The 57,671-nt window shown below is 48.1% G+C and carries 45 protein-coding genes (1 of these 45 running past the window's edge); 17 read left to right on the top strand and 28 right to left on the bottom strand.

Annotated features, from left to right (window positions below; genetic code table 11):
- The 8 genes from HUX64_RS03995 to HUX64_RS03960 all read right to left on the bottom strand — a co-directional run.
- Positions 1–574: the 5' portion of a phage major capsid protein gene (locus tag HUX64_RS03995; RefSeq protein ID WP_174624948.1), read on the bottom strand. It extends 1,217 nt beyond the left edge of the window; the window shows 574 of its 1,791 coding nt (coding positions 1–574); it begins with the start codon at positions 572–574; its stop codon lies beyond the left edge, outside the window.
- Positions 575–648: 74 nt separating this feature from the next.
- Positions 649–1,035: a hypothetical protein gene (locus tag HUX64_RS03990; RefSeq protein ID WP_174624947.1), complete on the bottom strand. Its 387-nt coding sequence runs from the start codon at positions 1,033–1,035 to the stop codon at positions 649–651.
- Positions 1,028–1,624: a helix-turn-helix domain-containing protein gene (locus tag HUX64_RS03985; RefSeq protein ID WP_174624946.1), complete on the bottom strand. Its 597-nt coding sequence runs from the start codon at positions 1,622–1,624 to the stop codon at positions 1,028–1,030. The genes HUX64_RS03990 and HUX64_RS03985 overlap by 8 nt, the downstream gene beginning before the upstream one ends.
- Positions 1,625–2,061: 437 nt before the next feature.
- On the bottom strand, positions 2,062–3,318 hold the full coding sequence (locus HUX64_RS03980) for a hypothetical protein (RefSeq protein ID WP_174624945.1): 1,257 nt from the start codon (positions 3,316–3,318) through the stop codon (positions 2,062–2,064).
- A 95-nt stretch (positions 3,319–3,413) separates the two neighbouring features.
- A complete protein-coding gene (locus HUX64_RS03975; protein ID WP_174624944.1) occupies positions 3,414–4,436 on the bottom strand; it encodes a DUF6371 domain-containing protein in 1,023 nt (340 codons plus the stop codon).
- Between the two features lie 240 nt (positions 4,437–4,676).
- The gene (locus HUX64_RS03970) at positions 4,677–4,865 is read right to left on the bottom strand and encodes a helix-turn-helix domain-containing protein (protein ID WP_174624943.1); all 189 of its coding nucleotides are present in this window, start codon (positions 4,863–4,865) and stop codon (positions 4,677–4,679) included.
- Positions 4,866–4,936: 71 nt separating this feature from the next.
- Positions 4,937–5,545, bottom strand: coding sequence for a hypothetical protein (locus HUX64_RS03965; RefSeq protein WP_174624942.1), 609 nt, complete (start codon positions 5,543–5,545; stop codon positions 4,937–4,939).
- Between the two features lie 2 nt (positions 5,546–5,547).
- Positions 5,548–6,738, bottom strand: coding sequence for a site-specific integrase (locus HUX64_RS03960; RefSeq protein WP_174624941.1), 1,191 nt, complete (start codon positions 6,736–6,738; stop codon positions 5,548–5,550).
- Between the two features lie 383 nt (positions 6,739–7,121).
- Here HUX64_RS03960 and HUX64_RS03955 point away from each other — a divergent pair, with 383 nt between their 5' ends.
- On the top strand, positions 7,122–8,384 hold the full coding sequence (locus HUX64_RS03955) for a DEAD/DEAH box helicase (protein WP_174624940.1): 1,263 nt from the start codon (positions 7,122–7,124) through the stop codon (positions 8,382–8,384).
- A gap of 926 nt (positions 8,385–9,310) precedes the next feature.
- A complete protein-coding gene (locus HUX64_RS03950; protein WP_174624939.1) occupies positions 9,311–9,517 on the top strand; it encodes a hypothetical protein in 207 nt (68 codons plus the stop codon).
- A gap of 97 nt (positions 9,518–9,614) precedes the next feature.
- Here HUX64_RS03950 and HUX64_RS03945 read toward each other — a convergent pair whose 3' ends face one another.
- The 9 genes from HUX64_RS03945 to fae form a co-directional block, all read right to left on the bottom strand.
- Complete coding sequence (locus HUX64_RS03945) at positions 9,615–9,977, bottom strand: hypothetical protein (protein ID WP_174624938.1); 363 nt, start codon at positions 9,975–9,977, stop codon at positions 9,615–9,617.
- Between the two features lie 333 nt (positions 9,978–10,310).
- Positions 10,311–11,051 carry an ABC transporter ATP-binding protein gene (locus HUX64_RS03940; protein ID WP_174624937.1) on the bottom strand — a complete coding sequence of 247 codons (741 nt, stop codon included), beginning with the start codon at positions 11,049–11,051 and terminating at the stop codon, positions 10,311–10,313.
- A gap of 1 nt (position 11,052) precedes the next feature.
- Complete coding sequence (locus HUX64_RS03935; protein WP_217426423.1) at positions 11,053–11,799, bottom strand: ABC transporter permease; 747 nt, start codon at positions 11,797–11,799, stop codon at positions 11,053–11,055.
- Positions 11,800–11,809: 10 nt separating this feature from the next.
- A complete protein-coding gene (locus HUX64_RS03930; protein ID WP_174624936.1) occupies positions 11,810–12,775 on the bottom strand; it encodes an ABC transporter substrate-binding protein in 966 nt (321 codons plus the stop codon).
- A gap of 225 nt (positions 12,776–13,000) precedes the next feature.
- A complete protein-coding gene (locus HUX64_RS03925) occupies positions 13,001–13,600 on the bottom strand; it encodes a PqiC family protein (RefSeq protein WP_174624935.1) in 600 nt (199 codons plus the stop codon).
- Positions 13,601–13,612: 12 nt separating this feature from the next.
- Positions 13,613–15,196 carry a PqiB family protein gene (locus HUX64_RS03920; RefSeq protein ID WP_174624934.1) on the bottom strand — a complete coding sequence of 528 codons (1,584 nt, stop codon included), beginning with the start codon at positions 15,194–15,196 and terminating at the stop codon, positions 13,613–13,615.
- A gap of 1 nt (position 15,197) precedes the next feature.
- Positions 15,198–15,809 (bottom strand): paraquat-inducible protein A, encoded by a 612-nt coding sequence (locus tag HUX64_RS03915; protein WP_174624933.1) that lies wholly within the window; start codon positions 15,807–15,809, stop codon positions 15,198–15,200.
- The gene (locus tag HUX64_RS03910; RefSeq protein ID WP_174624932.1) at positions 15,799–16,428 is read right to left on the bottom strand and encodes a paraquat-inducible protein A; all 630 of its coding nucleotides are present in this window, start codon (positions 16,426–16,428) and stop codon (positions 15,799–15,801) included. Before HUX64_RS03910 ends, HUX64_RS03915 begins: the two co-directional genes overlap by 11 nt.
- A 20-nt stretch (positions 16,429–16,448) precedes the next feature.
- Positions 16,449–17,000, bottom strand: coding sequence for a formaldehyde-activating enzyme (gene fae, locus HUX64_RS03905; RefSeq protein ID WP_174624931.1), 552 nt, complete (start codon positions 16,998–17,000; stop codon positions 16,449–16,451).
- Positions 17,001–17,748: 748 nt separating this feature from the next.
- Here fae and HUX64_RS03900 point away from each other — a divergent pair.
- From HUX64_RS03900 to galE, 11 genes are all read left to right on the top strand, one after another.
- Complete coding sequence (locus HUX64_RS03900) at positions 17,749–18,873, top strand: hypothetical protein (RefSeq protein WP_174624930.1); 1,125 nt, start codon at positions 17,749–17,751, stop codon at positions 18,871–18,873.
- A 314-nt stretch (positions 18,874–19,187) separates the two neighbouring features.
- A complete protein-coding gene (locus tag HUX64_RS03895; RefSeq protein ID WP_174624929.1) occupies positions 19,188–20,456 on the top strand; it encodes an MdtA/MuxA family multidrug efflux RND transporter periplasmic adaptor subunit in 1,269 nt (422 codons plus the stop codon).
- 43 nt (positions 20,457–20,499) lie between these two features.
- Positions 20,500–23,616, top strand: a complete 3,117-nt coding sequence (locus tag HUX64_RS03890) for an MdtB/MuxB family multidrug efflux RND transporter permease subunit (RefSeq protein WP_174624928.1) — start codon at positions 20,500–20,502, stop codon at positions 23,614–23,616.
- Positions 23,613–26,738 (top strand): multidrug efflux RND transporter permease subunit, encoded by a 3,126-nt coding sequence (locus tag HUX64_RS03885; protein ID WP_174624927.1) that lies wholly within the window; start codon positions 23,613–23,615, stop codon positions 26,736–26,738. The genes HUX64_RS03890 and HUX64_RS03885 overlap by 4 nt, the downstream gene beginning before the upstream one ends.
- Positions 26,735–28,228: an efflux transporter outer membrane subunit gene (locus HUX64_RS03880; protein WP_281355253.1), complete on the top strand. Its 1,494-nt coding sequence runs from the start codon at positions 26,735–26,737 to the stop codon at positions 28,226–28,228. Before HUX64_RS03885 ends, HUX64_RS03880 begins: the two co-directional genes overlap by 4 nt.
- 89 nt (positions 28,229–28,317) lie before the next feature.
- Positions 28,318–28,875, top strand: a complete 558-nt coding sequence (locus HUX64_RS03875; RefSeq protein WP_174624926.1) for a CsiV family protein — start codon at positions 28,318–28,320, stop codon at positions 28,873–28,875.
- Positions 28,876–29,128: 253 nt separating this feature from the next.
- Positions 29,129–30,481, top strand: coding sequence for a tRNA (N6-isopentenyl adenosine(37)-C2)-methylthiotransferase MiaB (gene miaB, locus HUX64_RS03870; protein ID WP_174624925.1), 1,353 nt, complete (start codon positions 29,129–29,131; stop codon positions 30,479–30,481).
- A 12-nt stretch (positions 30,482–30,493) separates the two neighbouring features.
- Positions 30,494–31,495, top strand: coding sequence for a PhoH family protein (locus HUX64_RS03865; RefSeq protein WP_174624924.1), 1,002 nt, complete (start codon positions 30,494–30,496; stop codon positions 31,493–31,495).
- On the top strand, positions 31,464–31,928 hold the full coding sequence (gene ybeY, locus HUX64_RS03860; protein ID WP_174624923.1) for an rRNA maturation RNase YbeY: 465 nt from the start codon (positions 31,464–31,466) through the stop codon (positions 31,926–31,928). The genes HUX64_RS03865 and ybeY overlap by 32 nt, the downstream gene beginning before the upstream one ends.
- Entirely contained in the window at positions 31,921–32,763 is an 843-nt protein-coding gene (locus HUX64_RS03855; protein WP_174624922.1) for a CorC family transporter, read from the top strand. The genes ybeY and HUX64_RS03855 overlap by 8 nt, the downstream gene beginning before the upstream one ends.
- 11 nt (positions 32,764–32,774) lie before the next feature.
- Complete coding sequence (gene galE, locus HUX64_RS03850; protein WP_174624921.1) at positions 32,775–33,824, top strand: UDP-glucose 4-epimerase GalE; 1,050 nt, start codon at positions 32,775–32,777, stop codon at positions 33,822–33,824.
- 3 nt (positions 33,825–33,827) lie between these two features.
- On the opposite strand, the gene HUX64_RS03845 is transcribed toward galE, so the two are convergent.
- The 4 genes from HUX64_RS03845 to HUX64_RS03830 form a co-directional block, all read right to left on the bottom strand.
- Positions 33,828–34,493, bottom strand: a complete 666-nt coding sequence (locus HUX64_RS03845) for a Crp/Fnr family transcriptional regulator (RefSeq protein ID WP_174624920.1) — start codon at positions 34,491–34,493, stop codon at positions 33,828–33,830.
- A 208-nt stretch (positions 34,494–34,701) separates the two neighbouring features.
- Positions 34,702–35,100 (bottom strand): hypothetical protein, encoded by a 399-nt coding sequence (locus tag HUX64_RS03840; RefSeq protein ID WP_174624919.1) that lies wholly within the window; start codon positions 35,098–35,100, stop codon positions 34,702–34,704.
- A gap of 49 nt (positions 35,101–35,149) precedes the next feature.
- Positions 35,150–38,479, bottom strand: a complete 3,330-nt coding sequence (locus HUX64_RS03835; protein WP_174624918.1) for a FecR domain-containing protein — start codon at positions 38,477–38,479, stop codon at positions 35,150–35,152.
- Between the two features lie 152 nt (positions 38,480–38,631).
- Entirely contained in the window at positions 38,632–40,896 is a 2,265-nt protein-coding gene (locus HUX64_RS03830; RefSeq protein ID WP_174624917.1) for an adenylate/guanylate cyclase domain-containing protein, read from the bottom strand.
- Between the two features lie 386 nt (positions 40,897–41,282).
- On the opposite strand from HUX64_RS03830, the gene HUX64_RS03825 reads away from it, so the two are divergent.
- Together HUX64_RS03825 and HUX64_RS03820 are read left to right on the top strand one after the other, a co-directional pair.
- The gene (locus tag HUX64_RS03825) at positions 41,283–42,341 is read left to right on the top strand and encodes an MDR/zinc-dependent alcohol dehydrogenase-like family protein (protein WP_174624916.1); all 1,059 of its coding nucleotides are present in this window, start codon (positions 41,283–41,285) and stop codon (positions 42,339–42,341) included.
- A gap of 700 nt (positions 42,342–43,041) precedes the next feature.
- On the top strand, positions 43,042–44,703 hold the full coding sequence (locus tag HUX64_RS03820) for an OFA family MFS transporter (protein ID WP_174624915.1): 1,662 nt from the start codon (positions 43,042–43,044) through the stop codon (positions 44,701–44,703).
- Positions 44,704–44,918: 215 nt separating this feature from the next.
- Here the strand turns inward: HUX64_RS03820 and HUX64_RS03815 are convergent, their stop codons facing one another.
- The 6 genes from HUX64_RS03815 to HUX64_RS03790 all read right to left on the bottom strand — a co-directional run bounded on the left by HUX64_RS03815 (position 44,919) and on the right by HUX64_RS03790 (position 51,377).
- Complete coding sequence (locus HUX64_RS03815; protein WP_174624914.1) at positions 44,919–45,695, bottom strand: pentapeptide repeat-containing protein; 777 nt, start codon at positions 45,693–45,695, stop codon at positions 44,919–44,921.
- A 91-nt stretch (positions 45,696–45,786) separates the two neighbouring features.
- Positions 45,787–46,290: a CDP-archaeol synthase gene (locus tag HUX64_RS03810; protein WP_174624913.1), complete on the bottom strand. Its 504-nt coding sequence runs from the start codon at positions 46,288–46,290 to the stop codon at positions 45,787–45,789.
- A 202-nt stretch (positions 46,291–46,492) separates the two neighbouring features.
- Positions 46,493–47,593 carry a tRNA epoxyqueuosine(34) reductase QueG gene (queG, locus tag HUX64_RS03805; protein ID WP_174624912.1) on the bottom strand — a complete coding sequence of 367 codons (1,101 nt, stop codon included), beginning with the start codon at positions 47,591–47,593 and terminating at the stop codon, positions 46,493–46,495.
- Positions 47,594–47,848: 255 nt separating this feature from the next.
- Positions 47,849–49,768 carry an ATP-dependent zinc metalloprotease FtsH gene (gene ftsH / locus HUX64_RS03800; protein ID WP_174624911.1) on the bottom strand — a complete coding sequence of 640 codons (1,920 nt, stop codon included), beginning with the start codon at positions 49,766–49,768 and terminating at the stop codon, positions 47,849–47,851.
- 426 nt (positions 49,769–50,194) lie between these two features.
- Entirely contained in the window at positions 50,195–50,776 is a 582-nt protein-coding gene (locus tag HUX64_RS03795; protein WP_174624910.1) for an SPFH domain-containing protein, read from the bottom strand.
- Between the two features lie 4 nt (positions 50,777–50,780).
- Positions 50,781–51,377 carry a hypothetical protein gene (locus tag HUX64_RS03790; RefSeq protein ID WP_174624909.1) on the bottom strand — a complete coding sequence of 199 codons (597 nt, stop codon included), beginning with the start codon at positions 51,375–51,377 and terminating at the stop codon, positions 50,781–50,783.
- Positions 51,378–51,812: 435 nt separating this feature from the next.
- Here HUX64_RS03790 and rapA point away from each other — a divergent pair, with 435 nt between their 5' ends.
- Complete coding sequence (rapA, locus tag HUX64_RS03785; RefSeq protein WP_174624952.1) at positions 51,813–54,665, top strand: RNA polymerase-associated protein RapA; 2,853 nt, start codon at positions 51,813–51,815, stop codon at positions 54,663–54,665.
- Positions 54,666–54,717: 52 nt separating this feature from the next.
- A complete protein-coding gene (locus HUX64_RS03780) occupies positions 54,718–55,614 on the top strand; it encodes a CvfB family protein (RefSeq protein WP_174624908.1) in 897 nt (298 codons plus the stop codon).
- Between the two features lie 317 nt (positions 55,615–55,931).
- Here the strand turns inward: HUX64_RS03780 and HUX64_RS03775 are convergent, their stop codons facing one another.
- On the bottom strand, positions 55,932–57,602 hold the full coding sequence (locus tag HUX64_RS03775; protein ID WP_174624907.1) for an alkaline phosphatase D family protein: 1,671 nt from the start codon (positions 57,600–57,602) through the stop codon (positions 55,932–55,934).
- Positions 57,603–57,671 lie beyond the last annotated feature (69 nt).

The following is a 57,671-nucleotide window of genomic DNA, read 5'->3' as shown; positions in this document are numbered from 1 at the left end:
TGCGAATCCGGGCTATGCGCTCGCGTTCTTTTTTTATCGCCCGTTGATGAGTGTTATCATCGCCAGGGGTTGCGGTCTTGGCATCGTCTGCGCCGGTATTTTGGTCTTGGTCTGGCATGGTTTTTCCTCGGTAAAAGCCTGCGTTTTGATCGGCAGGGATGGCAATAATGGATACTTCAAAGGGCTGCCAGCGCGTTACCGTTGTAGTCATTCCGGTTTCAATAAAGTCCAGCCATTGATAACCGACGCTTAAACCCCGGACAATGCCGCTTTTCACGTCTTCGAATAGCTGCCTGGCCTGCTCGCTCGCCCCGAATCGAACATCGGCCCGCAAGCGCCCGCCGTCGATAATCGGATTTTCGGCAATGCCGATATTAATCTTGTCGCTGTCATGGCCAACCAGGACAGGCAAAGGGAATCGGGACAAATCCACGGAATCAGTCTTGTGCGCCAAGATTTCCTGATAATCGCCGCGTTTTACCGGCGTTTCCGTGGACAGCACGGCCGGGACGCTGCGCGTTTCGGAATCAGCCTTTGCGCGGGTAAAGGTTGCAGTTAATAGATGGCTAGACATGGGTTTTTGACGCTTGAATTTCATTGGCTTTCATGATGCCGGGTTTCTTCTTAAATCAAAATACCCTGTTTAATTTAGTCAGTTTTCAGGATTTTGTGGATCATGGCCAGAGAAGGGATATTGATTTCCAGTGACTTCAAATAGCCGTACATAGCTTTTTCTTCCGGCGGCAGGCGTGGATAGCGGTTCAGTTGTTCGCTAATAATACAGGCCCGCTGCCAGGGCGTTCCGGGATACAGTTGCGCGATATTTTTAAGACAGGCGTTGCGGCATTCGATTTTTTTGCGGGTCGCGTGAGAGGACTGGCCGCGTTTCCGAAGACCCAGCGCCAGGCACAGGGTTTTGCAGCGCCCGGAGCTGAATTCATCGAGTCCTGCAATCAACCAGGCGGCAATATCAGGCGGCAATGGCAATCCGGCAGCGAGCAGGGTTTTTATGCGGGTCAGTTTGTCGTCAGCCATTGCTTACACCGCCTTCAGCCGGCGAAGGAACGGTTTCCGTATCCGGGTCTGCCATCGCCTCTGCTGGTTCAACATCGCAGGCCAGCAAGGCGATAATAATATCCAGCGGGTTTTCCGGGTAACTAAAATTCAGTGCATCCGGTTTTCGGAACGGGAAATCGCTTATATCAGGCGGAAATTCTTTGTCGCAAATGTCGTGGAATGCGTGCCAAAAACCGGACAGGGCAAACAACCATTCCGTTAAATCCTCCTTGTCCTCTTGAGACTCAAGAGATATTTCAGCCCGGTTTTTCAGGGTATCGATAACGGCCTGATTCCAGATTTCCCATAGGCTGCGAATAATTTCGCGTTTGGTTTTGGGGTTCTTCAGGCCCGGCAATTGTTTAGGCGCTGCCCGCTGCGCTCGGCTTTTGACTTGATTCTGTTTTTCTTTCAATAGCCAGGCGGCGTAATCAAGATCGAATTTTTTGCCGTCAATAGCGAGCTGGATATTGTGCTTTCGGAAGGCTGAAGATACCGCCGAGCGGCTTATGCCCAGCATCCGCGCTAAATCCGCCTGCGTCCCTCGATTTCTTACATTGCTTAACACTTTGAAAATCCTGTAAAAAAAAGTAGTTTTTCCGGCTTTGCGAGGTTAACCCGCTAACGACAAGCCTTAATCAGTAACTTTCAGGGCCACTGCCTACAGCTAAAGTGCGGGCATTTGCACCCGCACTGACAAAACATCTGGAAGTACCTTTGGCCCCCTTCAAATAATCCGTCCACCTGTCCACCTGTTTAATGCGTGCCGGTTTTTATAATATTTAGTCCAGAAATTAGAGAAATTAGGGGAATTAGAGAGCTGGCGCGGCCTGCGGGGTTTGCGAATTAGGGAAATTAGGCAGAATTTAGCTTTTGACACGAAATTTTTATGAATTAAAAAAGCTAATTTCTTGCTAATTTCTGGCTAATTTCTTGGCTGTAAGCCTTGATATACTTCTAAGTTACCTAATTTCTCTAATTTCTACACGAGGCTGAAAAATTTGGTTATGTAACCCAATACAAAATTTTGCGGCTGCCGGCCTTGCCGTCCGGCCGGGGCACCTTTTTGAATTTAACCATCGGGGGGGCCGAATTCATCAAATGATTGAGCGCACCGGCTATCTCCTGGCTAGAATTCCGATTTTTGAATGCGTTTGTGATGTCAGTCCTGCTGCAGCCTGGGTGCAGCCCTATAAACTCGAGAATGTCAGCAGCGGCACCTTGCAGGCGTTCTGCCTCTGCTTTGGCAGCCAGAGTACAGAAAATATAACGTACGCTATCCCGCCAGTAGTTCACCCAGGCCAGCGCGGCATCAATGTGCGGCGGCTCGATTAGGGCCGTTCCGTCCAGCAAGGCAAAAATCATGGCCAGCATACGGCAATAGATTTCCGTGCGTACCAACAGCGCCCCGGCAATGCCGTCTTCCTCGGCTGTTAAAGCCGGATAGTGACCGCACCAGAATTTAACAGCATCCGGCGAGAGGGTAACGGCCAGAGTATTGCCGGCGGTAACATCATCGCCAATGGCAAATCTGACGGCCTCGGCTACCTGTTTAGCCATGTTTTCAATTGTTTCTTTTTCGGTTCGGCGGGGCAATGGCACCAGTTTTGGTCTCACCACGTGCAAAATCACGAACCGATTTAAAAACCCGGACAGCGCGTCAACATCGGTCATTTTTGCCAGCAGTTCGGCGGCGGTGATATGGCCGTTAATCACAACATGGGGGTCGGTTGCTGCCCAGGCCGCATTTTTTACTAGCGGCGCTATGGTTTTGCCGTCCCATACCATCCTGATCGTGGGCGAGAGCGTGCATTTATCGCGGCTCGCGGCGGCCATCGCCGAGGCAAATTCGGCCTCAACAACGTATAATCTTTTGTCGGTTGTTCCGCCGTTGTCCCCGCCGTCGTCATCCTCAACTTTGTCGCGGATGCTCCAGCCCAGCCCCTCGCCGGTGCTCAGGCCCCCTTCATGCCGCTTTAAGGGCGGCAAATGACCCTCCAACAAGGCTTCCGCGGCGTCGAAAATCCGCCGCACTGTGTACTCTGACGTACCCTTTCGGCTTTTTCCGGTTCGCCCAACAAGCAAGAAAAACGGCCTAGCATGACAGATGCCGTCGCCGATATATTGATACGCTCCCCGGCCGATTAATGCACTGAAACTCCCTAGGAAATTCGCCGCGACTGCGATTTTTGATGCCTCGGATGAGGCCGTGGCAATTGTGACGATGTCGCTCAAAATGCCGTGATAGCCGGCCGCATCCATCTTCGGGGGTGGATTTAATAAATCGTCCTCTGCGCTTTCAGCCGGCGGTGGCCCGAAATGAGCATTTAGGATTTCTGCGGTTTTGCCCGCCTTATTCAAATCCGGGAATGGGCACGGACATGATCCCGCAAGCTAGCGCCGGTCAAGCCCTCATCAATCGCGTCTGCTACATCCCAGCCATGCTTTTTCTCGCCCGGCAGCGGCAGGGTTATCATCCATACCCGGCAGCCTAACGCCTGTAATATAGCCGCGATTTGATTTGCGGCCATTGCGCCCGGCTGCTGGTCTTCCGGCAGCAACAGGCCGGTTTTATCTTGCTGCGCGTCGCAATCCGGCCAGATGATGATTTTCCGCCCCGCCAATGGCATCCAGTCAGTTTTAGCTACGGCTTTACAGCCTCCCGGCCAGGTGAGACAGAGCAAATCCGGCAATTGTTTGGCCGCTGCATCGGCGCATTTTTCGCCCTCAACAATTAAAACTGTGGCCTCCGGCCGGGACTTTAGCTTTTCCAGACCATACAGGCTCCTGGGCTCAAAAAACGCCATCCAGCGCCATTCCTGCTGGCCGGTTTGGGAGTTCCGGCACCAGCTCAGCGGCAAAACCTCTTTACTGCCGTCCGATTTTTCAAAACGGTACACATAGCCGATAGGTTGCCCGTCTATATCCCGGTAACACCAACTAGCCTCCGGCAGGCCGCGATACGGATGCGCTTTAGGCGGCTCAGTGGCATCCGGCGGCGGCACTATGGGTGTCCATTCGGTTTTTGTTTTTTGGGGTTTGTCGGGTTTGGTCAGGTTTTTATCTAACCCAAGCAAATCACCCAGCGCTTTTGCGGCTGCGCCTTGGTTGTCCCGCCAAAAGAGGTAGGCATATAGCGATATTGGATCTTTGCCGCCGTCGCCGGTGGCGAAGTCGCTCCATAGGCCCGTCTGGGTGTTAATTAGAAATGAGCCGGGATGGTCATCATGGCGGGTGGGATTGCGGGCTTTATACTCTGCCCCGGCTTGTTTGCCGTCGGGCAGCCATTGATGCAGCAGCCCCTCAAAACCATTGAGCGCGGCTGAATTGATTACGTCAAAATCGATTTTTTTAGACGCGGATTTTTCAAAATATTCCATTTTTTTATCCTTGCCGGCCTTCCCATCCCTGAATCCCACGGGTATAATACCCTTGCGGTGTGAGATTTCTTGGGACAGAAAAACCGGCTAATTAGTTAAGTTAATTGGCCGGTTTTTTTTTGCTTGATTTTTCTGGAGAGGTAATCATTTTTTCATACGATTTAACAAAGACGCATATTTACGGATTTGCCGTGACAAAAACTAGCCAAAAAATGTCAAAACCGAAAAAATAGTTCAGGTTCACGGCTGGGCCTCGTCTTCCTGCTGTCGAACAAAGTTTTCCAGCTCCTGGATTGTCGTAAAGCGCCGCCGGCCGATTTTATAGGTCTTCAGCTTGTTTTCATTGATCAGCTTGTAGAGCGTGGGTTGAGATATGCGGAGCCATTCTCTGGCTTCGTCCATTGTTCTATTTTGATTTTGAGTAACCATTTAAAAGCCGCTGTTAAAGTTAATGACGGTTATAGATTACCTGTTATTTTTTAAAAAATAATTCCAAAAAACTAGGTCTGTTTTTTGGAAGTCTTTGTTTTAGCTTGGTTTTTTACTTTTTTTATTTCTTGTTTGGGGGAAACTTCATAGTAAATATCTCTGACTGTGCCGCCGCTAATGCCGTATTTCTTCGCTACTTTGTCAAAGGTAGAGCGGCTTATAGGATTTTTAGTCGGGCTCTCCCTATGCAGTCTGATAACATCGCCCCATACCAGATATTGCAACATCCACCTTTTCCTTCTTTGGGCAATGTTTCGCCTTTTTTCCAGATGGAAGGCATCTGAAAAAGTGTTAACGTCATAGCTTCTATAACTGTGCCAACAATCGTGAAAAGCCTGCCGCGCCCAATGGGGAATCACGCGATTAAGCGCGCAGGCATGCTCGATGGCAAACAATAAATATTCGCCGGGCACGGCATTGTCTTTGGCATTATGGTATTTTTCCATTTTGGCCATGTACCCTTTGGTAGCGACCACCAACGTGTATAAAGTCTTTCTGTCCGGTTCATCCAATTCTGAAGCTGCTTTTTCGACAATCTCATCAATCAATGCCGGCTTGTTTTTCAGGGCTCCGATAATGAAATTCAGTTTGTCGGTCTCGTCCATTTTCTGAACATCCATGTTCATTGCTCCAGCACTTTGACGGCTGCGGCCTTGTGTTCCGGAGCCAGGTGCGCATAACGCAAGGTCATTGTTAAATCGGAATGCCCTAACAGTTCTCTGACCGTATTAAGATCAATCCCGGCCATCACCAGGCGGCTTGCAAAACTATGGCGCATGTCATGCCATCTAAAGCCCGTGATGCCCGCTGCCTTGAGCACGGCTATCCAGGGCTTTTTAGGCATATCCGGCAGTTTGCCGCCATTAATGCCGGGGAACACAAAAGCGCTGTCCGCCTGCAAGCGCCATTGCCTTAACGTCTCGATGACGTGTTTATTCATCGGGATATGGCGGCTATGGCCGCTCTTCGCATTGGCGCCGGTAACGGTCAACACCCTGTTCCCGAAATCGACCGCTGACCACGTTAATGACAGTAATTCGCCTTTCCTAAGCCCGGTGTTCAGCGACACAATAATCATTGGTTTTAAGTGATCGGCAAAGCCGGTGATGCTGGGCTTGACCTCATAATGCCGAACGCGCCGCCACTCATTGGCAGATTCCCGTCCGGATTTAATACGCGCCTCCCGGTCATTAACGGCTTTTATCAGCCGTCGCTCCTGATCGGCATCGAGATAAGCCACAATGCGGTCGTCTTCGCTCTTGACCGGCTTGGTGCCGGCTAAGGGACTAACGGCAATAAAGCCCCACTCTACCGCTTTGTTTAAGGCCGCTTTTAATGTGGTTTCATTGCGCCGTATGGTTGAAAATTTATTGCCTTTTGCGTGCTCGGACAGTCGCCATTTTTCAATGTGATAGGGCTGGATGGCATCCAGGCGCATAGCAAACAAAAAGCCAAAATACAATTTAAGTTCGTAGAACCGCTTCACGCCGGTGCGCATATTGGCCTGCGCCCAGTGGCGATAATCATCGTTAACGAAATCGCCAAAGGTCTTGGGCTTCTTTTGCTCCGCCTGCATGTCTTCGCCGGTCGCATGGCGGCCTAATAGTTCTCTGGCTTTATTTCTGGCTTGTGTTAAGGTGAGGACGTTGGCCTTGCCAATTGTGATGCGCTTGCCGCGCGCGTATTCGCAAATGAAGGACATGGAGCCGGAAGGCTGAACCCGAAGAATAAATCCTTTAAGACGGCTATCGCGGATTTCAAAGGGCTTTTCTTTCGGTTTGGCATTCTGTAATAGCTTTTGAGTAATTTGCATCGGAAAGTTAATAAGTGAAATATAAGTGCTTATTATCTTAACATCGGCTTACTTACACTTACAGTACTTAACAATAATTAATTAACAATCAATAAGATGCTTCATGATGCGTTGTTTTAAAAGAGCTATAAATTCCCCTCCTAAGGGACAGGCCGGTGGTTCAAATCCGCCTCGGGGCACCATTTGTTTAATGCCGCTGGGCATTAAACACTTTACCTGCAATTAGCAATCCTTTTTCTACGCAAGCAATGCCGCTTTCCATTTAATTCACAGGGATCAACGCCGGCCGTTCGTGGCGGGTTTTAAAACCTAACATTACATCGTTCACACAGCTGCCAGACTGAGATCAACAGCAACACAGCTTTTCATAGAGACCCTATATTATGCCATTTTCTACCCTCGGTTTATCAGCTCCGCTTTTACGCGCCATTGCTGATGCCGGATATACCACACCTTCCCCGATCCAGTTACAGGCCATTCCGGCTGTTTTAGGCGGCCATGACTTACTGGCCGCAGCCCAAACCGGCACCGGCAAAACAGCAGGATTTGCCTTGCCTATCCTGCATCGAATTTCCCAAAAGTCTTACGGCAATAATCGCCCCGTACGAGTATTGATTTTAACTCCCACCAGAGAACTGGCCGCTCAAGTCGGGGAATCGGTGGGCAAATATGGCGCTCATCTGCATCCCCGCCTAAAAACCGAAGTCGTCTTTGGCGGCGTGAAAATCAATCCGCAAATGATGCGCCTGCGCGGAGGCGTCGATGTACTGGTAGCTACCCCGGGCCGGCTTCTGGATCTGATCAGTCAGAATGCAGCAAAACTTGATAAAGTGGAAACCCTGGTGCTGGATGAAGCTGATCGCATGCTGGACATGGGATTTATTCGCGATATTCGTAAAATCATCGCCCTGCTGCCAAAAAAACGCCAAAACCTGCTGTTTTCAGCGACTTTTTCCGATGATATACGCAAGCTCACCATCGGCCTGCTGGTAAATCCCATCAAGATTGAAGTTGCTCCCCGTAACACCGCAGCAGAACTGGTCGAACAAATCGCTTATCTTGTCAATAAAACCGATAAAGCGAAACTGCTTTGTCATTTGATAAAAGAAAAAGACTGGCGGCAAGTTTTGGTATTTACTACAACTAAACACGGCGCTAACCGGCTGACCGAAAAGCTCAACAAAGTCGATATCAAGGCCGCCGCTATACACGGCAATAAAAGCCAGGGAGCCAGAACCAGTGCCCTGGCAGGTTTTAAAGCCGGAGAAATCCGCGTGCTGGTGGCAACAGATGTGGCGGCCAGAGGTATTGATATTGCCTTGCTGCCGCATGTGGTCAATTTTGAACTGCCCCGCGCTCCTGAAGATTACGTGCACAGAATCGGCCGTACCGGGCGGGCCGGAGAAGCAGGTCAAGCCATATCGCTGGTATCTCATGAGGAATATAGTTTCTTGCGATTGATTGAAAAGCTGATCGGCAATAGCATTAAACGTGAACAAATCGCCGGTTTTGAAGCCTCTGAAATAGCCCCGCCCGAGCCGCCCAAACCGGTACGCTCTACTCGCCCCGGCCGGAATTCAAATCAACCCCGCAAGCCGGCTGCTAACCTGACAAACAGCAGATTCCGGACAAACGCGGGGGTTTAGTTTCTTGAAACAACTCTTCAAGGAAAGATGGCTATACATTTCATATCACAATTGAAAGCATTGAACTTGTTCAACGGATTAACATTGAAATTTAAATTACTACGCCCCTGTATAACTCAATCTGCTACGCCTCACTATAGAGAGGTTAATAATCTGAATGATGGGGTCGTGCAATATTTATCCCGGTACATTCAGCAACGAAATCCGGAGCGGCTGAAACCAGTATTTTATGTTGACTATCCGGTTGGATCAACGGCTGTTATGCGTACCGTATAGGTTGGCAAGCCTAATGATGCTATTGTTAAGTCGCAGATTAGTCATGTGCTATTTGCCAGCTCATCGGAAGCCGAGGCTTATCATCCGTCCGGCTGACAGGTTGATCCGTATACAAGAATGATCATTGCGATTTTAGGTGCTGTATCTTTATGAGGGGTAGTAAGAAAGTTTTTCGTGATTTTCTTAGCAATAAGGAAACATTCCATTAGAGATGAGGCCCATGACCGGACGAGGCCTGCCCTTCGCCTCAATCCGCGCGCGGAAAGGCCACGCAGCTTTGTCAGTTGCAGGGGCTCTTGATCTTCAGTCAAGATTGAAAAACCCCCAGGGCGCTTTGATTTATGACGCTGAAATTTCTTATTGCTATCAATAACGCCGAGGTTGAGAAGGGTTTTGACCCAGCTTCAGTTTGAGTCATTGTTAATTTTTCGGAAAATGTTCAGTAATTATCGCGGCGATATTGCCGCCAATGAGTCTCCTGTTTAGCGCTCAGCACGTTATTTCCGTCCACCTTAATAATAACGTTCAAAGCGCGATAAATTTGCCAATTAGCAGGCGCCCGCTATTTAATTTTACTGAAGAGCGCAGAATTTTAAAGCCGTTCAGCGCCCTTGGCGCTAGTCTGGCCGGGTTGCTGTGGACGTCTCATTATGATTATTGCGCCAGCTGGGATGGTTGAAGTGGAGTATGAAATTACCCGTGTAAGATACCACCGTTTCCGCAACGGCTATTTTGCCGATAGTGGGCTAATTGCTGATGCTGCGCCGCTGAAAAACCGCCGTGCCTTTGGTATCGCCTGTATCGGAAACGTCAATATTAAAAGAGAGTTGTCTTTAACGGATAAAGATTCGGTATGATTGGCATCGGTGGTAAGGTGGAGCTTGCCTGCCATTGCCAAGGCACGTATATGGCCTCGTCAGGTCTCTGTGCAACAGGTCGAATATCGGCCTATCATTAGTAGAGGGCTGCTTTTTTAAAATAGCCGGAATAATCGATTTCCTCATTAATTTCCCACCAACCGGCAAGACACACAACATTAGGATGCAACAGGCGGCGAAAGTCCTTACCATCGCCGCCCCAGCGTAAATCTGCCTCGGGATCAACCGTCCTCTCCACTGCCTGCAGGAACCGCCAGGGTTTACCGAACGGCAAACTACCTTTCCGTAGTCTGCCTACCGTCACTTCATACAAAGGCAGCGGCGCTGCGTCCTCTGCGCCCCCTATCTTCTGATAAGGATTAGTGAAAAGTGCTTGCCTGACTTCAGAATAACGGCACCGCATAGCGATGATCTTCGTCGGTGATTTGTATAGAGCCATAATTTGTATCTGCCCTATAACCGATTCGCTTATTGTATTAATAACCGATTTAATAACCCCGATCACTTAAGTTTCTATTAAAATCTTGTCACGGGACAATTGCAAGAAAGATAAATACATCATGCTAAATCGGATTACCCTGGTTTTATTGAGATCCTGAATCATTAAGGTATTTCATAATGAGCAGGTCTCATGATGTTTTATAAATAAAGTGAGAATCACTATGCATGAGGTGGCTAAAAAAAAACCCTCTGCACCGCTACGCTGATAAGGAGGCAATCGTCCTTGGTTCAGATAGCGGCTTTCACAGAAATGCGCAAGTATTTCAGGCTATTACAATAGTTTTTTTATGTCGGGATAATTCTGCAGCAGTTGTTGGCGGAATGATTCCAGGGCGGCTTCATTATCGCGGTCATTTCTGGGAATAGGCACGGTGATTTCACTGATGACATGCATCGGCGCGGCGGATAAAAAGACAATCCGGTCGGCCAGGGCGATGGCTTCACGCAGGTCATGGGTAACGAATAAAACCGTATGCGGACGTTGCTGCCACAGTTTCAATAACAGTTCCCTGACTTGCCTTGCCGTCGGGGCATCCAGCGATACAAAAGGCTCATCCATCAGTAAAACCTCAGGATCCACGGCAAAAGCGCGGATAATTGAGACTCTGCGGCTCATGCCTACCGAGAGCCGTTCAGGATAAACATGCTGGGATTGCGTTAATTGCATTGTTTCAAGCAAAGGATCGATAATATCCGCACGCTGCTTGCTCTCCAGCACCAGTTCAATATTTTCCCTCACTGTACGCCAGGGAAGCAGACGGGGATTCTGGAAAATATAGCCGATTTTGGGATGCGCGTGCTGCCGGCCGACTATGATTTCGCCCTCGTAGTCAGGGTCCAGGTCGGCGATAATGTTTAAAAGCGTGGTTTTGCCGCAGCCGGAAGGCCCTACCAGGCAGATAAATTCATTGGAATGGAGCGTCAGCTTGAGATCTGCGATGGCTAAATGCTGGCCTGCTTTCTGGACGGCCGGATAGATTTTGCTGTTTATGTTAATTTGGATATGCGTCATCTTATCGCCGCCAGCGCCGGGATTGTCTATCAAGCGGCTTTAAAATCGCAAGTTCAATCAGCTGGATGACGGCAACAAAGGCAATGGTGTAAGCCATAATGCCGGCGACATCAAACAGTTGAAAGAATAAATGCAGCTGATAGCCCATGCCGTTGCTGCGGCCTAATAGCTCGACCACCAGGATGATCTTCCAGATCAATGCCAGACCCGAGCGGGTTGCCGCCATGACGAAAGGGTGCAGTTGCGGCCAGATAACATGAACCAGCGTTTTACGCTTGCTGAGATGATAACAGCGGGCCATATCCAGCAAATCCTGATCCAGCGTGCGGGTGCCTTCCCGAATGGTAACGATGACATTCGGCAGTTTGTTAATGACAACAGCCATTATTGCCGCCGATTCGACCAATCCAAACCAGACATAGCACAGGATAATGGTGACCAAGGCCGGGACATTCAGAAAAATGACCAGCCAGTTATCAAAGAAGGCGTCGAGTTTTTTATTGCGCCCCAGCACTATGCCGAGGCCGCAACCCAGCAGCATTGCGATAGAAAAACTGATCACCAGCCTGAGCAAGGTCACACCCAGATGATAAGGCAGTTGCCCCGATAGGCAGCTTTGCCAGAAAACGCTGGCTACCCGGGCCGGAGCCGGCAGGATATTGCTGTTTAAATAAAATGCCATGCCCTGCCAGACCGCTAAAAAAGCCAGTAATGACAGGCCAGGCAAATAATTTTCGAGCTTGATCAAAATAAATTTATTAGTGAGCCGACCAGAATGTGCCTGGTTGCAGATGCTCAGAATTACCTGTCAGTTGCCTGTTGCTCAGAGTGTGGAGTATCGTATAAATGCGTTCTGCGGCTTGTTGTTCCTGCTTTCCCCACTGCTCGATATTGCCTTCGCAGTAACGCTGGCGAAGTCTGGTTTGGGTAGGCAAATCATCTACCCGGGTTAAAGGGATTATTTTTTGCCAGGCTGAATCCGATGTACAAAGCCGGTTTTTAGCCTGTTTGCTGGCTTTGAAAAAGTTGTCTAGTGCTTGTTTGTGATTGTTTGCCCAGCTTTCCTTAAAGACATAGCCAAGGCTGGGCACATTTTCCTTAATCCCTAAGCCTTTTAAAATGCCTCTGCCGTCAATAATTTGCCGGTAACCCTGAGCCTCGAGCCTTGCGGCAAAGTGCCAGTAATTAAGCACAGCATCCACCCGGTTTTGTTTGATCTGCTCATTAATAAGCGGCGGCGCGCCAAAGACTTTTTCCACGGCAGCATTCAAATCCATCTGCTCTTGTTTCGCCAAAGCCTGCAGCAATAACCAGTTCTTATCCAGTTCACCCCCGGCAATTCCCAGGCGTTTGCCTTGCAGGTCTTTTATCGAATGAATAGGGCTGTCTTCAGGCACAACCAATGCCCCCGATGTGCCAGAATACGGATAAAAAGTGAAATCCTCGCCGCTGGAACGTAGGCTGGAAACCCATATCCAGTCAGAAACAATCATATCGACAGCACCGGATTGCAAGGCGATCTTGCCAGCTTCGGCATTGGCTAGAGGCTGTTTTTTGATTATAAAATCCGCTGACTTCGTTTGCGGGTCGTCTTGCAGAGCCGCTAATTCCCAATCCGCCGTGCCGTATGCCTGAACGCCGATTTTGATAAGTGTTTTTTCACCCGCAAAGCTGCTGAAGGATATAGCCAGGCAGAAGCCGATAAAAAAGGCATTGAATTTCATAATACTATTCTCGATTAACGCAATTAAAACTATATATTCTATCGATACATAGAGCTTCGCGCGAGAATGTTTATAATAACTTTTAATATTCAGCCATCAATTTTGCCATTTCTGATCAGCTTGCTGAGTCACTTTGAATAACAGCTTGCCTGCACGGAGAAACGGCTGGATTTGCGGTTTTTGAATAAATTACTATAGCGAGAGGCTGGTGATTTTACGCGGTCTTTAGTTTATCTGACCGATTTCTAAGGATAATTCCCGGCTGAATTCACTGAGTATTTCGCTTAATGCATTGACTGCGCCTGGATAGGAGGCGTCACTAAATGGATGTTCGATTTCTGAATGGCCATTGCTTATCAAAGCCTGTTTTTTTTCATCCATTATTGCCCAGTTGGCTTCAAGATTCACAGACTTGCCGGGATTGGTATCGAATCTGAGAATATCCACGATAATACGATAGTTAACTGAGCCAAAGGCGCTCCAGGGATAGGTTCTTACCAGGTAATCAGGCCTTAAAGCCGCCAGATTATGCGTTAATGCCTGAACGACATTTTCTTTTAAGGGCGATGCCCATTGATGAAATTCGGCGATCTGTACACTGCCATTTTGAGTCCTCGTTACGATTTGTTTGCGATCAAGCAAAGCCGGCATAGACACCGGGCCAATGCCGATCAGGGGTTTATTAACTGATTTGGTTACTGAGGGTGTTAGCCCGCTCAGCGGTTCCAGCACATAGAAATTTGTCGATGGCGTTGATGCGCAGGCTGAGAGCAGGGCGCCAATCATTGAGGGCAATAGCAACCCTTTCAAGAGTTTATTGATCATATGCTTTTTGCATTACTCTTTATTTTTACCGCGCAGCAGCGAGCCCGGATTCTGCTCCAGATAATCGGCCAGCTGCTTGACCGAGCCTGCAGCCTGGGTAATCTCTTCAATCAGCTTGTCCAGTTCGTAGTGGGTGGTCGAACCCGGCTCCAGAGTATTCAACACTTGCTGTGCTGAATTTATGGTTTTGCCGGCACTGCCAAGGGTGCCTTTAGCGGTTACCAGCATAGTGGTTGCGGCTGTTGATGTGCCCTGTAAGGATTGCAGGGTTTTATTGGCTTCTGTAGTCAACTCCTGCAAAGGCAGTTTGGCGACTTTATCCATTATTATGTTGGCAGAATGGGTAAACTGATCCAGCGAACTGGCCGTTGTCGGAAATTCGGGAAACACACTCTTGTTATCGTTCAAGACAATTTTGCTTTTCGGATAAAAATCCAGATCAACCAACAATTGTCCGGTTAAAAGGCTTCCGGTCTGCAATTGGGCCCGCAAACCCTTTTTAATCAGCTGCGCCATAATATCCTTATCACTGACATTGTGCCGGTTATTAACATTATTTATACGCTCAGGTTCCAGCTCAACCCATACGGGAATGCGGATTTCCGCAGTTTTGTTGTCGAGCTCCAGACTGATGCGTGTGACCTTGCCGATAGGTATGCCGCGCAATTGGACAGGCGCGCCTTCTGTTAATCCGCGTACCGAGCCGTTGAAATACATCACGTATTTTAAGGTGTTCTGATAAACGACCTGCGTAGACTGCTCGTAGGTATCATACAGTTGAAAAATACTGTTTTCAGGCTGCCTGTTTTCCGGCTTGTCATGCGGGGAGGCGCGAAAAGCAATGCCGCCGCTTAGTAATGAAATCAATGGGCCGGTTCGGACTTTAAAGCCGTCAGCGCTGGCCGATAAATCGACGCCGCTGTCTATCCAGAAGCGGGTATTTTTTCTGACAAACTGGTCGTACGGCGCATTGATAAATACAGTTAACCGTATGGCATCTGCGGCAGCAGATAACTCATGACTGAGCACTTCGCCAACGCTTATGCCGTGAAAATTGATGGGTGTGCCGGGGCGCATGGAGCCCAGGTTGGTTGTTTCCAGGATAAATTGCTTGCCGTGCGCATCGTTTTTTAGCCGCGGAGGAAGAGTAAGTCCGGTAAAATGCTCCTGCGCCGGCCCATCGCCGGGTTTGATTTCTATATAGGGTCCTGATAGCAAGGTGCCAAGACCGGAAACTCCTCCTAAGCCGACTTGAGGCCGTACTACCCAAAAACGGGTATTTTTATTCAAATAATCCTCTGCGTTCCTGCTCATCTGTGCGGTAACCAGAATGGTTTTCAAATCATTATTGATTGAGATGGCCGTTACTTTGCCTACTTCCACGTCAAGATATCTGATTTTGGTTTTATCCACTTCCAGACCTTCGGCAGTGGGAAAACTGATGGTGACAACCGGGCCTTTTTCCGAAACGGATTTATAAATCAGCCAGCCGCTGACTAAAAGCGCACATAAAGGCAGCAGCCATACCAGCGGAAATTCAGATTTTTTATTGATGGTTACGTTTTCTGCATCGTAAGATTCGTTAAAATGATTCATTTTATTGCTGACTGTCCCAGATGAGACGCGGATCAAAACTCTTGGCGGCGAACATGGTTAATACCACGACAGCGGCAAATGCTGTCGCTGCGGGCCCTGCAATAATCTGGGCGACTCCGCCCAGGTCAACCAGAGAAACAAGGATTGAAATCATAAAAATATCAAGCATAGACCAGCGGCCCACAAAAGCAATAATTCGATACATGTTGGTCCACAGACGGGCGTTTACCTGCCAGCGGTAATAAACGCACAGCAACAGCAAACCAAGCCCCAGCAGTTTCAGTAAAGGCACCAGAATGCTGGCAATCAGCACCAGCATGGCTATCGGGATCATATCGCTATGGATTAAGGCAATAATGCCGCCAACTATAGTATGCGGCTCGCCGACGCCGAACTGGCTAACCGTCATAATCGGAAAAATATTCGCCGGGATATAAAGCGAGACTCCGCTCAGCAGTAATGCGGCTGTGCGTTGAAAACTGTTGGATGTCCGGGCATGCAGGCGGCTGTCGCATAGCGGGCAGTGATTAGTGTGACTGGTTTGTTTTGCTAAACGACCGCAATCGTGACAACGGATAAGACCTTGAGTTAGAGCGCTTTTTTCAACTTTCATGGCCAACTTTCTGGCGTAATTCTCCAATATGTCTCCAGAACAGGTATTCATCCAGGCTGCTGGATAGCATGCCCGTGATAATCAGTAAAGCGATGAAGGCGTACAGGCCAAAATCGAATTTAAGTTCAGCAATGGAAGCAAGCTTAACGCAGGCGACAATAATTCCCAGGGTATAAACTTCAAGCATTGCCCATTCATCCAGATGCTGCAGCCAGCGCATCCAGCGCGCGAGATGAGGATTTGGCTTTTTAAAATAAAGATGGCCGCTGATCAGCAAGGATAAAATAATATTAAGCAGCGGAAACAGGATGCTGGCCAAAAACACCAGTACCGCCACTCCCCACATATTTTCCCCAAATAAGGCGGCGACTCCGGACCATATATTGCCGTCGCGGGTATTGCCCAGGATTTTTATGCCCACCAGCGGCAGCAGGTTGGCCGGGAAAATCAATATCAATCCGGCAATAGACAGGGCGAGAGTGCGCTCAATGCTTTGTTTGCGCGGACGTTGAAGAAGATATCCGCAGCGCGGGCAGCGTGCTTTTTCGCCAAGTGCCGGCCGAGCAGGATTAAGCAGCAAATCACACTCGGCACACGCCTCCAGGTCTGTTTTACTCATGGTCTAGAGTCGGTTTATTTTTACCACTGGGATTCGCCGGTTTCGGGATCGTACATTTCGTGGACGATTTTATTCCGGTTGGCAATCAGTTCTTCAATGCTGGGCGAATTGCTCATGGCGCGCGAAATAGCCAGTTTCATGGCTTCATAGTTGGTGCGGTATAAATCCTTGCGATCCAGATCGGGGTTGGTCGCACATTCGGGAGCAATCCAGATCATCGCGATAATGCACAAATCATTGACTTCATTGGCAGGAAGCACGCCGGCAATAACACTGTCCAGAACAGCGTCCGCTAGGGCCGATTGCACAGGCCCGCCAAACAAGTTCACATAGGCTGTGGATTTAATAGTGACTTTAGGCACCATTAAGGTAGCGGGACGTACCTGCTGATTACAGGCTCGAATTGCGAACATGCGGGTATGACCTTCAGTCTGCCCCATCAGCGTAGCGAAAGCATGGCCGGCGGGGCCTTTTACGCTGCCGATGAGGATTTCAGGCATAGCGTCTGTGCCTTGGCCTGCGCTGGAAAATACTGTGGCTTCGCCGGTTCTGAACCAAATTTTATCGGACATTTTAAGACTCTGGAAAAGGATGAAAACAATCATTCTATGATGAATGAAGCGGGACGGGCAATAGCTAATGTGTCCCGATTCAGGAGTCATTTCGAGGACTGTCAAGCATTAATCAGGCTGGGTTATGCTAATATAAGAAAGTTTAGTTCACTTCTTGTTCATCTGCATAAATTACACTCTTCCTGTCTGATTTCAATTTCCAGTCATGCTATCAAAATTATTGCCGCTTTATTCTACAATGCTGCTTTATGCGCTGCATCAGCATGTTTGTACTCTTGAATTTGATGTACAGGTAAAGCTTTCAGGGGTCCTCTGCGATTTCTTATTGTCAATTGATAGAAGCCTATACGCTTTATGCGTTATCGAAGGGCCGAAATTTTTCTGCTCATTCAGGCATTTGTAATGGGAATGATGTAGGTAGAACCGCCGTAAAAAATATCTTTTTTCGGCGGTTCTTATGCCGGATGACATTTATGCGCCGCGTTCGCTTATTACTGATCCTGGAAGGCTGGCTATTTTTGCCGCTTCGATCTTGCAGGCTGGAGGATATGCTCGTCATTAGCAACTATTTATTTGTTGGCCGTCTATTCACAAGCTTCAGGCGGCCGCCGGCTGAACCGGTCGGGCCCCGGCCAACCGTGTTTATTCCGCTGCAGACCCCTCTTACCGTGCCGGAATGAATGGTCAGCGTTAATCTGGAAGATATGTTTGATTTTCGAAGTTCTTTGTTTCTTTTTGAGAAAAATTTATGAATAAATATTTCATAATTACCGTTTTCAGTTTTTTATTGGGTATTTCCCGCAGCGGCATAGCCGATCAGCTCAGCGTCCCTGTGCAAATTGATTACAGCTTGATTAAAAAGGCGATTATCGCCCAGCTTTACACCGGCAAGGAACACAGCGCCGAGCTATGGAATGACCGTTATGGATGCAGTTATCTAAAGCTGTCCAACCCGAATGTTGAGGGTCAAAACGGCCAGATACGGCTGGTAAACGAGGTGCAGGCAAAATTCGGCACAGGCATGGGCGGAGACTGTTTAACAATTCTGGAATGGGCCGGTGTTTTAGAAACTTTCCAGCAGCCGGCTCTCGACTCGAATCGTTCTATTCTGAGCTTTCCCATTACCAGGGCCGGCGCTTATGATCGCCAGGGCCGTCATTTGGCTATTGATAAACTTCAGGAATTGATTAAACGCTTCGCCGAGCCCAGACTGGCGTCAGTAAAAGTTGATTTAAATGAATCGCGCCGAAGCATTGGGCAAACACTGGCGCAGTTTTTCCCTAAAAATAAGGTTATGCAAGCTCAGGATATGCTCAACTCTCTAAGGTTTGACGAGGTCAATGCCGGAAAGAACGGCCTTAACATTAAACTTGTTTTTGATGCGCCTGCGAAAATAAATACAGCAAATCCAAAGCCGGCTGCACCGTTTAGCGAGACCGAGCAAAAACAATGGCAAGCTGCATGGCAGCAATGGGATGTCTTTTTAAGCACAGCGATTAAACAGGTTTCAGATGACGCTGAATTACCTGAACTGCGTGAAACACTGCTGCAAATTCTCAAAGATTCCCGAAGCGCCTTTCAGGCCGGCTTAAAAGAGCATGATCCTGACAGCGCCGATCCGGTGCGCGCATTTTTTACGCATACCTGGCAACGTCTGTCCCCGGTCTTAAGCGCTGTAGCGAAGGAAGCGCCTGGGATGCAAGGCTTGCGCTATATAACACTTATAGCAGCTACCGATGCGCTTTACGAACTCGAAAATATAAGCGCCCCCTTCGGTCTGGAAATATCTTCCGATGGCTTGCGCCGGCTGGCGCGGCTTCTGATAGCGGGACAGCAGCAGACACAATCGGAACCACCGCATTACAAGCCATAAAAATTATGCAAATTTAATCTGTTTGAAGATTGACAATATTAATTGATATCCTCCTGACAGCTGAGTAGATTACTTTGCCTGACCCGGCGCCTGGTGGAGTTAATTGGCTCTTTAACTCCCTGGAAATGATACGCAGCCATTTGCAACAAGCGATTTTTTATCCATAAACGGAACCTGCTTACACACTTTTTTCACAATTGCTGCACAGTGCTTGTGATTTTAATCGTTATACTAAACTGATGAACAGCACACTTGCCGTAAACCCGGCTTGACCAATTTACCCTCCTTTAATAATACGTGTAACCGGATGACTGATGACGTTAGGAGAAGACAAAGAACTGCCGCCGGTGAAAACAAAACGAAAATATCCCTGGTTAACCGGGTCAGCTCTAGTTCTTTTGATTGCCACAGCGGTCTATTTTATTAGCTTTAATAAAGCGGTAGATGAACATGATAAAAAATCAGGAACGTATAAGCATAGCGATTCACCCATAGCGGTTGTAGCTGAAGCCGCTGACCGGGGCGATTTTCCTGTTTACCTGACCGGCCTGGGAACGGTTACGGCGCTGAGTACGGTCACGGTGAAATCCCGGGTTGACGGAGAACTTGTCCGGGTCGCTTTCAAGGAAGGTCAGATGGTTCGGGAAGGCGATCTGTTGGCTGAAATTGACCCGCGCCCTTTCCAGGTACAGCTTATGCAGGCCAAAGGCCAACTGCGGCGCGATGAAGCCCTGTTGAAAAATGCGCAGGTCGATCTGCACCGGTACCAAACATTGCTGGAGCAGGATTCCATTGCCGCGCAGCAAACCGTCACCCAGGAGTCGCTGGTCAAACAATATCAGGGAATTGTCGAAACAGACCGCGGCCAGGTTGAAAACGCCAAACTGCAGCTAAGCTATGCCCGGATTACGGCTCCTGTAACGGGACGCCTGGGTTTGCGGCTGGTGGATCAGGGCAATATTGTCCAGGCTTCTGATGCCACTGGGCTGGTAGTCATTACCCGGATCCAGCCTATAGCCGTGGTGTTCACTTTACCGGAAGATGATCTGCCGGCTGTAATGGAGCGAGTCCATAGCGGCGAAACCCTGGCGATTGAAGCCTATGACCGCAAAAGCAAGATCAAACTCGCCCAGGGGTATCTGGCGGCAGTGGACAATCAAATTGATCCGACCACAGGAACCATTAAGCTCAAAGGCCAGTTTGATAATGAAGACAAGACTCTTTTCTCAAATCAGTTCGTCAATGTCAGAATGACTCTGAATACGCTGCGCGGGATAACCATCATACCGGCTTCGGCGATTCAAAGAGGCATACCGGGTACTTTTGTTTATGTGGTAATCAGGGAAGATCGCTCAGTGACGGTGCGGCCGGTAAAATTGGGTCCTGCCGAGGGCGAAAAGGTGGCTGTGCTGGAAGGGCTTAAAGCCAATGAACTGATCGTGGTGGACGGCGCTGATAAATTACGGGAGGGAGCAAAAGTGGAACTGGTCGCCCGGCAGCCTGAGTTTTCTCCCGACGATAGCTCCGGTTTTTCGGAGAATGCCGTGAGTTCCTCGAGGCCGGCGGGCCGCGACGGCCGGTGAGTATTCTCACTCTGATGCTCGACTTTCAGACTGTAAACAGGCGATGAATCCTTCACGCATTTTCATCCTGAGGCCGGTTGCCACTTCACTGTTAATGGCGGCGCTTCTGCTCGTCGGCATTATTGCCTATCGGGCCCTGCCGATTTCAGCCCTGCCTCAGGTAGATTATCCGATTATCCAGATAGTGACGCTGTATCCCGGCGCCAGCCCGGAGGTGATGACTTCTTTAATCACTGCGCCTTTGGAGCGTCAGCTTGGCCAGCTGCCCGGCCTTAACCAGATGTCCTCCTCCAGTTCGGGCGGCGCATCGGTAATCGTGCTTCAGTTCGACTTAAGCCTGAATCTGGACATCGCCGAGCAGGAAGTGCAGGCGGCCATTAACGCGGCCAGCAATTTTCTGCCTGCCGACCTGCCAATGCCGCCGATCTACAGCAAGGTCAATCCGGCCGATGCGCCGATTCTGACCCTGGCTGTCAGCTCGAATTCGCTGCCTCTGTCCCGAGTGGAAGATATGGTAGATACGCGCCTGGCTCAAAAACTGGCGCAATTGCCCGGCGTCGGCCTGGTCAGCATCAGCGGTGGTCAGCGGCCGGCAATTCGCATCCAGGCCAATCCGACAGCGCTCGCGGCTTACGGTTTAAGCCTCGATGACCTGCGTACAGCCATTGCCACTGCCAATGTTAACCAGCCCAAAGGCATGTTTGACGGGCCGAGCCGGGCAGCCATCATTGATGCTAATGATCAGCTTCGTTCGGCGGCGGAATATGAGTCGCTCATTATTGCGTACCGCAATGGCAGTCCGGTGCGGTTGATTGATGTCGCTGAGGCCCGGGACGGCATTGAAAACATAAGACTTGCGGCCTGGGCCAATGGCACAGCAGCGGTTATTGTCACTATTCAGCGCCAGCCGGGCGCCAATGTTATCGACGTGGTAGACCGCATCAAACAGCTGCTGCCGCAATTGCAGGAAACGCTGCCCGCCGCTGTTGAAGTAGTGCCGTTGACCGACCGCACCACGACCATACGCGCCTCGGTGCAGGCCGTGCAAATCGAACTTCTGTTTGCCGTCGCGCTCGTGGTGCTGGTGATTTTTCTGTTTCTTCGCAATGCTTCCGCGACCGTTATCCCCGGCGTCGCCGTCATATTGTCGCTGATTGGCACATTCAGTGTAATGTATCTGGCAGGCTTCAGCATCAACAACCTGACCCTGATGGCGCTTACCATTGCGACCGGTTTTGTAGTGGACGACGCGATTGTCGTCATTGAGAACATTACCCGCTACCTCGAACAGGGCGAGTCGCCTCTGCAAGCGGCGCTCAAGGGCTCAAAACAAATCGGATTTACCGTGATCTCGCTGACGCTATCTATGATTGCCGTGCTGATTCCGCTAGTGTTTATGGGCGATGTTGTCGGCCGTTTGTTTCACGAATTCGCCATTACCCTGGCTGTGTCCATTCTTATCTCCGGCATCGTTTCGCTTACCCTGACGCCGATGATGTGCGCAAAAATGCTGCGCCCTGTCGCCGAAGCGCGGAGCGGCCGGTTCTACCATGCCAGCGGGCGGTTTTTCGACAAGGCTATCCAAGGCTACAGCAGGATGCTGGACCGGGTGCTGCAACACCAGCGCGCGACGCTGCTGGCGGCGATGATAACGCTGGCGTTTACCGTGCTGTTATATGTATTCGTGCCTAAGGGATTTTTTCCGATCCAGGATACCGGCGTTATCCAGGGTATTTCCGAAGCGCCGCAAACAATCTCTTTCAGGGCTATGGCGGAACGGCAGCAGGCCCTGGCAAAATTGATTCTGGAGGATTCGGCAGTGGCCGGCGTTTCTTCTTTTATCGGTGTCGACGGCACTAATCCGACGCTTAACAGCGGGCGCCTGTTGATTTCGTTAAAACCGCTGGCTGCGCGCCATATCAGCGCTTCGGAGGTGATCCGAAGATTGCAGCCCAAATTATCCAAGGTGCAGGGTATTGAGGTATTTTTGCAAGCCGTTCAGGATCTTACGATCGAAAACCGCGTTAGCCGAACGCAATATCAATTTACCCTGGAGACTGCTAATCCGGCCGAGTTAAGCCGCTGGACCCGGCAACTCGTCAACCGGCTTTCCCAAAATCCCGAGCTTGCCGATGTGGTCAGCGATATTCAGGAGCAGGGACTTCAGGTATTTGTGGCTATCGATCGCGAGACCGCAAGCCGCCTGGGCATTACTACCGCCGCTATCGATAACGCCTTGTATAATGCCTTCGGTCAGCGGCTGGTTTCCACCATTTTTACCCAGTCGAACCAGTACCGCGTTGTGCTCGAAGTGCGTCCTGAATTTCGGGCAGGGCCTCATGCTTTAAACCACATCCGTGTAGCTTCATCGAACGGGACGCAAGTCCCGCTGTCGGCCATTGCGAGTATAACTGAACAGCCCGCTTCCCTGATCATTAATCATCTGGGACAATTTCCAGCGGCAACGATATCCTTCAACCTGGCGCCGGGAGTGGCGCTGGGAGATGCCGTCAACAGCATTGAAGCGGCCCGACAGGAGATAGGTCTGCCACTCAGCATTCAAACCAGTTATCAAGGTGCGACGCTTGCCTTCAGCGCTTCGCTCTCGGATACTTTATGGTTGATTCTGGCTGCCATCATAACCGTGTATATTGTGCTGGGCGTGCTCTACGAAAGCTATATACATCCGGTCACCATTCTTTCAACCTTGCCTTCGGCGGGCGTCGGGGCCCTGTTGGCGCTTATTTTGTCAGGCACCGATCTGGGCATTATTTCTATCATCGGCATTATTTTGCTTATCGGCATTGTCAAGAAAAACGCCATCATGATGATTGATTTTGCCCTCGAGGCGGAACGGCGGGAAGGCAAATCCCCGCCGGAAGCTATTTACCAGGCCTGTCTGCTGCGTTTTCGCCCGATCATGATGACGACAATGGCGGCTTTGCTAAGCGCTCTCCCTTTGATGATGGGTACAGGGGAGGGCTCGGAACTGCGCCATCCCTTGGGTATTACCTTGGTGGGCGGATTAATCCTGAGCCAGCTGCTGACATTATTTACGACGCCGGTGATCTATCTGGCTTTCGATAATCTGTCCAGGCGTCTGAGCGGCCATTCCGAACTTCTTCAAGATCGTGTAAATGCTGGCAAGGTCAAGCCGTGACCTTATCGTCACTGTTCATCTTCCGGCCCGTCGCCACAACACTGCTCAGTCTGGGGGTGGTTCTGGCCGGTTTGCTTGCCTTCTTTCAATTGCCGGTTGCGCCTTTGCCTCAAGTCGATTTCCCGACAATTTCCGTGCAGGCAGCGCTGCCGGGCGCGAGCTCGGAGACAATGGCAGCTATAGTGGCGACTCCGCTGGAACGCTCCCTGGGCCATATCGCAGGCATCAACGAAATGACCTCCGCCAGCTCCTTCGGCACTACCCGCATTAACTTGCAGTTTGATCTCGACCGCGACATCGATGGCGCCGCGCGCGATGTCCAGGCCGCGATAAACGCGGCAAGCAGTTTGCTGCCGGCCAATTTGCCAAGCCGTCCCCGCTATCGCAAGGTTAATCCGGCCGATGCGCCGATCATGATTATAGCCCTGACTTCGGATACTCATACCCGCGGTCAACTTTACGACGCCGCCTCAACGGTTCTGGCGCAGAAAATATCCCGGATTAAGGGCATAGGCCAGGTCTATGTCGGCGGCAGTTCTCTGCCGGCAGTCAGGGTTGAACTTAACCCGGCTGCGCTCGCCAGGTACGGCATCGGCTTTTCAGAGGTGCGCTCTGCAATCGCCGCGGCTAATGTCACCCGTCCGAAGGGTTCTGTCGAAGAGGCTGAGCGCTATTGGCAGATTGACGCCAATGATCAAGCCAAAACAGCGAACGATTATCTGCCGCTCATTGTCGCCTACCGTAACGGGGCGGCAGTGCGCATCTCCGACCTGGGCACGGCTGTTGATTCGGTGGAAGACCTGCGTCATGCGGGCCTCAAGGATGGCAAGCCGTCGGTATTGCTAATCCTGAGCAAGCAGCCCGGCGCCAACATCATCGACACGGTTAATGGCGTAAAGGCATTGCTGCCCCAGCTGCAGGCTTCTATTCCTGGGGCAATTGATCTTTCTGTGGTTATGGATCGGGCGGGAATGATCAGCGCTTCCCTGCACGAAGTTGAGCTGAGCCTGCTGCTGGCTGTCGCCCTGGTCATCGCGGTAGTGTTCGTGTTCCTGCGCAATCTGCGTTCGGCGCTGGTTCCGGTTGTCGCAGTGCCCATGTCCCTGATAGGCACGTTCGCGATAATGCATTTATGCCACTACAGTTTAAATAATCTATCGCTGATGGCGCTCACCATTGCGACCGGTTTTGTAGTCGATGATGCTATTGTCGTATTGGAAAATTCCTCGCGTTATATAGAAAAAGGCATGGCGCCCCGGGAGGCCGCCCTGAAAGGCGCAGGAGAAGTCGGCTTCACGGTGCTTTCCATGAGCCTTTCGCTAATCGCCGTGTTCTTTCCTCTTTTGTTGATGGGAGGCGTAGTCGGACGCCTTTTTCGAGAGTTCGCCGTCACCCTTTCTGTGGCGGTGATAGTTTCACTCGTGGTTTCCCTGACCACAACGCCCATGCTTTGCGCCCACTGGCTGGCGCCTGCCGAACCCGGAAAACATGGACGGCTTTATCATTTGAGCGGACGATTTTTCAATCGCCTGTCCGCCGGCTATGAGCGAACGCTGCATTGGGCGCTGGATCATGGAGTCCTGATGATCGTGCTGCTGCTGTGCACGATAGCCTTGAATGTCTATCTGTATGTAATTGTGCCCAAGGGTTTTTTCCCTTCCCAGGACTCCGGAAGACTGGCCGGCACCATACAGGCCGATCAAGGCATCTCATCGCGCGCCATGCAGCAGAAACTGACCGATTTCGTCGAGATTGTGCGCGCAGATGCTGCAGTACGGAATGTGATAGGATTTACCGGCGGGCAGCAGCTTAATACCGGACGCATATTCGTTACCCTCAAACCTCTGGATGAACGCCAGGAGTCGGTGGATCAAATCATGGTGCGCTTGCGCGCCAGACTCGCGCATGAACCGGGCGCCAGCCTGTTTCTGCAGCCGGTACAGGATCTGCGCATCGGCGCCCGCGGCTCGGCGGCTACGTTTGAATATACCTTGCAAGCCGAACGTCTTGCGGAGCTTCGAACCTGGATGCCCAGGATTCTGGCAGCGCTTTCTCGCCGCCCTGAACTGGTCGATGTCAATACCGACCAGCAGGAGAAAGGTCAGCAGATCACCTTGCAAATAGACCACGATGAAGCCAGACGGCTGGGAGTCAATCAGGCGCTTATCGATTCCACCCTAAACGATGCCTTCGGCCAAAGGCAGGTTTCGGTGATCTACAATCCACTCAACCAGTATCGCGTGGTTATGGAGGCGGCGCCTGAATATTGGCAGAATCCGGATATCCTAAAGAAAATATATGTCAGCGTTCCGCCCAGCCCCTTGCTTCCCGCGGGCGCTCAAGTACCCTTGTCCGCTTTTGCAAGCTACGGCCCTTCCACTACGCCTTTATCGGTAAACCATCTGGGCCAGTTTGCCGCAGCAACGTTTTCATTCAACCTCAAGCCCGGCGTTTCACTCTCGGCGGCAACGGCAATAATTGACCAGACGATGCAGCAGCTAAGAGTGCCTGAGTCGGTACATGGCAGTTTTCAGGGATCGGCCAAGGCTTTTCAAAAATCACTGCAAAATCAGCCCTGGCTGATTCTCGCGGCTTTAGCCTCTATTTACATTGTCTTGGGTATTTTATACGAAAGTTATGTTCATCCTCTGACGATAATTTCCACGTTGCCTTCAGCCGGGGTCGGAGCGATTCTGGCGTTGCTGGCGTTTAAAACCGAATTCAGCATTATCGCCCTGATCGGCGTGATCCTGCTTATCGGCATTGTCAAAAAGAACGCCATCATGATGATTGATTTTGCCCTGAATGCAGAGCGCACCGCAGGCAAGAGCCCGCGTGAAGCCATTTTCACCGCCTGCCTCATGCGCTTTAGACCAATCATGATGACGACTTTTGCAGCCCTGCTGGCGGCTCTGCCGCTTGCTCTGGGCAGCGGTTACGGGGCGGAATTGCGCCGGCCGCTGGGCATTTCCATTTTTGGCGGCTTGATGGTCAGCCAATTGCTTACTCTCTATACTACACCGGTGGTTTATCTGTACATGGATCGCTTTCGGTTATGGGGCCGCCGGCGCTTTCGCAGCCGTACTTCGGATCAATTAGCCGCCCGCCTGGAGCGGCCATGAATAACTGCCTCATAAGCGGCTGCTTGATGTCACACGGGTTTTTAATTCTTGCCTCTGTGTTGATTTCGGCATGTACCGTCGGCCCTGATTATCGACGCCCGCCTGCAACGGCGCCCGCCGCATTCAAAGAGTTGAATGGCTGGAAGCAAGCCCAGCCGCGCGATAACGAGATTCCCGGCCGCTGGTGGGAAATATTCAAGGATCCGTATTTAAATACGCTGGAGGAGCAAGTCGATATTGCCAATCAATCGTTGGCCCAGGCGGAAGCCCAATACCGGCAAGCCCAGGCGCTTGTGCAGACGGCAAGAGCGGCGTATTTTCCTACCGCTGCCGCTACCGCAACCGTTAATCGTTTTCGCGCCGCAAGCGGCCAGAACGTGGCCGTTTCCGGAGTAAGGTATTTATTCGGGGTAGCCTTGAGCGCGGCCTGGGAGCCGGACTTATGGGGCGGTGTGCGTAGACAGGTGGAATCCAGTGAGGCCAGCGCACAAGCGAGCGCCGCCACTTTGCAAGCGCTGCGGCTGTCCACCCAGGCCGCGCTAGCGCAAAACTATTTCCAGCTGCGAGCGCTGGATGCGCAGAAAAAACTTCTGAATGACACCGTCGGCACCTATGAAAGAACTTTGAAAATCACTCAAAATCGTTATGCCGCGGGCATGGCCGCCAAAACCGATGTGGTTCAGGCTGAAACGCAGCTTCAATCCGCGCAGGCGCAAGCCATTGATATCGGAGTGCAGCGGGCGCAGTTCGAGCATGCCATTGCGCTATTAATGGGAAAGGCCCCGGCCGAGCTTAGCATAACTGTCTCTGCGCTGGATGCCTTGCCGCCGCTGATCCCGGTCAGTATTCCATCCGAACTCCTGGAAAGGCGACCTGACGTTGCAGCTGCGGAGCGTCAAACCGCCGCCGCCAATGCCCAAATAGGCGTAGCCAAGGCTGCTTATTTTCCCACCTTGAGTCTTGCCGCCACCAATGGCTTCCAGACCAGCAAGCTTTCCAAATTACTGACGGCGGCCGCCCGGTATTGGGCTTTAGGGCCTGCGGCCGCAGCGTTTACCCTGTTCGACGGCGGCGCGCGCGGCGCTCAAATGGATGAAGCCATCCATGCCTATGATGCCAGCGTGGCCGCTTATCGGCAGGCGGTTCTGACCAGTTTTCAGGAAGTGGAGGATAATCTGGCCGCACTGCGCATTCTTGAACAGGAAATGGAAGTCCAGAACAAAGCCGTGGCATCGGCCCGGGAAACAGTCCGGTTAACTCTGAACCAGTACAAGGCCGGGACGGTAAGCTACTTGAATGTCATGACGGCTCAGGCCGTAGCTTTCACGAATGAAAAATTGGCCGTGGAACTTCTGGGCCAGCGCTTGAACGCTGCCGTTCTTCTTGTCAAAGCCGTGGGGGGAGGATGGCATGCATCAGCCTTGCCGACTCAGGACGAAGCCGGAGGCGAGACTAAATGGTCGCAGTTTCTTCCAATTCCGGTAAAATGAAGTATAAGTGAAAGCAATAAAAACATAGTGAATATATCGAGCTGCGGCAAGCATTAACAGAAACGCCGCTGAAAACCGGAAAGCATACCGTGCCAATAATAAATATAACTGCTTATAGTCTGGCTTTCTTATTGATTATCTTCAGCCATAATCTGCGGGCTGAAGCCAGCGAATATCAAATCGAGCTGATCGCTTTTGCCCAGACCATGCCTGATACCGAGGTGTTTGATCAGACAGAAAGCCAGATAAAATGGCCGGCGGCTTTAACTGAACTTGCCGAGCTTAAGCACAGCGAGAGAGGGGTGCTTGACGGCGGTTATGCGGCCATATCAAAAGTCCCGGCTTATCGGCCTGTTTTGCATATAGCCTGGATACAGTCAATCGGGGAAAATAATCCCGGCGCGCCTGTCCATATAAAAAGTGAAGATGGCCAATTGAATGGTTATTTGCAAATTCAACGCGGTAAAACCTTGCAACTGCTTGTTGATCTGGAATATACGCCCGGCCAGCGTGATAGTTCAGTTAACAGCTTTTATTCTGAGCCAGTTATTTACCGCTTAAATCAAAAACAGCCGATACAGCTGAATGAGATTTATTATCTGGATCATCCAAAATTTGGCGTTATTGCAACCATTAAAAGGTTATAGATTATGGTAATGCAAGAATGCATTACACTAGTTTATCAAGTAAATTTTCGATCAGATTTCAGGTTTGAAGGGTTGAGGTGTTGCTTGATGAAGCGGGAGTCAGGTTATAATAGCTCCCCACTATTAAACGCTTGCCAATAATTGCAGGCTTTTATATTATTAACTCGGCGGCAATATCGCAATTCATTTCCATTAACCCGTTAGCGAGGGGGCAAAGGCTCAGTGATTTTTTAATGATTTACCTGACTACAATATGACGCAAAAACTGTACATTCAAACCAGCGGCTGTCAGATGAATGAGTATGATTCCGATAAAATGCGGGATGTACTTCATGCTTCACATGGTTTTGAAATGTGTGATGATCCTAAACAGGCCGATGTATTATTGCTGAATACCTGTTCGATACGTGAAAAAGCCCAGGAAAAAGTTTTTTCAGCGCTGGGTAAATGGCGCATGATTAAAGACAAGCGCCCGGAAGTGATTATTGGCGTAGGCGGCTGCGTCGCCAGCCAGGAAGGAGCGGCTCTGCAAAAAAGAGCGCCTTTTGTAGATATAGTCTTTGGCCCGCAAACCATCCATCGCCTGCCGCAACTGCTGGATCAGGTGCGCAATCAACACAAATCCGTCGTTGATATTTCATTTCCCGAAATAGAAAAATTTGACGCGTTACCTGAACCCAGAGCAGAAGGCCCGAAAGCCTTTGTCTCGGTGATGGAAGGCTGCAGTAAATACTGCACGTTTTGCGTGGTGCCTTACACGCGGGGCGAGGAAATCAGCCGGCCATTGAACGATGTGATTGCTGAAATTAGGGCATTGGCCAGACAGGGCGTCCGGGAAATCAATTTATTAGGGCAAAATGTTAATGCCTACCGGGGTGAAATGGAGGATGGCGATATCGCCGATTTCGCGTTATTGCTGCATTATGTGGCAGCAGTAGAGGGCATAGACCGCATTCGTTTTACTACCTCGCATCCGGTTGAATTTACTGATAGCCTGATTGAGGCCTTTGCCGAAATTCCGCAGCTGGTCAACCATCTGCACTTGCCAGTGCAAAGCGGCAGCGATCATATTTTAAAACTGATGAAGCGCGGCTACGTTCGGGCTGATTATATTGAAATCATACGCAAACTGCGTGCGGTGCGCCCTCATATTTATTTGTCATCGGATTTTATTATCGGCTTTCCCGGTGAAACCGACAAAGAATTTGAAGAAACCATGGCTTTTATTGAAGAAGTCGGTTTTGATTTGTCATACAGTTTTATTTACAGTCAACGGCCCGGCACGCCCGCCGCGGCTTTGCCCGATGATGTACCTGCCGAGGTCAAAAAGCAGCGTCTGGAACGCTTTCAGAAGCGCATCAATGCAATGACGGCAGCCATTTCAACCAGTATGATTAATACGGTGCAAACGATTTTAGTGGAAGGGCAATCCAGGAAAAATCCTTTACAAATGCAGGGTAGAACCGAAAATAACCGGGTGGTAAATTTTACCGCCCATCCCCGCCTGGCTGGACAGTTTGTCGAGGTATTAATTACCGAAGCTTTGCCTAACTCTTTAAGAGGTCGTATCGTTGATGCTTCCATTAAAAAAATTATCAATTATTGATTTTTTCTTTTCATGATTTCCCACGAAATTTTCCTGCTTCCCGCCGATAACGGCAGATTATCCAATTTTTGTGGTCAAACCAATATCCATCTACGCCAAATAGAAGCGCGCCTTAAGGTTGAAATTGCCAATCGTGGCAACCAGTTTAAAGTGACCGGTCTGGATGGATCAGTGAAAGCCGCCTGTGCCGTTATGAAAAAATTATTTGAAAGTACGGAAAATGAACTGCTTACTTCAGAACTTATTCATTTAGCCATGCAAGATTCTTCTATAGATGAAATTTTAGAGGCTCCGGAATCGACCGACCAGCAAAACATTAGTATTAAAACAAAACGCGGACTTATAAAGGGCCGGGGCCATAACCAGCAAGAGTATCTGAGAAAAATTGTATCTCATGATATCAATTTTGGGGTGGGCCCTGCCGGCACCGGTAAAACCTATCTGGCCGTGGCCTGCGCAATTGAAGCGCTGCAAAACGAAAAAGTCAGGAAAATCATTCTGGTGCGTCCGGCGGTAGAAGCCGGGGAAAAACTCGGCTTTCTGCCAGGCGACATGGCGCAGAAGGTCGATCCTTATTTGCGGCCTTTGTATGACGCCTTGTATGAAATGCTCGGCTTCGAGCGAGTTGAAAAGATGATAGATCGGGGCGTTATAGAGGTTGCGCCGCTGGCTTTTATGCGCGGCCGAACGCTTAATGACGCTTTTATTATTCTCGATGAAGCACAAAATACCACGATGGAGCAGATTAAAATGTTCCTTACCCGTGTGGGTTTTGGATCTACGGCAATCGTAACGGGCGATATTACCCAAGTCGATTTGCCGTCAGAAAAAATGTCCGGCTTACGGCATGTGCTTGAGGTCTTAAAAGATATTGAAGGCATCAGTTTTACTTTCTTTAATGCACGGGATGTAGTGAGGCATCCATTGGTTCAACGCATAGTTTCTGCATATGAAGCGTATGAGAAAAAAACCAATTCAGCACATGAATCAGATAGCCATTCAGACCATTTATAAATCAGAGGATCAACCCGGCCGGCGTCAAATTCAACGCTGGGTTGATGCGGTGCTGGCGGGTTCCAGGAAGACCCACAGTTGCGTCATTCGCATCGTCAATGAACAGGAAAGCGCCCGGCTTAATCAGCAATATCGCCACAAACAGGGCCCGACAAATATTCTAAGCTTTCCCGTTGAAGTGCCGAATGGCATCGAGCTGGATTTACTCGGTGATCTGGTAATATGCGCTCCGCTAGTAAAAAAAGAAGCCTTGGAACAACAGAAACTATTGGCGCATCATTGGGCCCATATGATTGTGCATGGCGTATTGCATTTGCTGGGTTATGATCACATCGATGAAAACGAAGCCGAGCAAATGGAAAACAAGGAGATAGCAATTTTGAAGAAGTTGAAGATAAGCAATCCTTATGCAGAGGTAAAAACACATGAGTGATGAGTACCCCCCAAGTAGAAACTCCCCGCAGAAAAGCTGGGTTGATAAAATCAGCCATTTACTGACCGGGGAGCCGCAAGATCTGGAGGATTTACTTGAAATACTAAGAGAAGCTCGCGAAAAACGATTGTTGGACACCGACGCCTTGTCCATGATAGAAGGCGTTTTGCAGGTATCGCAAATGCGGGTTAGGGATATTATGATACCTCGTGTTCAAATGGTCGTAGTGCCCAAAGAAGCTGAACTGGAAACGATATTTCCGCTGGTTACAGAATTTGGCCACTCGCGTTATCCGGTCATTGAAGATGACCGCAGTAAAGTGGTCGGTATCCTATTGGCCAAGGATTTATTAGCGCATGCCCTGGTCAACAAAACTCTTAAAGTCCAGGAAGTAATGCGGCCTGCAAGTATTGTCCCTGAAAGCAAGAGGCTGAATGTGTTATTGAAAGAGTTGCGCACGAACGGCAACCATATGGCTATTGTCGTTGATGAATATGGTCAGGCCGCCGGCCTGGTCACCATTGAGGATGTGTTAGAGCAGATTGTCGGTGAAATCGAGGATGAACATGACGATCAGGAAGACGAGGGCTATATTTCCCAGCGCAATGAACATGAATATATGATAAAGGCGCTGGCGCCTATCGAAGAATTTGACGATTACTTTTCCACCCATTTTGCCACGGATGAATATGATACGGTTGGCGGTTTTATTGTTAGCCAGCTAGGCCATATGCCAAAAAAAGGCGACAGCTTAATGATAGACGGAATGCGCTTTGAAGTGATTCGAGCCGATACCCGGCGCGTTCATCTGATAAAATTAAAAATACTTGAATAAAGGCAGGCGGCATGGTTAAACATACAGTTTTGGTAACCGGCGGCGCCGGTTATATTGGCAGTCATGCGTGCGTGGAGCTGCTGCAATCCGGTTATCCGGTGGTAGTGGTGGATAATTTATCCAACAGCAAATCCGAATCCCTGGCCAGGGTAGAGAAAATCACTGGCAAGCCTTTGTCTTTTTATCAAGCTGATATACGTGATAGAAAATCGCTTGCGGAGATTTTTTCGAAAGAGCCGATAAGAACGGTGATGCACTTTGCCGGCTTGAAAGCCGTAGGCGAGTCCTGTGAACAGCCGCTGAATTATTATCATAACAATGTTTACGGAACCATGGTGCTGGCTGAGGTAATGGCTGAGGCCAAGGTAAGGCAATTGGTTTTCAGTTCTTCCGCTACTGTATACGGTGAGTCTGCTTCCGTTCAGTACTCCGAAAATTCCCCTTTGGGCCCCATTAATCCTTATGGCCGCTCAAAAGCCATGATTGAAGATATTTTAAGGGATTTGTCGGCGGCCGATAAAATCATACGGGCTAAATTACCCTGGAAAATTGCCCTGCTGCGTTATTTTAACCCCATAGGAGCCCATGAAAGCGGCTTGATTGGCGAAGACCCAAACGGTATTCCCAATAACCTGATGCCTTACGTTTTGCAGGTTGCCATCGGTAAATTAGCCCAATTACCGGTGTTCGGAAATGATTACCCGACACGGGATGGTACGGGCATCAGGGATTATATTCATGTAGTTGATCTCGTTAAAGGCCATCTCAAAGCCATAGAAGCGCTGGAAAGCGAAAAATTCGCATCCGGCGGATGCAGAGCTTATAACCTGGGCGCAGGCCGAGGCTATAGCGTTCTGGAAATTATAGAAGCTTTTAAAAGAGTAACCGGCCGGAAAGTGAATTATAAAATTGTCCCCAGAAGAGCAGGGGATCTTGCCGAATGTTTTGCCAATCCTGAATTAGCTTTAAAAGAACTTAATTGGAAAGTTGAAAAGAAGCTGGATGATATGATTGCGGATAGCTGGAACTGGCAGTGTAAAAACCCTCAGGGCTATGCTTAAAAGCTACCACGATGCCGGCAGTTTATTTTCGATTCTAAGCGTCTTGTCTTTAATGACCACATAGCCGCCTTTGGTTAATTCTCTCATGATTTTATTGATCATCTCCCGCGATGAGCCCACCATATTAGCGAGTTCCTGCTGAGTCGGTTTATTATGGATAATGAAAATATCGCCTTCTTGAGTAGCCATGTCCTGAAGTACTTTTATAGTTCTTTCATAGACATTGGACAGCGCCATCTGCTTGACTTTTTCAGTCAACTGCCTGATCTTTTCGGATAACGCGCGTATTAGCCCAATTGCCACATCCGGGTGGCTGGCAAGCCAGTATTTAAAATCATCCTTGGATATAATGCCGCACACCGTTTTCTCCAGTGTTTCAACAGAAGCCGATCTCGGTTCATCGCCAAGCAACGCCAACTCTCCAAAACAGGAACCGGCTTCCTGAATAAGCAAGGTCACTTCCTTGCTTTTTTCATCACTACTGAAAACCCGCACTTTGCCGGCGAGAATAATATAAAGCGAGCTGCTCTCATCGCCTTCCGAAATAATGACTGCTTGTTTGGGAAATTTAACCGATTTGGCTTTTGCCGCTAAAGCGTTAAGGGCTTCATCAGGCAGCCTAGAAAGAAAAGGGATTTTTTTTAGACTTAAGAAAACTTCTTGCTGCATAGCTGATCCTTTTATACTGTAAGTAGTATAAAAGGATTATAGGCTTATTCAGTATAGGTAAGAAAGAGTAGTTTTGTAGGAGCGTTTCATACCGCATTAATAGACTCCCTTATCACGCTTAAACAAAAAATCATAGAAACCTTCGCCGGAAAATCTAAACGAAGGTTTTATGTATGGGCTTCGTTTATTAGAAACCAATAAAAAGCTATCAGCATGGAGTATTATCATCATACCAACGACAAGCAATTTGCCCGTCAACATTAGTTAAAAATTGAAAATATTTCTCTCCTGCAAAAGCAGAAGGAATTAAACTTTCAAAAAGTCCCTGTGTAATAGTATTATTTTTCTTATTACCTATTCTAGATATAGAAATACTATGAAGCTTATCTAGAGAATCTTGATCTGAGCGCAAAATAACATTGCCTTTTGGGTCTGAAACAATAACAGCTCCATCTCCTGTTAAAGCATAATTTAATGCTATATTCTTTACAAATCCTTTAGGGTCGACTTTTATATCTAATTTGCTATTAACTAGCACAATAATAATAACAAATAGTAATAGCTCTATGAAAATATGTGGACTTCTTAGGGTTTCTTTTATGTTCATGGTCTTTCCTCTCTCTTTTATATACGATAAAAGTAAATTTCATGGCTATTTAAAATGCTAGTTTTATTCGAGTAAACAATGTCCTATCTAGAGCAAAAAGTGTTTCATTCGAATTACTACCTAGAAAAGAATTATTGCTTTGGTATTGAAACCGATTATCAAATAAATTTTTTAGGCCAAAACTTATCATTCCATAGCGCGAAGGTAATCTATAATTAACATCAAGATCAACAATATAAAAATCAGAGCTTCCTAATAGAGGGGCATTTCCTTTTTCGAAAACTCCAGATTGATTAACATAGGAAGTTTTTAGCATTAATGATAATCCAGATGGGTGAAATATATTAATTGTTACTGGAACCCTGTGAGTTTTCACATTAATTATACCTGTATCGGCGGGGTTCTCTTGTCGATTAAACTGCTCATAAAAATATTCAACACTGAGTGAAACGAGGCTATATGGTGTTAAATATAGATAAGCCCTGCTAAGTTGTTCATTCCAGTTAGCTGAAGACCTGCCAATAGGAACATCAAGCTTTCGTTCTGAATATTCAAAACCTGCAGAAATATTTTTTGAAAATTTGTGATCTATTGCCGCACCATACCTCCAAGCTACTGTGCCATTAGGGTCGTCAAATAATTGATTAAACCCAGCAATTTGTGTTGGCTCAATCGTTTGATTTGAGGTGCGGGTAATATTCATTCCTCGAAAAAATGCCGCACGAAAAGTGGTTGATGAAATAGGGTTCCAGACTAGACCAAATTTTGGGTTAACAGGACTGCGTTTTAGCAAATTATTTATTTCTAGAGTATCGTAACTAACACCAAGTGTGGCTGCAACCTTGTCAATGTTATTAAGTTTCAAATAGCTATAAAAATTGATTCTAGTAATATCAGGTTTACTTGGAATGTCACGGCCTCCCGGTATAAGAGCAAAGTCAATTTGATCAACTGTTTGATCAATATGACCAAATCCGCTAATTAAACTATATTTATTGTCAATATATTGATGCTGTAGTTCAGAGATGAATCCTCTACGCTTAATTTGAGAACCATTAATAAAAGTAACTATTTGATTTTTATTTGTTATACGATTAAAAAACGATCGTTCCTCAACTTGTTTTTGAACAATATCAACGTCTTGGTAAATGAGTGATCCTATAAAAGAGGATTTAGGTGAAAAAATATAACGCCCCCCTATTCTATAGGTATCAATTTTTCTATTTTCCTTAAACGATGATGAAAAATCATTTGGGTCAAAATTAACACTTAAATCCCCGTTCTTTCTTTCTTCATGCCTATATTCTGCTTGCAAATTGAGAAAGTTGGTAACTTCACCCTGAACAAAAGCATTATAAATATCCTGATTTAGAAAATTATTTTTTTTAAATCCGTCCGTTTCATAGTGAAACTGTCCCAGACTGTAAGAAGCTTTATTCCATAGCCCAGAATGGACTACATCTTCACCCCAGGTATTGTTACTCCCAAAAATGCCTGAAGTTTGCAGTGCAAAACGGTTGCGCGCAAATAATGGGTTAAATTCATTAAAAGATAAAGCTGAAGGGCCTAATCCATCCACAACTAATATGTTGCTTTGTGATAATTGCGGTTGAATTGGGGTGATATTTATTGGCTGTAGTAATTGTGACTGTAGAAGTTCACTAACTCTGGCGATTTCATGTCGAGGCTGAGAAGCATAGTTATCCGCTAACAGTCGATGCGCAGAATAATTCGCTGGGTCAGTATTAACAGAATTCCAACCTTCAAGTAAACCTAGTCTTTGGAATCCCAAATCATTGTATATCCGACCTTGTGCGGCGCTTCTTGCAGCTAAATCTTCATCCAGCAGCAGTTTGGATCGATAGACCCCCCGATTATCATTCAACTCAATCGCCTTTTGCATATCGTGCAAGGCTTCAACCGGGCGATTGGTGGTTTGTTTCAGTATGGCGTCGTAAAACCAGGGCGTCGGGTCCTTGGAATCCATTTCCTTGGACAGGTTAAGTTCAGTGTCGGCGTAGTCCCTGTTTCTTAATTCATAATAGGCTTTGCCCAGATAGCTGCGGGCAACGGCATTGTCGGGATCAAGACTCACGGCTGTTTCAATATCTCTTGTTCCTTCTTCAAGCGCTCCTTTCCTGATTTTTGCCAGACCCAGACCCAGCCTGGCCAGAGGATCAGAGGAATCGTAAGCTATAGCTTGTTCAAAGGCTCGTTTTGCAGCGTCAATATCAACCTGGGCAAGATCGGCAAAGCCGAGAATGATCTGTGTTCTGGCCAATTTCGGGTTAAGACTTTGGGCTTTTTGAGCGGAAACAAGAGCGCCGTCATGATCGCCCAGCGAAAGTTGCAACTCTGACAGCCTGGCCCAGGCTAGCGCATTATCAGGCGCCAATTGAGTCGCCTGTTCAGTGGCTATCAAGGCCTCTTCAATTTTGAACAAGGACTGATATGCATAAGATAAGGCAATTTTTGCGACCGATGATTTCGGGTTAAGTGCTACGGCTTTCAGTGCAAGTTCCAAGGCTGAATGGGGGTGATTTTTGGCTACTGCAATAACCGATTGCAATGCCATTACAGTGCTGTGGCCATGTTGACTCCGCTGTGCCTGATTAATGCTATTGAGTGCTTCATCAACACGGCCTACCGCAAGCAGCAAAGACGCTTTCAGTGTTAAATACTCCGAATCCTGGTAGGAAGCAGGAACTTCATCCAATATTGCCAAGGCCTGATAAACGTCGCCCTGCTGATATACAGCTAATGCTGATTTCAGATAGGGAGTGGAAATCGATGATGTCAGGTGCTGATAATCAATAATTGGCGGATAGTACAATGTCCATTGCACGGCATCTTCTGGAATTATCGTCAGGGCCTGCAAGCGGGGCGGCTGGTTTTTTTTAGCAATACCTGAAAAGCCTTTTTTTATCTGAATCCGGCCTGCCTCATTTTCTGCCATAATCTGGCCGTCAAATACAGAAATTTTGGTTTGTTGATCGTCAACAGTTACCAGAAATTCTGTTCCTTCATGCACTGCATTGATGAACGGGGTCTGGATTTTCAGCCGCTGAGGCTGGCGGCTTCTGAAAAAGGTCGAGCCGTCAATCAGGTTTAACAGCCAGGTGGAGGTGTTTTCCTCGGGTTCTGAAAAAAGGAGCGTTGTGCTCTGATCCAGCGTCACAAGGGATTCATTGCTTAATCTCAATATGGCGCGACTGCGCTTTTCCGTACGAATTTTATCGCCGGGACAAAATGTATCGTCTGTTTGTACAATCTGCCATTCGGAATTTCCTGAAGCTTGCCTGTCAACTTTGCCCTGAACTGACACCACTCTTGCTACCGGTTGAGTACAGAGCGGCGACGCTTCAAGATAGTGAGACATTATCAGGAAAATAAAAAAAGAGTAAGATCTTGTCTTCCGGTGCATTTTTAATTATTCGAGTTGCAGCCAAAATTATGGTCTGTTTTAGAATTCCCCCAACTAGAACAGACACGACAATATTTCCATCAAATTTCATTGTAGGCATATTGAGGCTAGGAATGCAACATATCGGTAATATTGCCAATTTCGATGAAGGCAGCCTGTTCCTCATCATGCTTTTCCGGCAGAAAAGTTAGCCCTTGATTTAAATAACTGATGTAAAAACGGGTAGGGCCATCGTCAGGATACTCCTTTTCAATAGCAAGAAATGCTTCCAGCGCTTTTGGCCACTGGTAAGCTTGAAACAGTTTAAGAGCTTTTGTAAAGGCGGTTATTAACGGAAGCCAGTGCGATTCAACCTGGTCAATCCGTGCAATCAGTTCAAATATTATGACAGGGAAGGTTTTGCCTTTCAGTATAAATACGCCCATTTCTCTAGTGAAAAAGCCGGTCAGACCTTCGATAACACTGGCGGAAACAAGAACATGCGTGCCTAACAGTTTATTCAATCCTTCAATGCGTGTGGCGGTATTGACAATATCCCCGACCGCGCGATATTCGTAATGTTCCATTGCCCCCACATTACCCAGGCGCATCTGGCCGTAATGCAAGCCCAGGCGGGTGGGTAGCTGATGGGACTGAGACCGGTTAAAGCCATCGATAGCCCTTTTAATTTCAAGGGCGGCATGGCAGGCATTGATTCGGTGTTGGGTTTCTGTCAATGGCGTAGCCCATATAGCCAGCATGGCATCGCCAATGACATCGGAGATAATGCCATGATAGTTTTTTACCTGGGCAAACATCACGCCATAGTATTGATTCATTAAATTATTGAGCGCTAAAGGGTCCATGGTCTCGGAAAGCGTCGTGTATTGACCTGCATCGGTTGCCAGGCAAACTCCCTGCATTAATTCTCCATAATGATTCATGGCATCCTTCTCTGGTTGAAGGGCTATTTTGTTGACCACATTGTCCGGCAGATAAAAGCTGAATGCCTTGCACATGTTTTGATGGTCTTTCTTGTTTTTTAGAAAATGCGACAGGGTCGCCACAATCAATACAAAGGGTGCTTGCAACATGATCGGGATGAACAAGGGAATCCAGACAAACGCGATAGTAAAGCGGAGACAAGCGACAGCCACATAAGCTGCGCTTAAGGCAATAATCAGACTTATCGCCAGCTTGTAAACAAATAATCGGCAAATGCCGTATAGCAGGAAGCTCCATAGCAATATCAGCAAAAATTGATCCTGAAGCTGCAAAGGTCTTAACCAGCTATTATTTACAAGATTAGCGACGGCGGTTGCGGCAATTTCCGTAGAACTGATGGTTTCGCCGTTGTCGTTTGAAAAATCGGTATAAAGCCCCTGGTTTTTTTCCGGTTCGATATTTTCCGAGTAGCCGACCAGTATGACTTTATCCTTGAAAGTTTTGGGATTCAAAATATCCCTAACCAGTACCTGATGGAAGGGAAGGGTAGTAATTGTTCCCCCTTTGCCATAATGATTAAAATACAGGCTGTCAGGGCTTTTTAATAAGGAAAGCCAGGCCTGCATTAAACGGGTCTTTTCGGATGAATATCCTGCCCTCGCTAATAAACTGTCAAGTTGTTCTAACGATTTAGTTTCTATTGCCAATGCTGATTGTATTTTTTGAATGATTTCGATAGCTTTATATTCCGATGCAAGCTGCTCAAAAGTCGCCGGCAATGTAGATTCAAGGATGGGGTCGAGCTGCTGAAGTAATTGTAAAATTTCAAGGTAAGCTTTTTTAAACACATAACATTGAAAGACAGTGACGGGAAACGTAGGTATATCGCCGGCGCTTTTTTTGTAGGCCCAGAATTGCTTGACCGTGGAAGAGGTTTTGGGTAGCGGAAAAGGAGCCGTGCCCAGCGCGGCATGGTCCAAAACGAAAATGGGATCAATGATGCGTTCATACCTGAATTCGCTAAAAGAGCCGGCAGCAGGAATGGTATATTGCTTTAAATAATTGCTGAGGATTATGTTCTTGCCCGCAGCCATTGCCTTGGCCAGCCTGGCGTCGTTGTCAGAATCCCGGTCTTCGCCAAAATAAATATTGAAGGCAATAAGGGCAGGATTTTGCCGGTTTAATTTTTCAATTAAATCGGCATAGTATGAGCGCGGCCATTTTTCCGGGTCTTCCGGCAAATGCAAAATTTCCGCTGAAGATTTATCAATATTGACGATAATGACGTCTTTAGGAGAAATCATCGGCCCTCGCATCTTAAAAAGCCAGGCCAAACCCAATTCTTCTTCCAGGTAAAGTCCAGCTTTAGTAAGGCATAATACGCCTCCGATAAGCCCTATCAATAAGGCCGATAAACAGGCTTTGAAAGCTTTTATACGAATACTCATTCGCCAAAAGTCAAAATAATCCCCATTGAATCGGGCCATGCCGGGCAGCAGCACGTAAAGCTTCTATGCCAGAGTAATTTATTTTTGAGGCAATATTTTTAAAATCCATGATCTTCATAAATTTTTAAATTTCAGGTTTAAATAATAAGTGCTAACAACTTCCTCACTCCTCATTAAGGTTATGAAAAATTCACACTCTACACGTGACTTAATTCATTTGTATGGAATCTGGATAACTCTAGACTGAAATTGTTTTAATTATATCTTTCGCAAACTTCGGGGAAAAGCAATGAAAATAATCGCGGGTATTTCAGCTGCCGTTTCTTCATCTGGTTCTGAGGCTTGAAAATGAAGCTGGAACTTACTGTAAGCACGGCAAAGCCAAGATGAATGTACCGGAACATAGATATTCCAGGCAGCGGCTTGAGCCGCTTGCGCCGCCAAGCGATTTGACCGCTACCGAACCGGAACTCATGTTCAAGGGCCCGAAAAGAAATGAGCTTTGCCTGAAAGAAGACGGTTGCCCTTTATTTTCAGCTCTACCCGGATCAAAACCTCGAGTGAACGAAGTGTGGGTTAAACTAGATTGTATCAATTTGACGGGCGTCAGGCTGGACAAGCACAGCGGCATTTTTAAAAAGAAGTTTTCCGGCTTTTTTGCTACCGGCATCATATATAGCCTGGGTGATGAAGTCAGCAATTGGCGAATAGGCGAGAGCGTTATAGTTGCTGCCGAAGGAATGCCTGCTTTATATGTCAGTTGTCCGTGTTATCGGCTTTTCCCGATAGCAAACTTTCAGTCATGGGCCCATGAAGAAATTGTCACCCTGATGACGACCATTATTCCTGCCTATTATGCCCTGTCCCATATAGCCCGCGTGGCCGCAGGCGAGACGGTATTGATTGATGCAGAAGCCGGCGCCCCGGCTTTGGCCGTATATACTGTCGGAAACTGGCTGGGCGCCAGACCGTTGCAATATAGTGTCAATGAAACGCGTCTGCTGGTATTAGAGACAAAGGACGGGGAATCCGCTATTGATACCAGACAATCTGACATTGCCGAGTTAGTCATTGCCGAAAACAAGACTTCGAAAGTTCGTGTCTGGGTGCATGCGGCAACGGCAAATTATCCTATAGCAGTGGATGGAATACTTGCCTGCTGCATTCATGAAATCGTCCTGAGTCATGAGGTCAGGACTTCACAATTATTGCCGTCGCTGGTCGGGAGCAGCTTCTCGCATGTGAATGCGCTGACTCTGGCCTTCACTTCGCCCGGTTTATTTATGCAATTGCTGGCGGAAGCAGGTGAATTTTTGAACACGGGTAAAAAAAATTCTACAGCGCTTCAATTATTAACGCCTGACGAGGCGTGGAAGTTTCTATCCTCAAACTCTAATTTTGATGCCAAACGCATTCCTATCCTGGTTATGAAGGATAAGGAATAAGCTGCGGCTTCACGGTACAGACAGCGGCGCCTTGCTCGCTGCAGAAGGCTCTTGTTTAACTACTGTAAGGGGCCGCCCGCCTAAAGCTACGAATGGAAAATCCGGATGATGATATTCATAAAAATATTTCACACTGTCCCGTTAATGGCGATTGTTGCAATTCTAAACCATGCTCCTCTCAGTGCTTCGAAGGTAATCAGGCCGCCTGTTTTCTTAACCGGTATTTTTACCAGGCAGTTGATTAATAGCGACGATAAAGATGTGATCCTTAAGAGTTCGCTAGGTAATGACATTTTACTGTCAAAAAACATCATCATTGTCTATTTCCACAACTCGAAAATCAGCACCTTTAATGCTTCCGAAATTATCTTTCTGTTTAAGAATTTATCTTCGCATCAAACGCCACTATAAAAAGTTTGGCAGCTTTGAAATTCAGCAGCCATTCTGATTTCCAGGATTTCCAGACGGGACGAATTTCGTCAAAGACAGAATTCTGGCTCAATAGAGTTTTTTCCCGGTTAGTGTGTTATCCAGACAATCAATCCGCTGCCTGAATACTTTGAGTTTGGAATTATCAGCATCTATGCAGTTGACGGATTTAACGTCATCCTTGACAATTTATAAATTCAATCTTTTTGGGCTTCCTTAAGAGCTGTCAATCATGGGAATTATTTTTCATTTCATAAAACCACAAAGCACTATGGCCAATAGATCGACAGGTTTTTTAGATAAACGACGCATCATCGCAGGTCCAGGTTATAACCGCTGGCTGGTTCCTCCGGCTGCGCTGGCTATTCATCTATGCATAGGAATGGCCTATGGCTTTTCAGTTTTCTGGTTGCCTTTATCCAAAGCCGTAGGTATTAAAGACAGCATTAAATGCGGGCCGGACGTAAATTTTTTTCAGGAGCTTATAGTAACCGGCTGTGACTGGAAAATTTCCACGCTGGGCTGGATGTATACCCTGTTTTTTGTGCTTCTGGGTTCATCGGCTGCCATTTGGGGCGGCTGGCTTGAACATGTCGGACCGCGCAGAGCAGGCGTTGTAAGCGCCTTGTGCTGGTGCGGGGGCATGTTGTTTTCAGCGTGGGGCATTTATTTACATCAGTTCTGGATGCTGCTTTTGGGCTCCGGGGTAATCGGTGGAATCGGTCTGGGGCTGGGTTATATCTCGCCGGTATCTACCCTGATTAAATGGTTTCCGGATCGCCGCGGCATGGCGACAGGCATGGCAATCATGGGTTTTGGCGGCGGCGCAATGATTGGCTCGCCCTTGGCTGCCGAACTGATGAAGCATTTCGCTACTCCAACTAATGTTGGTGTTATGCAAACGCTTATAGTTCTGGCGAGCATCTATTTCATCTTCATGATGGCTGGAGCTTTAAGCTACCGCGTGCCCGCAACAGGCTGGAAACCAGCCGGCTGGAGCTTGCCGGCCGCCCATATTAATAACAGGATGATTACCCAGCGCCATATACATGTAAAAGATGTTTGGCGGATCAAGCAGTTTTGGCTGTTGTGGATGGTGCTATGCATGAATGTGAGCGCAGGGATTGGCGTGATCGGCATGTCATCGCCGATGCTGCAGGAAGTGTTTGGCGGCCGCCTGATTGGCGTGGCTAAAACCTATGGCGAACTGGGTAAACCTCAACTGGCCGCGATTGCAGTTGTTGCCGCAGGATTTACCGCCTTGTTGAGCCTGTTTAATATCGGCGGCCGCTTCTTTTGGGCCAGCTTGTCCGACAAAATGGGCCGCAAGCTGACTTATAGTGTCTTTTTTGTGCTGGGTTGCCTTTTGTACATCAGTGTTCCCGGCAGTGCTAATGCGGGCAGCAAGCTGTTATTTGTAGCGGCGTTTTGCGTTATTCTGAGCATGTACGGCGGCGGTTTTTCCACCGCGCCTGCCTATCTGGCTGATTTATTCGGCACGCAAATGGTTGGGGCGATTCATGGACGTTTGCTGACAGCCTGGGCAACGGCCGGCATTCTCGGGCCCGTAATTGTCAATTACATGCGCGAATATCAGTTAAGCCTCGGCATTCCGCGCGAGCAGATTTATAACCAGACTATGTATATTCTTGCCGGCATGCTGATGATTGGCTTGATCTGCAATCTACTGATCCGCCCCGTGGCGGATAAATGGTTCATGAGCGATGACGAGCTGGCTGAAGAAAAACACCTTGCGCATGAGAAAATAGTCGAAGCTGAAATCACAGACCATGAAGGAATTGAGGAACCGATTTCTGAAGTTCACAGGCGCAGCCACCCGCTAATAGTCCTGGCAGCCTGGACAGTGGTAATTCTTCCGCTGTCCTGGGGAATATATAAAACGGTGACTAATGTCAGCAAGTTTTTTGCCTGAACTGTTTCGGGCAGAAACAATTACGGGTTTATTAACGCATAAGACTTTCCAGTCTCCGGTTTTAATCAAATTGCCTTGCCGGTTTCAGGCCTCGGCCTTAAGGCCACAGAGTGCTGAAGCCGGCTAAGCCGCGGTGTTTTCGCCGGCGCCGATGGGGGAGGGCGCACCTCGCTCCGATCATTGGCTTCATTCCTAACGGGAGGTTTCCTTATTGCTTATTCAAAAATAGCTGCTTCGAGATTTTTGCTGGCATCTATGCCTTTAAGGGCAGACTTGTTTTTAACGCCTTTAAATCGGGTACCGGCCAGATTCGCCCCGGCAAAATTGGTATCCTCAAGATTACAGGCCGATAAGTCGGCTCCTGATAAATCAGCGCCGGATAAATCAGCCCCGGCAAGATCAGCCGCAAACAGAACGGTATTTTTCAATATACTTTCCAAAAGCTTGGCATGACGAAGCAAAGCGCGATTGAGATTGGCACCGGATAGATCGGCTTGTGATAAATTCGCGTTGTTCAGACTAACCCGCATCAAACCCATAGGCTGGTTTTTCATATCCACGCCCCAGTTGGCATGGGACAGATTTGCATGGCTAAGGTTTGCCCGATCCAGGTTGGCAATAAACCGGCTGCCGCTGAGATTGGCATGACTAAGATTTGCACTGCCCATATGGACGCCGAAAATGCTGGTGTTGGATAGATTGGCGCCTGAGAGATTGATTTTTGACATGACTGTCAAATCCAGATTCAGGCCAGACAGATTGCTGTTGCTTAAGTCGGCATTGCGCATGTCCGAGCCCCACAGATCGGCTTTGGTGAAATCCAGGCCCGATAAATCGAGGCCGGTCAGGTCTTTTCGGCGCAGGTCTGCCAGGTGATTCTTATCGGCTTTTGCAAGCTGTTTTTCTATTGCGAGCCGGTCAAGCTCCGCCGCCGATACCGCCATACAGAACAATGCCGCTATCAAACCCGGCCAGTAAAAAGTGATTTTCATAAAACGCCTGCCTCAGTTATATTTATTAAACCGGTTAAAAATAAAAACCTAACTCTAGCGCCGGTTCTGTCAGGGTGCAACCCATCCTTCATTAATAGGGCCGGTTCTTGAGGCGCAGCCGGTAAAGAACAGGAGAAAGAAAAAATTGAGCCAAAAAGAAAATAACTCCTACCGCTAAAATATCCATCCAGCCAAGACCAATTTGTAAATGCAAAGCCAGTGCAGGCAAAAAAGATTCAGGAATCACATCAATAGGACGGGCGCGACTGCTTTCGCTATAGCCCAGTCTGCGCTTTATAAAACTGGATAATAAATCTCCCGACATGGCCGTCAAACTGAAAAGAACGCCGGTAAAAAGCGACAAATTCATAGCCAAAGCGGCAAGTGCCGTTATCACCAGAGAGGCAATAATTCCGCACCAAGTTTTGCTGCGGCCAAATAAGGGATAGCCGTCCTGCATTCGTTTCCCCATGTCTACCGGCATATTGAAACGTTCTTTTAACACATCACGGATCAAGATGGGCGCCCCATTAGCCCCAAGCAACAGCACAAGCGTTTGAGCGATACAGGCCGGGCACAAGGACACGTTTATCATCACTATCACTCCACAGTAGTAATATAAATGATCTTTGATTCTACTTTAAATCTTTGGGAATCTTTTTCCCGTCAGCCTGCAACCCATAAAAAAATGTAGGTCGGTGAAAAAAATAGACTGATTATCCGGCTTTAGTGAGCAATGATTGCGCTTATTATTAAAAAGTGCCTAAATAAAGGAAAGGATAACGATAAAATATTACTCAACATTGTTTGCTAAACAATGTCTCATCCGGGCGCTTCGTTAACTGACGATCTAGCGCCCATTGTGCATGTTCTCTAACCATTTCCGAGTGATGAGAAAGCCTGTTTATTAATGCCGCGATAATACGCGGCGAGGCAGGCGCATTACCTAATGCTACGGCAATATTTCTCAACCAGCGGTCATAGCCGATCCGGCGTATCGCCGAGCCTTCGGTTTTGGTTAAAAACTCGTGTTCGTTCCAGGCGAAAACATCCAGCAACTGCCGGGTATTCAGCTTGTGCCTGGGGCTGAAATCCTTTTCGCCGGTTATTCTGGCAAATCGGTTCCATGGACAGATGAGCTGGCAGTCATCGCAGCCATAGATGCGGTTGCCGATCAGCGGCCTTAACTCTTCAGGAATGGCGCCATGCAATTCAATAGTCAGATAGGATACACAGCGTCTGGCATCAACCTGATAGGGGCCGACAATCGCCTGAGTCGGGCAAATATCCAGACAGGCCGTGCAGGAACCGCAGTGTGCAGCGGCAACCGTATCGGTCGGAAGAGGCAGATCGGTAAAAATTTCCCCCAGAAAAAACCACGATCCCGCTTTGCGGTTAATTAAATTGGAATGCTTGCCAATCCAGCCGAGGCCGGCTTTTTCAGCGATCGCCTTTTCCAAAACCGGTGCGCTGTCTGCAAAAGCACGGTAACCGAAGTGCCCATGCTCATATTCAATCTTATCGGCCAGTTTTTGTAAGCGATTGCGCAGCATTTTATGATAATCCCGGCCCAGAGCATAGCGTGAAATATAGGCCGAAAAGGGATCGGACAAGGTCCGGTTCATGGCAGCGCCGGATTCCGGCTGATAATCCATACGCACGGAAATAATACGCCTGGTGCCGGGATGTAATAGGACAGGTCTGCTGCGCTTGCTGCCGTGGCGCTGCATATAATCCATTTCGCCATGAAAGTCTTTGTTCAGCCAGTTTTTCAGGTGAGCTTCCGCCTGCGCTAATTCAGTATTGGTTATGCCGACCTGCTGAAAGCCCAGTTCTTGCCCCCATTGTTTAATTTGCAGGGCAAGGGCCGCCATTTGCTGGCTGCTCGTTGTGCTCATGGCTGATATTATAAGACAAACATGCGAAGAATTAACTTCTGACTGCACTTATTGCAGGCCTGTCCTTTCTGTCTTGTCAAGGCCGGGAGAGAGACAGGAAAATATTTCGTCCCAATAAGAATTTTCATAAAGTCATTAACAGACAGGCAGCTCTGGAAGATATTGGAGTAAAAAACATTTCGAAGCGATGAAACAGAGAGTAATTGAAGCCAAAAAAAAGAAGGGGGCTTTTTAAAACCCCCAAATGAGCGCACCTCAAACTTGTCCGGCAGGTTTGTTTATATTGGTATTTGCTGGTTTAACATCCGGTTTATCAGGCTTTTTAAAATCAGTCCTGGTTGATAGATCTTTTTCATCCTTTGGCGGCCGGGGATCTTTTCCTGCCAATAAATCTTCGATTTGCGAGCTGTCTATAGTTTCCCATTTCATTAATGCTTCGGCCATTTTATGAAGGATATCGATCTTTTCCCGCAAAATGTTTTCTGCGCGCTGATAGTTGCGATCGATCACTGAACGGATTTCTTCATCGATCATATGCGCGACATTAATGGATACGGCCTTGCCTTGCGTACCTGGGTGACCCATAAATGGCTGACCGTCTTCCTCGCCATAGACTAATGGGCCAAGTTTGTCCGAAAATCCCCAGCGTGTAACCATGCTCCGGGCCAGTTCGGTAGCGCGCTCTATATCATTGGAGGCCCCGGTAGTAACACGATCGCCCCCATATATCATGAGTTCGGCGATTCGGCCGCCAAACAGGCTGGCAATTTGGCTCTCCAGTTTGCGCTTGCTGGCACTGTATTGATCCTTTTCCGGCAGGAACATCGTTATGCCCAACGCTCTGCCTCTAGGCATAATGCTGACCTTGTATACCGGATCATGATCGAGAGATGATTGCCCGACTATGCAATGGCCTGCTTCATGATAGGCTGTTAACAATTTATCATCTTCAGTCATGACCATCGTATGGCGCTCGGCACCCATGAGAATTTTATCCTTGGCTTTTTCAAGATCGCTCATGGTAACTTCATGCTTGCTGGAGCGAGCCGCAAAAAGCGCTGCTTCATTAACAATATTGGCCAGATCGGCGCCTGAAAATCCGGGCGTCCCGCGGGCTATATATTTCAATTGAACATCGGCGGCAGCCGGCACCTTTTTAATATGAACATTCAGGATTTGTTCACGGCCCCTTACATCGGGTAAACCGACATTGACCTGACGGTCAAAACGCCCCGGTCTGAGCAAGGCTTTATCCAGCACATCGGCACGGTTAGTCGCGGCGATGACGATAACCCCTTCATTGCCGGTAAATCCATCCATTTCCACCAGTAACTGATTGAGGGTTTGTTCCCTTTCATCATTTCCGCCGCCCAAGCCTGCTCCACCTCTTTGGCGGCCGACTGCATCAATTTCATCAATGAATATGATGCAAGGCGCATGTTCTTTAGCCTGGGCAAACATATCCCGGACCCTTGACGCACCCACACCGACAAACATTTCAACAAAGTCAGAACCGGAAATAATGAAGAATTTTACTCCCGCCTCCCCGGCAATGGCTCTGGCAAGCAGAGTTTTACCTGTTCCCGGAGGCCCTACCATTAAAATCCCGCGCGGTATTTGTCCCCCGAGTTTTTGGAATTTCGTTGGGTCTGATAGAAAATCCACCAGTTCCGCTACTTCTTCTTTAGCTTCTTCACAACCTGCTACGTCGTCAAAATTAGCGGTAAGTTTGTCTTGCTCCAGCATTTTGGCTTTACTTTTGCCAAAATTCATGTTGTTACCTACACCTCCGCCCCCTTGCATTCTGCGCATATAGATAATCCAGATTACAATTAACAGTAGCATGGGAAACCACGATATGAATACCTGCATAAGAAATGATTGTTGCACCGGCGGCGATGTTCTTATCTGGACTCTGGCGGCAAGAAGATCATCAATCAGGTGTGGATCGCCTGGATTGAAGGTTTCATAGTTCTGACCATCCGAGGTGCGAATCTTGATCATTTGACCACTCATCTCCACCCGCTCGATTTGACCTTGTTTCACTTTATTGATAAATTCGGAATAAGCTAATGAGTCCTGCAAAGTAGGCGTAGAATTTACCCGGTTGAACACCAGGAATGCACCGGTCAACACAACTCCCCAAAGCAGCATATTAAATATATATTTCTTCATAATAAATCTCCGGACCATGCAGAGTCTGGTCACTAATGTTGAGTTGCATAAGGGTTAAGTCTCTCACAAATTCGACGCCTCCATCTCGTCGCCTTCTCATAATAGATAATTCGTTTTGGCTCCCGTAATATCTGAAAAATTCAAAATTCGGGTTCAGCACAATCACATCATTTTTTCTTAAACATTTTTAAAAGCGCTCAAGCTTAAATTCAGGGCAAAATTTCAGGTCCTTTTGCATGGGAATCGACGGTTTAACCGTTAGGCTTATCGTATTTTGCCTTAAATACCGCGCATTTCCGGGCGTGTTTTGATTATTGGCTCCTTTATGGTGCAATTGCTGAGTTCACCTTGCTTCGCGTCCTTTATGACTTGCGACAAAAGCTTGGACCGGGAAAAAATCAACTCCAACCGTCATGTAATATTCTCTTACGGTACCCATTTTGCGGTTAAAAAATGTTCCGTGTCCAAATCCTGTACTAAAACTTTGTTATTGGATTTTCTTAGGTCTGTGATAAGCGGCATTTTAAAATGCAAAGGGTGCTTAAAACACGAACCGATAATTTTCCCTGATTTGAATTTAACCGCTCGCACTTTTACCTGCACGGTAAAATTCCCCTCCATATAGCCGAATAGTAACGCCAGAGCCATTGAAAATGTCATTTCATTCACTGCCGACATTGGCTTCTCCCACGACTTGGTCAGTATAGGGCCGTCAAGACAGACATTACGCTCCAGGCAATAATTCATTTTATTAACAGGGCGAATATCTTTTTGCGTAATAGCTACAGGCACAAACAACTTGTATAGAAAACCCACTAAGTGCTCGCCATAACCGAGCTTTATCTTATTGAAAGCTATTATCTGAATCTGCCTGACATATTCGCAGTTCAGGTTAAGCGCCTCGCCGAGTTCCTGCAATATCTTTTCAAAAGCAGAATTAATGCCAAAAGGAGAGAAAATTCTCTTTCTCTCACGCGAATTTAACTTTTTTTGGACTTGATTAAGCATTTTTTTAGAGTTTGGACTCGGCATAGGTAAAAAAATGAAAGCCCAAAGGATAGTGCAGCCTGCCAATTGTTTTTAACAAGCCGGTTTGACCTTCCTGCCCCAGGTCATTAACATCTGAAAATCCGCTTTTGTGCTGACTGCCTATAAGCAGCCTCCATTCCGATTTGGCCGCTGCTAATTGTTGCCTTGAAGTTAGCCAGAAATGCTCGAAATAAAAAAGAAGGTACTGCAGCGCCGTAACGGGATTGTGCTTTTTATTATTATACTCATCATTATTTGTACCGGATTGATATGCCGGTCGGCTTGCTGAAAAGTAATAGTTTATAGATGTAGTCCATTCAGAAAGTAATGACGCATTTGTCTGCCCCGCTATGTAACGGTTTTGTTCATATGCATAAGGCAGCCCTAAAGCCGTAGGGGATAAGGCGCTGACCAGTTGCGTTTTAGCCTTTTCCGCATTGTGCGCAATTTTAAAATTACTGGTTCCGCTATTGTCCGGATTGCTGTTCATATTACTGCCAGCTTTTTCCCTTACAGAGTAATTGCGGGCGGCAATCAGCTTTTTTTCTATCTCTGACACAGGTTTATTTGAATAAATCATGGTTCCCCGTCCTCAAAATCCGCTTTATTAATTCCGGATATGCAATTACAGATGACTGTGCTATCAATAGATAGGACATGGAATATTCACCAATAAATAGACAAAATATCAAATGATTAGTTTTAAGTAATACCAATGAACAATTTTACTTTTACGGCGTCGGACTGTAGCAAGCTGGCGGGATATTGTCAAATAATACTTATACAAAACATGAACAAAAAGGAGTTTATTTAGTGCTGCGGGTTAAAAACTGACACTGTGCTTCATGCCAGTCCCTTGAGCCTGGAAGCAGGAAATACCGGCAATCATCTGACCTAAATCCGCAGCCGGACACTATAGCGTGATAGTTATAAGAATAATTTAATTGCCGTAACAACTCATTGTCGAAGCTTATAATAGCGATTTTCCTTCACTCCCTAAATGGCATATCAACAAATGGAAAATTTTATTCCCGGACAGCGCTGGATTAGTAATACCGAATCGGAACTTGGTTTAGGTCTTATTCTGGAGGTGGCTTTCAATCGGGTTACTGTGCTTTTTTTGGCCAGTGATGAAAGGCGTATTTACGCCAGAGATAACTCCCCGTTAACGCGCGTCATCTTTTCAGAAGGCGATACTATTGAGTCTATTGACGAAATCAGGCTGACAGTAAACAAGGTAATCGAGCAGGATGGTTTGATCACCTATGTGGGCAAAGATGAGGCAGGTTTGGAAGTTGAGTTGAATGAGATAGAACTGAATCATCATATTCAGTTCAATAAACCCCAGGATAGGCTGTTTATCGGTCAAATCGATCCCGGCTCATGGTTTTTGCTGCGCTATGAAACATGGCACAGATTGCAACAACATCAAAAGTCCCCAGTGAAAGGTTTACTGGGAGGCAGAACCTCGCTAATAGCTCATCAGCTGTTCATTGCTTACGAAGCTGCTAACCGTTCCGCCCCGCGAATTATGCTGGCTGACGAAGTCGGGCTGGGAAAAACTATTGAAGCAGGACTGATCTTGCACCACAGGCTTATTAACGGGCTCAGTAAGCGGGTGCTGATTATCGTGCCGGAAAGTCTGCTGCATCAGTGGTTGGTGGAAATGCTCAGGCGCTTTAACCTGCGTTTCAGTATTTTTGATGAGGCGCGCTGTCTTGAAGAACTCGGTGATGACGGCATCTTTTCTGAAGATGTCGAGGATAATGCCGTACCGGCTGACATACAGGCGCAGATCGATGCGGCAGTCGCCAGTAATCCGTTTTTAAATGAGCAACTGGTGTTATGCAGCCAGGGCTTTTTTGCAAAATATCCGCCCCGGCAAAGTCAGGCTATAGAAGCCGGCTGGGATATGGTGATTGTGGATGAAGCTCATCATCTTGAATGGAGCGAGCATGCCGCCAGCCCTGACTACCTTTTTGTTGAACAACTCGGCCGGATTTCTCCCAGCCTGGTATTGTTGACGGCGACACCAGAGCAATTGGGCAAGGAAAGCCATTTTGCCCGATTAAGATTGCTTGATCCGGATCGCTTTTACAGTTTCGCGGCTTTCCTTGAAGAAGAGCGGCTTTTTGAGCCGGTCGCGAATGCAGCCAGATTATTGCTGGCTGAAAAACCATTGGATGAAAAAGCGGCGGCATTATTAACAAAGCTGCTTAAAAATGACAATGTGGAAGGTTTGCTGAAAGATCTGAACAATGAGGCGAAATCGGCTGCAGCGCGCGAGGCGCTGATTCAAGTATTGCTCGATCATCATGGCACGGGACGGATTTTATTCAGGAATTCCCGCCAAACTGTGCAGGGTTTTCCGCAGCGCAAACGCTATGCTTATGCCTTAAGCGGACAGCAAAATGACGAAGATTTGCAGCAGGATCCGCGTTTTGCCTGGCTGGTCGAAAAAATTAAACAACTAGGCGGTCAAAAAGCCTTGCTGATCTGTAAACAGGCTCAAACCGCTATTGATCTGGAGCAAGCCCTGCGAAACCGCAACGGCATTGCAGCGGCTGTGTTTCACCAGGGAATGACGATTATCGAGCGGGACCGTGCGGCCGCTTATTTTGCCGATCCGGAAAGTTCGGCGCGGCTATTGATCTGTTCCGAAATCGGCAGCGAAGGCCGGAATTTTCAGTTTGCCCATCACCTGATCCTGTTTGATTTGCCCGCCAATCCTGATCTGCTGCAACAACGCATAGGTCGGCTTGACCGCATAGGCCAGAAGCACATTATCAAGATTCATATCCCTTATTTGCAAAACACCGCACAGGAAATATTGTATCGATGGTATGACGAAGGTCTGAATGCCCTTCGCAGTAATACGCCGGCCGGCGCCCGTGTTGCAGAAATTCTGCATGATGAACTGGCGGCACTATTACAAAAGCAAAATCAGGCCGAAATTGATGCTTTTATAGTTAAAACCGAAGCCCTGAATGCGGAACTAGAGGCGCAATTGCATAACGGCCGTGATCAATTGCTGGAATTGAACTCCTGCCGTAAAGAGTTGGCCGATGCGCTTATCGATCAGCTAAATGCCTACGAGAAAGAAGGCACGCTGTGGCCCTACATGGAAAATGTCTTTGAATGCTACGGAGTGGAAACCGAGTTCCACTCTGCGGACTGCTTTATTATCCGCCCGGGCGATCATCTGCGGGTGTCGCATTTTCCCGGTTTGCCGGAAGATGGCATGACCGTTACTGTCAATAGACAGATAGCCTTGGCGCGGGAAGAATTGCAGTTTATGACCTGGGAACATCCTATGGTAATAGCAGCCATGGATCTTGTGCTATCGAGTGAAACCGGCAATGCAACCGTATCCGTCGTCAGGCACAGGGATATTAAAGCCGGGCAATTTTTGCTGGAATGTTTATTTATTGTTGAATGCAGCGCGCCTGCCGAATTTCAAATCGGCCGGTTTCTGCCTGCCACGCCCATTCGGGTACTGATTGACCAATATCAGAAAGATTTAACGGAATCAATCCCTCATCGCAGCTTGATAGAGACCGGGATTACTTTTGATGAACAACAAATTGTGACATTTCTTAATAATCAGCGTGTCCCTATTACCAAAATTTTGAATATGGCTGAACAAAAAGCCAAAGCCGATATGCAGCGAATATGTGCAGATGCGACTAAAGCCATGCTGGCATCTTTAACTAATGAGATAAAGCGCCTGGTCAGACTGAAAAAGGTTAATCCGACGATTAAAACAGAAGAAATTGAACAGCTAAAGGATATAACCCTGCTGGCTCATGAAAATATTCAGGCAGCCCAGCTAAGACTCGATGCCGTACGGTTTGTTATTACCAGTTGAATGATAAAAGCTGGAATCATGCTGCTCCGATCCTCTAACGCGTATTCTGGAAATGATAACTATCGGCAAACTCAATAAGCTGAAGGTGGTTAAACGCCAGGGGGCTAATATCTATCTGGGCAATGGAACATCAACAGTTCTGCTGGCGGACAAAAAATTACCCGAAAACTGCCAGGTAGGCGATGTGCTGGAGGTATTTGTTTATGTCGATTATGACCTACCGGCTCGTCTTTCCGCAGGCGAGCCCGATGTTAGCCGCTCTGATACGCGGCCGGCGAACTTATGGCAAAGACATCTGGCCGCTACCGTCAGAACGCCTTTGGCCGAGGTGGGTAATATTGCCTGGTTGAAAGTGGCGGCGCTTAACTATGCAGGTGCTTTTCTGGAGTGGGGATTGCCGAAAGATCTGCTGGTACCGTTCAGCGAGCAGCGTCATGAAATGGAGGTCGGCAAATACTATCTGGTCAAAGTGTTCCTCGATGACAAAAAGCGCCTTGCCGCCACCACCAGGATTGATGGTTTCCTCTCAGATGAATCAGTGTATTTTAAAGCCGGCCAGAAAGTGTCCTTGCTAATCGCCGATAAAACAGAGCTGGGCGTTAAAGCCATTGTTAATAATACTCATTGGGGCATGCTTTATCAAAATGAGCTGTTTCAACCGTTAAGCAAAGGTCAAAAGTTGGAAGGCTATATTAAACAGATCAGAGACGATCATAAAATTGATCTGAGCCTCTATCAGCCTGGCTATGGCAAAGTCGAGTCGCTGACCGATACTATTTTAGCCAGGCTTCAGGAAAACCACGGCGTGATGATGTTGAGCGATAAAAGTCCGCCGGAAGCCATTTATGCTGCATTCGGCGTCAGCAAGAAAGTATTCAAGCAAGCTATCGGCGCTTTGTATAAGAAAAAATTGATCAGCATTGATAAAAACAGTATCCGGCTTATTTAATGATGCTCCCGAGTTGCCTTACTCCATTTATACCATTGCTTTCAGGTCAGCCAAGCTGGTAATAACGCAGCTAACCACTAGGCGGAGGGTCGCTATTTTAGCGAAAGCCTGTTTTGGTCATCCCAGCCCAGGCAAGCAGCAAAACTTGACGCGACCGCCAATGCCTACAGCGCCCGACTATGCTCGGGACAGGCTCTGTTGCCCCTCGTTTATTTCAACGAGGGGCATAACTGAGTGTGCAATAGCTGCCCGAATGCTGGGCAATTTCACTACACGAAAGACGCTTCGTGAAATCGCCCGGTCCTATCGCTTCGGGACTAATCGGCTTCCCGCCTCGCAACGAAAGGATGTACATGACTTCGGTCTGCGCCAGGGATATGGATGGGGTGAAAGTTGTTACCGGACAAAAAGCTATTGGCCTCGCTGTCCAGGGTCTTGCTGAATACGATCTTGCCGTCGATGTCTTTCAGATCGACAGTCAAAGTCCGGCTCTTTCTATCGATGTTAACTTCGCCGAAGAACTGCAGGCCGGCAAAAGGCGACAGGTTGACTTGGCCCGCAGGCGGAGCTTTGGCAAATACCACGCGTGGACCAAAAGTGCCGTCGGTGCTGTTGGGTCCGAAAGAACCGGCATTAAGCGGGCCGGCCACAAATTCCCAGAACGGGGCAAAGTCCCTGGTTCCAGCCTTGGCAGGATCATAATAGTGGGCGGCGGCATAATGCACGTCGGCAGTCAGCCAAATGATATTGTTGATACTTTCATGCTTGATGAAGCTCAACAGACGGGCGATCTCCAGCTCGCGGCCGACGGCCGGACCGTTGTCACCGTTGGCGATAGCTTCCCAGCGTGCCTTGCCTTGAGCGTCGGTACCGTCGCCAATGTTGAGACCGATAGGCATATCGGCTGAAATAATTTTCCATGTCGCACGGGAGCGCTTTAATTCGTTTTTGAGCCAGGCGAGCTGGGTTTCACCCAGAAAAGCGGTCTCCACACCTTCTTCGGTCTGTAGGTTGCCGGTGTTTGGCCCGCGGTAACTGCGCATATCGATGACGAACACATCGAGTAATCTGCCATAAGAGAGCTTCCGGTAGATGCGGTCGGGTTCTTCGGCATCATGCGGGCGCAGCGGTGCGTACTCATGAAAAGCCTTGGCGGCGCGGGCAATCAAGAGTGGCACATCCTTGACGGTATAACGGGCGTCCTGGCCCAGGTCTTTGGCGTCCGACCAGTTGTTGACGACCTCGTGATCATCCCACTGCCAGATTTGCGGGACTTCGGCATTGAAGCGGCGCAAATTTTCGTCCAGCAGATTGTATTTGTAGCGGCCGCGGAATTCGTCCAGAGTTTCGGCGACCTTGCTGACTTCCGGGGTGACAAGATTAGTCCATATCTGACCGTTTTCGGCCGGTTTGCTGTCAGGAATAGGGCCGTCGGAATACACGCTGTCGCCGCTTTGAATGAAGAACTGCGGCTCGACCTGACGCATTGCTTCATAGATTCTCATGCCGCCGAAGCTTTCGTTAATGCCCCAGCCTTGGCCTGCCGTATCGCCGCCCCAGATGAAACGAATGTTGTCATATTTGCCAATCGTATGAAAATGGCCTGTTACCGCTTCGCTTTTGGCGCGGGCATTGGTCAAGTCCTCGAACCAGACTTTAACGTAAACATCCTCACCTGGGGGTAGGCCGACCAAGTCCTGGCGCGCGGTAAAATCGGAGCTCTCCAGCGCGTAAGGGCCTTTGACAGTTTGCGAATCGTCGAATTGCTCGTTGAACGCGTATTCCACCATCATGCGGGCCGGACGGTCGGAACGGCTCCAGATCATAGCCCGTCCTGGCGCCGGATCACCGAACTGGATACCCTGCTCCATTAAAGGAGCATTATTCGCCGCCATTACGTTTGCGGCTGACAAGGCTACTAATAATGACACCACGGGCCCCGCTACACATCGCGAAACATCACAGGGATTGTTGTTTAAGCTCTTCATAGGAATTGCCTCTTAGCGTTATTGGAGAGGTTCAAATTATAGGCAGCGTTAGTGACAGGATGATTAAGA

The sequence above is a fragment of the Candidatus Methylobacter favarea genome, assembly GCF_902806695.1.
GTDB classification, from domain to species: Bacteria; Pseudomonadota; Gammaproteobacteria; order Methylococcales; family Methylomonadaceae; genus Methylobacter_B; species Methylobacter_B favarea.
The sequence above is the reverse complement of the archived record's forward strand: the minus strand, read 5'-3'. Positions and strand labels throughout refer to the sequence as shown.

Bases quoted from the DNA above. Each gene is read 5' to 3' on its own strand.
- HUX64_RS03990 (WP_174624947.1), bottom strand. From the start codon at position 1,035: ATGGCTGACGACAAACTGACCCGCATAAAAACCCTGCTCGCTGCCGGA.
- HUX64_RS03980 (WP_174624945.1), bottom strand. From the start codon at position 3,318: ATGGATGCGGCCGGCTATCACGGCATTTTGAGCGACATCGTCACAATT.
- HUX64_RS03975 (WP_174624944.1), bottom strand. From the start codon at position 4,436: ATGGAATATTTTGAAAAATCCGCGTCTAAAAAAATCGATTTTGACGTA.
- HUX64_RS03970 (WP_174624943.1), bottom strand. From the start codon at position 4,865: ATGGTTACTCAAAATCAAAATAGAACAATGGACGAAGCCAGAGAATGG.
- HUX64_RS03965 (WP_174624942.1), bottom strand. From the start codon at position 5,545: ATGGATGTTCAGAAAATGGACGAGACCGACAAACTGAATTTCATTATC.
- HUX64_RS03960 (WP_174624941.1), bottom strand. From the start codon at position 6,738: ATGCAAATTACTCAAAAGCTATTACAGAATGCCAAACCGAAAGAAAAG.
- HUX64_RS03955 (WP_174624940.1), top strand. From the start codon at position 7,122: ATGCCATTTTCTACCCTCGGTTTATCAGCTCCGCTTTTACGCGCCATT.
- HUX64_RS03950 (WP_174624939.1), top strand. From the start codon at position 9,311: ATGATTATTGCGCCAGCTGGGATGGTTGAAGTGGAGTATGAAATTACC.
- HUX64_RS03945 (WP_174624938.1), bottom strand. From the start codon at position 9,977: ATGGCTCTATACAAATCACCGACGAAGATCATCGCTATGCGGTGCCGT.
- HUX64_RS03940 (WP_174624937.1), bottom strand. From the start codon at position 11,051: ATGACGCATATCCAAATTAACATAAACAGCAAAATCTATCCGGCCGTC.
- HUX64_RS03930 (WP_174624936.1), bottom strand. From the start codon at position 12,775: ATGAAATTCAATGCCTTTTTTATCGGCTTCTGCCTGGCTATATCCTTC.
- HUX64_RS03925 (WP_174624935.1), bottom strand. From the start codon at position 13,600: ATGATCAATAAACTCTTGAAAGGGTTGCTATTGCCCTCAATGATTGGC.
- HUX64_RS03920 (WP_174624934.1), bottom strand. From the start codon at position 15,196: ATGAATCATTTTAACGAATCTTACGATGCAGAAAACGTAACCATCAAT.
- HUX64_RS03915 (WP_174624933.1), bottom strand. From the start codon at position 15,809: ATGAAAGTTGAAAAAAGCGCTCTAACTCAAGGTCTTATCCGTTGTCAC.
- HUX64_RS03910 (WP_174624932.1), bottom strand. From the start codon at position 16,428: ATGAGTAAAACAGACCTGGAGGCGTGTGCCGAGTGTGATTTGCTGCTT.
- fae (WP_174624931.1), bottom strand. From the start codon at position 17,000: ATGTCCGATAAAATTTGGTTCAGAACCGGCGAAGCCACAGTATTTTCC.
- HUX64_RS03900 (WP_174624930.1), top strand. From the start codon at position 17,749: ATGAATAAATATTTCATAATTACCGTTTTCAGTTTTTTATTGGGTATT.
- HUX64_RS03895 (WP_174624929.1), top strand. From the start codon at position 19,188: ATGACGTTAGGAGAAGACAAAGAACTGCCGCCGGTGAAAACAAAACGA.
- HUX64_RS03890 (WP_174624928.1), top strand. From the start codon at position 20,500: ATGAATCCTTCACGCATTTTCATCCTGAGGCCGGTTGCCACTTCACTG.
- HUX64_RS03880 (WP_281355253.1), top strand. From the start codon at position 26,735: ATGAATAACTGCCTCATAAGCGGCTGCTTGATGTCACACGGGTTTTTA.
- miaB (WP_174624925.1), top strand. From the start codon at position 29,129: ATGACGCAAAAACTGTACATTCAAACCAGCGGCTGTCAGATGAATGAG.
- HUX64_RS03865 (WP_174624924.1), top strand. From the start codon at position 30,494: ATGATTTCCCACGAAATTTTCCTGCTTCCCGCCGATAACGGCAGATTA.
- ybeY (WP_174624923.1), top strand. From the start codon at position 31,464: ATGAATCAGATAGCCATTCAGACCATTTATAAATCAGAGGATCAACCC.
- HUX64_RS03855 (WP_174624922.1), top strand. From the start codon at position 31,921: ATGAGTGATGAGTACCCCCCAAGTAGAAACTCCCCGCAGAAAAGCTGG.
- galE (WP_174624921.1), top strand. From the start codon at position 32,775: ATGGTTAAACATACAGTTTTGGTAACCGGCGGCGCCGGTTATATTGGC.
- HUX64_RS03845 (WP_174624920.1), bottom strand. From the start codon at position 34,493: ATGCAGCAAGAAGTTTTCTTAAGTCTAAAAAAAATCCCTTTTCTTTCT.
- HUX64_RS03840 (WP_174624919.1), bottom strand. From the start codon at position 35,100: ATGAACATAAAAGAAACCCTAAGAAGTCCACATATTTTCATAGAGCTA.
- HUX64_RS03835 (WP_174624918.1), bottom strand. From the start codon at position 38,479: ATGTCTCACTATCTTGAAGCGTCGCCGCTCTGTACTCAACCGGTAGCA.
- HUX64_RS03830 (WP_174624917.1), bottom strand. From the start codon at position 40,896: ATGAGTATTCGTATAAAAGCTTTCAAAGCCTGTTTATCGGCCTTATTG.
- HUX64_RS03825 (WP_174624916.1), top strand. From the start codon at position 41,283: ATGAATGTACCGGAACATAGATATTCCAGGCAGCGGCTTGAGCCGCTT.
- HUX64_RS03820 (WP_174624915.1), top strand. From the start codon at position 43,042: ATGGCCAATAGATCGACAGGTTTTTTAGATAAACGACGCATCATCGCA.
- HUX64_RS03815 (WP_174624914.1), bottom strand. From the start codon at position 45,695: ATGAAAATCACTTTTTACTGGCCGGGTTTGATAGCGGCATTGTTCTGT.
- HUX64_RS03810 (WP_174624913.1), bottom strand. From the start codon at position 46,290: ATGATAAACGTGTCCTTGTGCCCGGCCTGTATCGCTCAAACGCTTGTG.
- queG (WP_174624912.1), bottom strand. From the start codon at position 47,593: ATGAGCACAACGAGCAGCCAGCAAATGGCGGCCCTTGCCCTGCAAATT.
- ftsH (WP_174624911.1), bottom strand. From the start codon at position 49,768: ATGAAGAAATATATATTTAATATGCTGCTTTGGGGAGTTGTGTTGACC.
- HUX64_RS03795 (WP_174624910.1), bottom strand. From the start codon at position 50,776: ATGCTTAATCAAGTCCAAAAAAAGTTAAATTCGCGTGAGAGAAAGAGA.
- HUX64_RS03790 (WP_174624909.1), bottom strand. From the start codon at position 51,377: ATGATTTATTCAAATAAACCTGTGTCAGAGATAGAAAAAAAGCTGATT.
- rapA (WP_174624952.1), top strand. From the start codon at position 51,813: ATGGAAAATTTTATTCCCGGACAGCGCTGGATTAGTAATACCGAATCG.
- HUX64_RS03780 (WP_174624908.1), top strand. From the start codon at position 54,718: ATGATAACTATCGGCAAACTCAATAAGCTGAAGGTGGTTAAACGCCAG.
- HUX64_RS03775 (WP_174624907.1), bottom strand. From the start codon at position 57,602: ATGAAGAGCTTAAACAACAATCCCTGTGATGTTTCGCGATGTGTAGCG.